Here is a 42,476-nt window from a genome sequence, read left to right as displayed (position 1 = left end):
CCCCAGGAATAATTGGCCCGAAACAAACGTAGGAGCGAGCGCAGCTCGCGATGCGCCGCGCGGGCGGCGCGCGATCTGCGCGCCGCCGCACAACTCAAACCGGCCACATCTGCGCAAACAACGGCTATTCGACGCCATGCAAAAAAGGCCCGAGGCTTTCGCAAGCCCCGGGCCTTCATTCAACCGCAACCCACTATCAGTGGAACTGCTCTTCCTCGGTAGAGCCGGTCAGTGCCGTCACCGACGACGCCCCACCCTGGATCACGGTGGTCATGTCATCGAAGTAGCCGGTGCCCACTTCCTGCTGGTGCGCCACGAAGGTGTAGCCCTTGCTGGCGTCAGCGAACTCCTGCTCCTGCAGCTTCACGTAGGCGGTCATGTCGTTACGGGCGTAGTCATGCGCCAGGTTGAACATGCCGTGCCACATGTTGTGGATACCCGCCAGGGTGATGAACTGGTGCTTGTAGCCCATGGCCGACAGCTCGCGCTGGAACTTGGCGATGGTCGCGTCGTCCAGGTTTTTCTTCCAGTTGAAGGAAGGCGAGCAGTTGTACGACAGGATCTGGTCCGGGTACTCCTTCTTGATCGCTTCGGCGAAGCGGCGGGCTTCGTCCAGGTCTGGCTTGGCGGTTTCGCACCAGATCAGGTCGGCATACGGCGCGTAGGCCAGGCCGCGGGCGATGGCCTGGTCAAGGCCGGCGCGCACTTTGTAGAAGCCTTCACGGGTACGCTCGCCAATGACGAATGGCTGGTCGTACGGGTCGCAGTCGCTGGTCAGCAGGTCGGCAGCGTTGGCGTCGGTGCGGGCCAGGATGATGGTGGGCACACCCGCCACGTCGGCAGCCAGGCGCGCAGCCACCAGCTTCTGAACAGCTTCCTGGGTAGGCACCAGTACCTTGCCACCCATGTGGCCGCATTTTTTCACCGAGGCCAGCTGGTCTTCGAAGTGCACACCGGCAGCGCCTGCCTCGATCATGTTCTTCATCAGCTCGTAGGCGTTCAGTACGCCGCCAAAGCCGGCTTCGGCGTCGGCCACGATCGGCGCGAAGTAGTCGATGTAGCCATCGTCACCCGGGTTCTTGCCGGCCTTCCACTGGATCTGGTCGGCGCGGCGGAACGAGTTGTTGATGCGCTTGACCACGGTGGGGACCGAGTCAACCGGGTACAGCGACTGGTCGGGGTACATCGACTCGGCCGAGTTGTTGTCGGCAGCAACCTGCCAGCCCGACAGGTAGATGGCCTGGATGCCGGCTTTTACCTGCTGCACGGCCTGGCCGCCGGTGAGGGCGCCCATGCAGTTGACGAAGTCTTTTTCTGGGCGGAAGGACGGGTGGGCACCTTGGGTGACCAGCTTCCACAGTTTTTCGGCACCCTGGCGCGCCAGGGTGTGCTCCGGCTGCAGGGAGCCACGCAGGCGAACGACATCGGCGGCGGTGTAGGTACGGGTCACGCCTTTCCAGCGCGGGTTCTCGGCCCAGTCTTTTTCGAGGGCTGCAATTTGCTGTTCGCGTGTCAGTGCCATGGAAATAAACCTCGTCGCATCGATCTTGGGGTAATTGTGCTGATGCTCGGGGCCGGTCAGGGGCCGGGCGGTTGTCCTATACGCAGGAATGCGACGACGAAGGTGAAGGCGCGAAGGGGAAGGGCAGGCCAGACAAGCATGTGCTTCGGCAGGTCGGCTCGTGGTTGCCTTGCTGCCCAGCGCTGCGGTTGCCAGTACTGCGGTGATGCGCTTCCGTCCCTCGGGACAACTTCTTCGTTGCAGTCGCAATCCTGTCGAACCGCCTTGTGGGCCGTGTGGACGCGAGGTTACCCCTGGGGTGAGCGGAGTCCACCTCGAAGGCCCCGTTCAGGGCCCCTGATTAGCGGGAGCGAGGCCATCATGCCCTTGGTAAAAAGAGCCTGTCAAACGTTTTGTAGTGCTTTTTTTGGTCTACTACATCTTTGGTCTAATACGACTCGTCAGTCAGTTTCAAGGCCGTTGGTCGAGCTCTTGAATGGCCTGGATCACTCCAAAAGCTCCACTTTTACCCGCAGGGTCATGTTGTCCCCCCGCTGCGTGCCGTAAGTGCGGCTTGAATCGCTACGCCCTGCGATGCTTTGCGAGTTGGACCCTGCCAGGGGCAACCACTCGCCGAGCTTGCCGGTGATGGTCGTGTCGGTGCTCTGTACTTTCACTACATCAGCACGTTCGCTGCTCATTCGGTCATTGTTGGTGCTTATTTGCAGCCTGACGGTGTCGCCGCTCAGGCTGGGTGTTACATAAAAGCCTTGGGTTACATTGCGGTACTGGGTATCACTGCGCAGCCGCCCGTAGTCATCGGTGCCCACTTGGGTAATAGGTATGCTCTGGCCCAGTTGAATCAGTGCCGGTTGCCCTTCGCTGGCCTGGATTTGTTGCACGCCCCCTTCGCGGTTCTGCGTGCTGTGGCGGATGACCTGGCCGTTGCCGCGGTTATCCTGGTAGTTGCTGTCGTCGTTGTCGACGCTGATGAGCAGGCGTTTTGGGGCGGTGTCCAGCTGCTGCAACAAGGTGCGCAAATCATCGATGCGCTGCGTACTGGCGTTCACTACCAGCTTGTTCTCGAAGGCGGTCACCGTTCCATCCCCGCCGATGAACGCCTTGGCGGTAGGTAGCAGTTCGGCGCTGCTGCGGTGTTGCAGTGGCAGTACTTCGGTGGCGGCGTGGGCAGTAAAACTGGCAATGAGCAGCAGGCCGAAGGCAAGAGGGCGTAGCGGCATGGCGTTGTTCCCCGCATGGTGGAATAGGCATGTTGGCAAATCTAAAGCACTGTGGCTGAGCCTGGGTGATCTAGGCTCCATTATCTATATTTATCCGTTAAGCTATAAAATATAGTTGGCTAGATAATCAAGGATAAACCTATGAGCCCGTCCCGCCCCATCTTCCGCCGTACCGCGCTGGCAGAGACCCTGGTGCGCGACCTTGCCGGTGAATCGCTGGTGGATTACAGCTCGGGTATGTTCCTGGCCGCGCCCAGGCGCACCGGCAAGAGCACCTTCCTCAACAACGACCTTGTGCCGGCGTGCGTGCAGCGCGGCTGGTTGCCGGTGTACGTCGACTTGTGGTCGGACCGCGATACGGACCCGGCCGAACTCATCAGCGGGGCCATCGGCACGGCACTGGCCGTCTTCGAGGGTACGCTGGCCAAAACGGCGAAGAAGGCCGGCATCGACAAGATCAACCTGCTGCGTACCTTGAGCTGGGACTTTACCCGGCCGCAACTGCCTGCCGGCACGACCCTGGCACAGGCACTGGCCGTGCTGCACCAGGTAGCTGGCCAAATGGTCATCCTGATCATCGACGAAGCCCAGCATGCACTCAACAGCGCAGGCGGGCTGAATGCCATGTTTGCCCTGAAGGCTGCACGCGACCAGCTTAACCGGGGTGACCGGCCAGACGGCTTGCGCCTGGTATTCACAGGTTCCAGCCGCGACAAACTGGCCAACCTGGTACTCAAGAGCAAACAGCCGTTCTACGGCGCCAGCATTACCCCGTTCCCCTTGCTGGGGCGTGATTTTGTCGAGTTCATCACCCAGGTGTGGAACAGCCGGCTGGCAGACAGCAACCAGTTCAAGGTCGATGACCTGGAGGATGCCTTTGAGCGGGTAGGGCGGCGGCCAGAAATGCTCGGCAAGCTGCTGGCTGAGGTAAGTGTGGGGCTCGGCGCGGCGGGGAACCTGGGGGCGCTGTTGCGCACGGGTGCGCTGAACCACCAAGCCGGCGTGTGGAGCGACTACGAAAGTGCCTGGAACGACCTGTCGCCGCTGCAGCAGGCGGTATTGGCGGTGATGGCTGGTCGGGCGCTGGGCGGCCAGCCTTTCACGCCGTTCAGCGAGCAGACCCTGGCCGACGTCAACCGCACCCTTGAGCGCCAGCAGGCGGAACCCAATGCCAGCACGCCGAACGTACAAAAAGCCCTGGACGCGTTGCGCGAAAAGGAACTGGTATGGAAGGCCAACCGTGGCGAGTACGCGCTGGAAGATGCCTCCATGGCCGAGTGGTTGGTGAAAGGCAGTTTGGCGTAGGTGTCACCCCGGGCTGGCGGCTGATGATGAACGGTGGCCGCTGTCAGACAAATTCCGTAACATCGCGCCCCTGCTTTTTCACTGCCCTTCGCGGGCCGCAACACAGGATGCTCATGAAACCTGCCAACCTACGTGCCGACCTGCTGGCCGGCCTGACGACTTCGTTTGCGCTGGTGCCTGAGTGCATCGCCTTTGCCCTGGTGGCCCACCTCAACCCGCTGATGGGCCTGTACGGCGCGTTCATCATCTGCACCCTGACTGCGCTGTTCGGTGGCCGGCCGGGGATGATTTCTGGTGCTGCCGGCTCAATGGCCGTGGTGATCGTGGCGCTGGTAGTGCAGCACGGCGCCCAATACCTGCTGGCAACGGTATTGCTGGGGGGTGTGGTGATGATGCTGTTCGGTTTGTTGCGCCTGGGCAAACTGGTGCGCCTGGTGCCTTACCCGGTGATGCTGGGCTTCGTCAACGGCCTGGCCATCGTTATCGCCATGGCCCAGCTGGAGCACTTCAAGCAAGGCGAGCAATGGTTGACGGGCACGCCGTTGTACCTGATGGCCGGGCTGGTGGGCCTGACCATGCTGGTGGTCTATGGGCTGCCCAAACTGACCCGCACGGTGCCCCCGGCGCTGGTGGCGATTCTCGGCGTGGGCCTGTTGGTATACCTGCTCGATCTGCCCACCCGCACCCTGGGTGACATGGCGCACATTGCCGGTGGCCTGCCGCCGCTGGCGCTGCCCGATGTGCCCTGGAACCTGGAAACCCTGCGCATCATTGCCCCTTATGCGGTGCTGATGGCCATGGTCGGCCTGCTGGAAACCCTGCTTACCCTGAACCTTACCGATGAAATCACCGAGAGCCGCGGCTACCCCGACCGCGAGTGCGTGGCGTTGGGTGCGGCGAACATGGTGTCTGGCCTGTGCGGCGGCATGGGCGGCTGCGCGATGATCGGGCAAACCGTGATCAACCTCAGTTCCGGTGGCCGTGGCCGTTTGTCGGGGGTGGTCGCCGGGGTGATGATTCTGCTGTTCGTGTTGTTCCTGTCGCCATTGATCGAGCGTATTCCGCTGGCCGCGCTGGTGGGCGTGATGTTCGTGGTGGCCCAGCAGACGTTTGCCTGGGCATCGCTGCGGGTGTTGCACAAAGTGCCGGCCAGCGACGTGCTGGCAATCATTGCGGTGACCATCGTCACGGTGCTGACCGACCTGGCCATGGCTGTGCTGTTCGGCATCATTGTCGCGGCGCTGAACTTTGCCTGGCAGCATGCCCGGGAGTTGTATGCCGATAGCCATGATGACGGGGAGGGTGGCAAGCGTTACCAGGTGCATGGCACGCTGTTCTTTGCCTCCACCACGTCGTTTCTCAACCAGTTCGACACGCCCAACGACCCTGCCCAGGTCACGCTGGACTGCCAGCACCTGAGCTTTGTCGATTACTCGGCCATCGCCGCCCTGAAAACCCTGCGTGAACGCTATGCAAAGGCCGGCAAGCATTTGCGGGTGGTGCACCTGTCTGAGCGGTGCAAGAAGCTGTTGAAGCGGGCAGGGGAGCAGCATTAACGGTTCAGGGCCGGCTGTTTACAGCTAAAACCGCACCTACCCGCCGCGGTTCTTCTTGACGAAGGTGTCGGCGATGCTGGCCGGTGCCTCGGCATAGCGGGTGAACTCCATGGAGAAGCTCGCCCGGCCCTGGCTCATCGAGCGCATCGACGTGGCGTAGCCGAACATCTCGCCCAGCGGCACTTCCGCGCGGATGACCTTGCCGGCCGGCGTTTCATCGCCATCCTGGATAATGCCCCGGCGCCTGCTGAGGTCACCCAGGATGTCCCCCTGGTACTCCTCTGGGGTGACCACCTCTACCTTCATCACCGGCTCCAGCAATACCGCGCCGCCGTGTTGTGCCAGTTGCTTGGTGGCCATGGAGGCGGCGATCTTGTAGGCCATCTCGTTGGAGTCCACGTCGTGATAGGAGCCGTCATACACCGCAGCCTTCAGGTTGATGAGCGGGTAGCCGGCCAGCACGCCGTTCTTCATCTGTTCTTCGATGCCCTTCTGAATGGCCGGGATGTATTCCCTTGGCACCACGCCGCCCACAATCTCGTTGATGAACGTTAGCCCCTCGGTGCCTTCGTCACCCGGCGCAAAGCGAATCCAGCAATGGCCATACTGGCCACGGCCACCCGACTGGCGAACGAAGCGGCCTTCAATCTCGCAGGTGTTGCGAATTTTTTCGCGGTACGCCACCTGCGGCTTGCCGATGTTGGCCTCCACGTTGAACTCGCGGCGCATGCGGTCGACGATGATGTCCAGGTGCAGCTCGCCCATGCCGGAGATGATGGTCTGGCCGGTTTCCTCATCGGTGCGTACGCGAAACGACGGGTCCTCCTGGGCCAGCTTGCCCAGGGCGATGCCCATTTTTTCCTGGTCGGCCTTGGTCTTGGGTTCCACCGCCACGGAAATCACCGGGTCGGGGAAATCCATGCGTTCCAGCACGATGGGCTTGTCCAGGTCGCACAGGGTATCGCCGGTGGTCACGTCCTTCATGCCGATCAGCGCGGCAATGTCACCGGCGCACACGTCCTTGATTTCTGCACGCTGGTTGGCGTGCATCTGCACCATGCGGCCAATGCGCTCCTTTTTGCCCTTGACCGAGTTGAGCACGGCATTGCCAGAGCTGAGCACGCCGGAATAGACCCGGGCAAAGGTCAGCGTGCCGACGAAGGGATCGGTGGCAATCTTGAACGCCAGGGCCGAGAACGGCTCGTTGTCGTCGGCGTGGCGCTCCAGGTGTTGGGTGTCGTCGTCCGGGTGGGTGCCACGGATAGCCGGGATCTCGGAGGGGGCAGGGAGGTAGTCGATCACCGCGTCGAGCATCAGCGGCACCCCCTTGTTCTTGAACGATGAGCCCAGCACGGTGGGCACGATTTCGTTGTTCAGGGTGCGCTTGCGCAGGCCGGCCTTGATTTCGTCGGTCGTCAGCGGCTCGCCTTCAAGAAACTTCAGGGTGAGTGCGTCGTCGGCTTCGGCAGCAGCCTCCACCAGCTGCGCACGCCACTCATCAGCCAGCGCCTGCAGCTCAGCGGGGATCTGCTCTTCGCGGTAGCTGGTGCCCTGGTCGGCGTCGTTCCAGTAGATGGCTTTCATCTTCACCAGGTCGATCTGGCCCATAAAGTGTTCTTCGCTGCCAATGGCCAGCTGAATGGGCACCGGGTGATGGCCCAGGCGCTGGTCGATCTGCTTGACCACCCGCAGAAAGTCGGCGCCCTGGCGGTCCATCTTGTTGATGTAGGCCAGGCGCGGCACATGGTACTTGTTGGCCTGCCGCCACACCGTTTCGGACTGCGGCTCTACCCCGTCGGCGCCGCTGAACACCACCACCGCGCCGTCGAGCACGCGCAGCGAACGCTCCACCTCGATGGTGAAGTCGACGTGGCCGGGGGTGTCGATGATATTGAAGCGGTACTTGTGGGCGAACTGCTTGGCCGAGCCCTGCCAGAAAGCCGTGGTAGCGGCTGAAGTGATGGTGATGCCGCGCTCTTGTTCTTGGGCCATCCAGTCCATGGTCGCGGCGCCGTCATGCACCTCGCCCATCTTGTGGTTGACCCCGGTGTAGAACAGGATTCGCTCGGTGGTGGTGGTTTTGCCGGCATCCACGTGGGCAACGATGCCAATGTTGCGGTACAGCTCGATGGGGGTTGTGCGGGCCATGACAGACTACCTGCGCAGAGGCGGATCCCCCCACGTTAGCAGACGCGGAGGATCCTGCCGTACCACCTGGCTGTCAGTCGGCCGGGGCCTGCAACTGCCACTGGCCGTCCACTTCGCGGGCCAGGCCACTGGCCGGCAACAGGGCCAGCAGGCGTGGGTGCAGGCTGGCCTCGGTGAAGGTTTTGACGGTGGTCAGGTCCAGCGGGCCGAACAGGCCCAGGTCAGCCTTGGTGTACGACAGCCAGGCCTTTTTCAGTACCTGGGCCACGTCGCTGGCGCAGGTGCTGGCGAAGCGCCGGTGCCATTGGCGGTTGTCGAAGGTAAAGTTGTGCGCAAGGCTGTAGCTGGCCTGGTCCTGGCCTTCGGTGCAACGGTGGCAGCGGCACGGCCCTTCGCCGAAAGCATTGCGCAGGTAGCTGTTGAAATCCACCACGGGCTTGAGGGACAGGCGTTTGTCCACATCGAACAGGTCGGCGATCAGGGGTTCTTCGGCGCTCACTCGGTATCCTCGTGTGGTGTGGCGTGCATCGGCGGGCACCCTAACAGATCGGGGCAGGCAGATCATCTTTTGCAGGGCTGGCTGCAAGGTAGCTGGCTCCGTGATCAGGTCATTAGAGACAACCCCAACCACCTGCCGTACTCTACGCCCCTACAACCCTACCCACCCCCTGAGGTAACCCGTTTGAGCAGCAAGTACCCGTACACCGCCACCGTCACCATCAGCGCCGAAGACCGTGGCGGCGACGCCGAAGCGTCAGAAAATGCGGCCATGCGCGTGGGCCTGGAGGCAGTGACCGAAACCTTGAAGAAGGTGCATTTCGTAGGCACCCTCGCTGCCCCGGAGAAACCAGCCACGCACATCTGCGTCACCCTGGAGAACGGCCTGACCTACTACGGCCCGATCGTGAACGGCCACGCCGAACTCGAAGGTGGCTGGATCGCGTTCGAGTCCGACATGCTCACCCCTGAAGAGCTGGGCCTCTAAGCCTCAGTTCAACGCCGCCAGGCACTGCTCGAGGATATCCAGGCCTTCTTCGAGCACCTCGGCCTCGATGGTCAGCGGTGCCAGCAGGCGGATGATGTGCCGGGCCTTGCCGCTGGGCATCAGCAGCAGCCCCTTGGCCCGCGCCGTTTCCAGCACCTTGGCCAGTTGGGCGGGCGCGGGCTTGCCCTCGGCGTCCACCAGCTCGATGCCACGCATGGCCCCCACGCCGGTCAGGCGGCCAAGCGCCGGGCACAACCCGCTTGCCTTCCATTGCTCGTACCGCTGCGCAATGGCCTGGGCCTGCTGCTCACCCCAGGTCGCGATGTTGGTGTCGGTCATTTGCGCCAGGCTGGCCAGCGCTGCCGCACAGGCGATCGGGTTGCCCGAGTAGGTGCCGCCCAGGCCCCCCTTGGGCAGCGCGGCCAGCAGCGCCTGGCGGCCAACCAGCGCCCCCAGCGGCATGCCGCCTGCAATGCTCTTGGCCAGCAGCACGAGGTCGGGCTCGATGCCCAGCCGGGTAAAGCCGAAGCGCTGGCCGGTGCGGCCAAACCCGGACTGGATCTCGTCAACGATCAGCAGAATGCCGTGGCTATCACAGAAGCGGCGCAGCGCCTGGGCAAACCCAGGGTCCATGGCCAGGAACCCGCCTTCCCCCTGTACCGGTTCGAAAATGAATGCGGCCACGTCTTCTACGGCCAGCTCCACACTGAACAAGCGCTCCATGGCCGCCAGCGCCTGGTCACAGCTAACGCCGGTGTCGGCGCTGGGGTAGGGCAGGTGGTACACCGGGCCCGGTAATTCACCGACCCGCTGCTTGTAGGGCGCCACCTTGCCATTGAGGTTCAGGGTGGCCAGGGTGCGGCCGTGGAACCCGCCGTCGAACGCAATGACCGCGCGCTTGCCGGTGGCCGCGCGGGCTACCTTCAAGGCGTTTTCCGCCGCTTCGGCACCACTGTTGGTCAGCATGCCTGCCACGGGGTAGCTGACCGGCACGAACTGGCTCAAGCGCTCCATCAACGCCAGGTAGGGGCCGTGCGGGGCGGCGTTGAATGCGTAGTGGGTCAGCTGGGCGGCCTGTGCCTGGATGGCCTGCACCACCGCTGGGTTGCAGTGGCCCAGGTTGAGCACGCCGATGCCGCCAACGAAGTCGATGTAGCGCTTGCCGTCGGTGCCCCACACTTCGGCGTTACGGCCATGGGAAAGGGTGATGGGGTGAACGATGGCGATGGACTGGCTGATACTTTCCTGGAGCATGGGTACGGGCACCTGTGGTCGGTCAGGTGCTTATCCAAGCCTTTTGGCCAGCAGCCGCGCAAACGAATTATTCGATTGGGGTCATTCCGTGTATTCCTGCAAAATTAAGCTGAAGGGCAAACTGAGCGCCAGGCTTCTTCGATGCAGTGAGGTTCTGTTAGCCGGTGATGAGGGCATGGGTACCCATATCATTCCCTGGTGGAATCACATACTTCTAAAAGGTCGTTTGTTGCCCCCCGTCGCAGGTTGAATACTGGCCCGGATCCATCAAAAGCATGGCCGATCCAGTAGAGGGTTCTCATGGCTTCCCCAAACAATAAGAAACAGCGTTCACTGCAACATGGCCTTACGTCCCGCCAAGTGTCGATGATCTCGATCGCCGGCATCATCGGCGCCGGCCTGTTCATCGGCTCGTCCAACGCGATTGCCACGGCAGGCCCCGCGATTCTCATCTCCTACGCCATGACCGGCCTGCTGGTGCTGCTGGTGATGCGCATGCTTGGGGAAATGGCCATTGCCAACCCCACCAGTGGCTCGTTCTCCACCTACGCCAGCGAAGCCATCGGGCCGTGGGCCGGCTTTACCATCGGTTGGCTGTACTGGTGGTTCTGGGTGCTGATCATTCCGGTGGAGGCCATCGCCGGCGCCGATATCTTGCATGCCTACTTCCCGCAGGTGCCGTCCTGGTTGTTCGCCTTCGTGATCATGCTGGTGCTATCGGGCACCAACCTGGTCAGCGTCAAGAACTTCGGGGCCTTCGAGTACTGGTTCGCGCTGGTGAAGGTAGTGGCGATCATCGCCTTCATCGTGGTGTGCACCCTGGCCGTCACCGGCTTCTGGCCGCTGGCGCAGGTGTCCGGGGTCAGCCGCCTGTGGGACCAGGGCGGCTTCATGCCCAACGGTTTCGGCACCGTGCTGGGCGGTGTGCTGATTACCATCTTCTCGTTCTTCGGTGCCGAAATCGTCACCATTGCGGCAGACGAAACGGCCAACCCTAAGGATAAGATCCGCCGTGCCACCAACCTGGTGGTGTACCGCATCGCCATCTTCTACCTGGCATCGATCTTCCTGGTGGTGTCGCTGGTGGCCTGGAACGACCCCGGCCTGAAGGCGGTGGGTTCGTTCCAGCGGGCACTGGAGGTGTTGAATGTGCCCGGTGCCAAGCTGCTGGTGGATGTAGTGGTGTTGGTGGCCGTGACCAGTTGCATGAACTCCGGCCTGTATACCGCCTCGCGCATGCTCTATTCGCTGGGTGCCCGTGGCCAGGCGCTCAGCGTTACCCGGCGCATCGCCGGCTCCGGCGTGCCGACCGTGGCGGTGGTGTTCTCTACCCTGGCCGGCTTCGCCGGGTGCCTGGTCAACTATGTGTTCCCGGGCAAGGTGTTCGGCTTCCTGCTGTCCACCACCGGTGCCATCGCTTTGCTGGTGTACCTGGTAATCGCCGTGTCGCAGTTGCGCATGCGGGCCCGCGCCGAACGGGAAGGCCGGCCGCTGGAGCTGAAGATGTGGCTGTTCCCCTGGCTGACCTGGCTGGTGATCGGCACCATCGTCATGGTGCTGGGGTACATGCTGTTCAGCGACGCCTACCGCTACGAGACGCTGATGACGGCAGCGGTGACGGCGTTCATTCTGCTGGTGTCGCTGACCCAGCGGCGCGGCGCGCAGCTTGCCCAAACGGCTTGAGGCTTCTGCTTTAATGGGGGCGCTGCGCGCCCCCATTCCAACAAGCACAGGAAGCGTATGAACCACACCCTCACTTGCCTGCAGGCCCTGGCTGCACCAGAAGGTATCTGCTACGGCTGCGGTTGCGCCCACCCCAGCGGCCTGCACGTGCAAAGCCACTGGGATACAGACGGTATTCACCTGGTCTGCCGCCACACCCCCGACAGCACATTTACCGGTTGGCCCGGCCTGGTTTACGGCGGCCTGCTGGCAATGCTGGTGGACTGCCACTCCAACTGGACGGCCATGGCCTACCACTACCGCTGCGAAGGGCGCGAGCCTGGCAGCCTGCCCCGCATCGACTGCGTGACCGGCAGCCTCGGCCTGAACTACCTGAAGCCTACGCCCATGGGCGTCGAGTTGTTGCTCAAGGCCCGGGTAGAGGGGGAGGTGGGGCGCAAGAGCCGGGTGGTCTGCGAAGTGTGGGCCGGCGATATGCTAACCGTCACCGCCGATTCTGTTTTCGTACGGGTAGACACCGACAAGCTCAGGCTCAAGGCCCACGGGCACAGCTGAAGGCGTTCAGAACACCTGGCTCAACACCCAGTACAGGCAGCCGGCAAGCAGCATGGCGGCGGGCAGGGTCAATACCCAGGCCATCAGCAGGTTCAGCAGTGTGCGTTTCTGCAGCCCTGAGCCGCTGGCCACCATGGTGCCGGCCACGCCCGAACTCAGCACGTGGGTGGTGGATACCGGCAGGCCGAACATGTCTGCCGCGCCGATGGTGCACATGGCCACTACCTCTGCCGAGGCGCCCTGGGCGTAGCTGAGGTGCTGCTTGCCGATCTTCTCGCCCACGGTAACCACAATGCGTCGCCAGCCCACCAGGGTGCCCAGCCCCAGGGCGATGGCCACCGCCACCTTGACCCACAGCGGAATGTAGCGGGTAACGTCGTCCAGTGCCGCCTTGAACTGTTTCAGCTGCTGGGCAGTGGTGGCATCCAGCGCTACCAGCCGGTTCTTGTCGATCAGGCGGATGCTTTCGCTGGCCAGGTACATGTCATTGCGTATGTTGGCCATGGCCTCGGCGGGTACCCGCTTCAGCGAGCCGTAGCCTGCGACCTGCTCGCCAATCATGCCGCTGAGCGCGGCCAGCGCCGGCAGCAGTTGCGGGCTGGCCTGCGGCTGAACCAGAAACGCCGTGAGCACCTGGCGCGGGTCGCCCTGGATGGGCGCGGCACTGCCAAGCGCCTGCCGGGTACCCTGCGCTATGGCAGCAAAGCCTTGTGCCTGGTCATCCGGCATGGTCTTGTTGAGGGCATAGGCCATGGGCAAGGTACCCACCAGTATCAGCATGATCAGGCCCATGCCTTTTTGCCCATCGTTGGAGCCATGGGCGAATGACACACCGGTGCAGGTAAGGATGAGCACGCCGCGAATCCACCAGGGCGGTGGCGTGTTGCCCTCAGGCGCCTGGTACAGGGCCTTGCGCTTCACCAGCGCCCGCAGCGCCACCAGCAGCAGTGCGGCACAGGCAAAGCCAATCAGCGGCGAGAACAGCAGGGCATAGCCCACCTTGCTGGCTTGCGCCCAGTCCACGCCACTGGTGCCTGCCCGCCCGTGCATCAGGGCATTGGCCACCCCCACACCGATGATCGAGCCGATCAACGTATGGGACGAGGAGGCCGGCAGCCCAAGCCACCAGGTGCCCAGGTTCCAGATAATGGCCGCCAGCAGCAGCGCGAAAACCATGGCGAAACCGGTGGTGGAGCCAACCTGCAGAATAAGCTCTACCGGCAGCAGGGCGACGATGCCGAATGCGACCGCGCCGCTTGATAGCAGCACCCCGAGGAAGTTGCACAACCCTGACCACACCACCGCAACGGGTGCCGGCAGGGCATGGGTGTAGATCACCGTGGCCACCGCGTTGGCGGTGTCATGGAAGCCATTGACGAATTCGAACCCCAGGGCGATCAGCAACGCCAGCCCAAGCAGCACAAAAGGGGTGAAGGTAGTGACCACGGTGCCGCTGGCGGTTACATCCTGCTTCAGGCTCCAGGCGGTGTAGGCAATGCAGGCAAGCAGTATGCCGAAAAACAGCAGTACAGCCGCGCGCCCAGGCCGATGTTGCAGTTGCGGGCGCGAATCACGCTGGGCCAGTTGCGGGTGCATGGCCAGTGACGGGGTTGCCATGGGGGCTCCAGTTGGCATTGGGCGAAGGTGCCGAATGGCCCCCAGCATAAAAACATACGCTGATGTCACCGTGACCTCGGTCAATGAAATACCCAGGCCAGAGGTGGCAGGTGGTGCTAGGTTGAATCTGAGGATGCCTGCACAATGATGCCCGCACGAACGGTTCGGCTACCGGGCCTTTCACCCTGCAGGTTTTCATAAAGGGCAAGTGAATGGCGCTGCAATTGACCCCCGCCAGTGATCACGACTTGGATTTCGCCCGTAACCTCACCCGGCAAGCCATGCTGCCCTATTACCGGGAGTACGACCTGCTGTGGGTAGAGCAGGCGTTCGACCAGGCCTGGGGCTGGCGCGAGCAGTGGCTGGTCACCCAGGGCGATACGGTGTTGGGTTTTTGCAGCCTGAGCCAGGACCGCCAGGCGCTGTTCATCCGCGAGCTGCACCTGTTGCCAGCGCACCGGGGCCGCGGCGTGGGTGCCTGGGTGCTGGAAACCTTGGCCCAGTGGAGCCGCCAGCGGCAATTGGGCTTTCTGCGGCTGATGGTGTTCCGCCGCAACCCTGCCAGGGGCCTGTACCAGCGCCACGGTTTCGTTGAAATGGGCGAGGACGAATGCTTCGTGCGCATGCAGCGCGTGATCGACCAATAACGCCAGGGTGGCTTGTGGTAGATGGGTTGCATCGGCATAGTGGCCCCATGGACCCATGTGGGGGTTGGCCCCCATGCACATGCCAAGGGATAAGGAGATGCCCGGATGAATGGAATCGGCCCGCGCCTGCGGGAAGAACGTGAGAGGCTGGGCATGACCCAGCGGGTATTCGGTGACATCGGCGGGGTTGAGCCCAACGCCCAGGGCAAGTACGAAAGCGGCGAACGCACGCCGCGTGCGGACTACCTGGCAGCAGTGGCAGCCAGCGGGGTGGATGCGCTTTATGTGCTCAGTGGCCAGCGTACACCGGCCCCACTGGAGGGCCTTAGCACGGGCGAAACTGGCCTGCTGAGTGCCTTCCGCCAGTTGCCGAGCGACGACCAGGCGGCGATCTGGCATCTGTTGGGGCGTTTGGCCGACGACAGGCAAGTGCAGCAGGGCACCAGGCGATCAGGCACCACCCGTCAGCCGTTTCTGACGGAAGCAATGCGCTAGGCCCGCTGTGAAATTTTTTGTTAAGGTGGCGGGATCCAATCGCCCTGCTGAAGAGGTGTGTGCTTGATTAGGGTTTTGGTGGTCGATGACCACGATCTGGTACGAACCGGTATTACGCGCATGCTGGCCGATATCGACGGCCTGCAGGTGGTGGGTGAGGGTGATTCAGGCGAATCGGCGCTCAAGCTTGCCCGCGAGCTGAAGCCCGACGTGGTGCTGATGGACGTGAAAATGCCCGGCATCGGCGGCCTCGAAGCTACCCGCAAATTGCTGCGCAGCCACCCGGACATCAAGGTAATTGCCGTTACCGTCTGCGAAGAAGACCCGTTCCCCACACGCCTGCTGCAAGCCGGCGCAGCAGGGTACCTGACCAAGGGCGCCGGCCTTGACGAAATGGTCCAGGCCATTCGCCTGGCCTTCGCCGGCCAGCGCTACATCAGCCCCCAGATTGCCCAGCAGTTGGCGTTGAAATCGTTCCAGCCCCAGGGCTCGCCGTTCGATACGCTGTCTGAGCGCGAAATCCAGATCGCGTTGATGATTGTCGGCTGCCAGAAAGTGCAGATCATCTCCGACAAGTTGTGCCTCTCGCCCAAGACCGTCAATACTTACCGGTATCGGATCTTTGAAAAACTCTCGGTCACCAGCGACGTCGAACTGACCTTGCTGGCCGTTCGCCACGGTATGGTCGACGCAAGCCTGTAAACCTCATGTCCCAAGTTTTTGATGCCAGCGCATTCCTGTCGACCTGCAGCGGTCGCCCGGGCGTTTACCGGATGTTCGATGCCGACGCCCGGCTGCTGTACGTTGGCAAGGCCAAGAACCTTAAAAAGCGCCTGGCCAGCTATTTTCGCAAAACCGGCCTGGCGCCCAAAACGTCTGCGCTGGTAGGCCGTATCGCCCAGGTCGAAACCACCATCACCGCCAACGAAACCGAGGCGTTGCTGCTGGAGCAGAACCTGATCAAGCAATGGCGGCCGCCGTACAACATTCTGCTGCGCGACGATAAGTCCTACCCCTACGTGTTCCTGTCCGATGGCGAATTCCCACGCCTGGGCATCCACCGTGGCGCCAAAAAGGCCAAGGGCCGCTACTTCGGTCCGTACCCCAGTGCCGGCGCCATCCGCGAGAGCCTCAGTCTGCTGCAAAAGGCATTTTCGGTGCGCCAGTGCGAAGACAGCTACTACGCCAACCGCACCCGGCCCTGCCTGCAGTACCAGATAAAACGCTGCAAGGGCCCCTGCACCAACCTGGTCACCCCCGAGGAATACGCCGAAGACGTGCGCCACTCGGTGATGTTCCTGGAAGGGCGCAGCCAGCAATTGGGCAACGAGCTGAACGCCGAAATGGAAAAGGCCGCCATGGCCCTCAACTTCGAAAAGGCCGCCGAGCTGCGCGACCAGATCGGCCTGCTGCGCCGCGTACAGGACCAGCAGTACATCGAGGGCGGCACGGGCGACGTCGACGTCATCGCCGCCTTCGTCAACCCGGGCGGCGCCTGCGTGCACATGATCAGCGTGCGCGGCGGGCGGGTGCTGGGCAGCAAGAACTTCTTCCCCCAGGTGGGCATCGAGGAGGACGTGGCCGAGGTGATGGCGGCGTTCCTGTCCCAGTACTACGTGGGCAACCCCGAGCGCGAGCTGCCGGGCGAGCTGATCGTCAACGTGGTGCACGAAGACTTCGTCACCATCACCGAGGCGCTGCAGGCCCTGCGCGGCCGCGAGCTCACCATCAGCCACCGGGTGCGCGGTACCCGCGCCCGCTGGCAGCAGCTGGCGGTGACCAATGCCGAACAGGCGCTGAACGCTCGCCTGGCCAACCGCCAGCACATGGCAGCCCGTTTCGACGCCTTGGCCGAAGTGCTGGGCCTGGACGAAGTGCCCCAGCGCCTGGAGTGCTACGACATCAGCCACTCCAGCGGCGAAGCCACCGTGGCCAGTTGCGTGGTGTTCGGCCCTGAAGGCCCGGTGAAGTCCGACTACCGCCGCTTCAACATCGAAGGCGTCACCGCAGGCGACGACTACGCCGCTATGCACCAGGCGCTGACCCGCCGCTATGGCCGCATCCGCGACGGCGAGGGCAAGCTGCCAGACGTGCTGCTGGTGGACGGCGGCAAAGGCCAGCTGAACATGGCCCGCGACGTGATGCAGGAGCTGGGCTTCAGCGAGCTGACCCTGCTGGGCGTTGCCAAGGGCGTTACCCGCAAGGCCGGCTTCGAAACCCTGTACTTGAACGACGTGCACCACGAATTCACCCTCAAAGGTGATTCCCCCGCGTTGCACCTCATTCAGCAGATCCGTGACGAAGCCCACCGCTTTGCCATTACCGGCCACCGCGCCCGGCGCGGCAAGGCACGGCGGGTTTCCAGCCTGGAAGATGTGGCCGGTGTCGGCCCGAAGCGCCGGCGTGACCTGCTGAAACATTTCGGCGGCCTGCAAGAGCTCAACCGCGCCAGTGTCGACGAGATTGCCAAGGCACCGGGTATCAGTAAAAAGCTTGCCGAGTCGATTTATGCCAGCCTGCATAGCGAGTAGAATGCCGGGTTCAACCCGCGGCCAGTCGTACCGATGAATATTCCAAACCTGCTCACCGTTCTACGCGTTCTGCTCATCCCGATTTTCATCCTGCTGTTCTACATGCCGTACCACTGGAGTTACATGGCGGCCAGCAGCGTGTTCGCCGTAGCCGCCGCCACCGACTGGCTGGATGGCTACCTGGCGCGTCGGTTGCAGCAGAGCACCCCGTTCGGTGCCTTCCTGGACCCGGTGGCAGACAAGCTGATGGTGGCCGTGGCCCTGGTGCTGCTGGTGCAAACCCACGCCAACTTCTGGCTCACCCTGCCAGCGGCCGTTATCATTGGCCGCGAAATCGTGGTGTCGGCGCTGCGTGAATGGATGGCCGAACTGGGCGCCCGGGCACACGTGGCCGTGTCCAACCTGGGCAAGTGGAAAACTGCCGCACAAATGCTGGCGTTGGTGATTCTGCTGGGTAACCCACCGGCCGTTACCTTCTGGGTAATTCTGGGTTACGGGTTGTTGCTGGTGGCGGCGGGGCTCACCCTGTGGTCGATGGTGCATTACCTGCTGGCCGCCTGGCCGCACTTGCGTGAAGGCTCCGAGCAGAAATAAAAGTTTTTTTGAATCAAGGGGTTGACGCCGTTTTGGATATCGCTAAAATGGCACCCATCACGACGCGGGAATAGCTCAGTTGGTAGAGCACGACCTTGCCAAGGTCGGGGTCGCGAGTTCGAGTCTCGTTTCCCGCTCCACATATAGATCTGCAGGCTTTTGGGTTTGTGGGTTGAAGAAAAAAGACGCTTAGGCGTCTTTTTTTGTTTCTGGCTGGTGGTGGTCAGAAATAGTCAGGCGTTGTGGTCTTGCCTGATCGACGCAGCAGTAGATCGCGCTAACGGGGCCTGCGGTTTCTCTTCCCCGTTCCTTCCTGTGGTCAACGGTCGATTGGCCCATGATATACATGATCCGCCTAGGCGCTTAGAGCGCCCGATGCTGCTCGCACGGGCACGCACAGCACTTCGAATTATTGTCGGATTGCCAAAGGGCTGCTTTGCAAAGCATGGGGTAGTTGTGGCCGACGCAACTCGTTGCCCGGTTCAAATTACGCGTGAGTATATCCAGATCGCCCGGCAGGCAGGCGTTCCCAGCCTATCTCTGTTATTCGGCAACACTGACCAAATGGGAGGCAGCCAAAGGACGGTAGTTTTACGGAACGGGCTTGGATGAGCAGCCGTGTCACGTCGCACAGTGGTGAGTAGCTGTGCGCACGTGGATTGTCCGTTTTCGACCATAACGGATGTTGCGCCTCACAGCGGACTTTGTGGGAGCAACTGTCTTCCACAACAACCTACAAGTTAGCGCAATCACTGTGGGAGCGGGCTTGCCCGCGAATACGGGCGAAGCTCGTGCCATCCTCTGCATAGCCTGCTTCGCGGGCCCGCCCGTGCTGACGCCGATCACGCTGCTTTTCCGATCTGCGTCGCATCTGCTGGCTGAGGCAAGATCAAATCTCGCCAGGGTGTACCCGTCTTGAGCATCGCATTCAGACGTACGATGAAAGTTCTCATACACGCCAGAGCAACTTTGGCCACTTTGCCTCGACCACGCAGCGCCTCATAACGGTCCTTAAGGGCCGGGTTGTATCTCACAGCCACAAGCAGAGCCATGTACAGCGCCGGCCTGACTTCAAACCGGCCTCCTGAGATAGAGCGCTTGCCCACGGACTTTCCGCTGTCGTAGTTAAAGGGCGCCACACCGACCAGGGAGGCTATTTCCTTGGACTCAACGCGACCCAGTTCCGGCAGAAGCGCTACCAGCTTGCTTGCTGTCACCACCCCAATACCCTTCACTTGGGTCAGCTGAGCGACTCGCTCATCATTAAGCTTTTCGGCCTGCTGCCTGATCGCTTGCTCAACCAACTTAATCTGCGACCGGAAGTACTGGAGATTGGCTTTAAGGAAATCGGCCACGACCAGTGACTGGGCTTGTTTCAGGCGCCGCCGGTCATCGTCTCGCTGCTGGACCAGCCGATCACGCTGTTGCAGCAGCTCTCGCAGAAGCGCTCTATCAGGGCTGATTTTCAAGGCAGGCTGGTCTGGAATGACCTCGGCGTAATGGGCCAATACTTCGGCGTCGATAGCGTCGGTCTTGGCCTTGACGCCCATCGAGTCAGCGAAGTTCCGGGCTCGTAAGGGATTTACGCGGATGACCTTGTAGCCCGCGTCTTGCAAAAAACGCATGACATCACGCTCATAGCCACCTTTGGCTTGGCCCACGCTTGTGATTCGAGATCAGAGCCGCATCCAACTGTTCGGGCTCTCGCCAAAGTGGAACGGTGAATGGCAGCTTGTGCTCCCACTCGTGCTCATGGCACCTGCGGCATTCAGCTTGCCATTCACCGCTCTCACTCCAAATTCTAATTCAACCTCAAGACACAAGCGGGTAGAGGAGCCAGGATGGGCAGTCGAGGCGACCTCGAAACTGATGCAGCCCCTCATTATGTCATCGTGCGCATCGCTCGACTGAATACACGCAAATCGGTCCCTTATTCCGCCCGCCAGCACAATCTCACTGATAACAAAAACCATCTTACAATTACAACTGATGAAATGTTGCAAATTGCTGGTAAAGCTCATCAAAAGTCACAACACTCACGTGCGACGCAACTGCCTGGCGCTGAACCTCAAATGCTTTTAACTTTTCTGAGTCAGACCCAAGACTACTCAAATCCCCAACAATCAAGAAGCAACGAGGTGAAAAAACCTCAAAAGGCACGGGTGAGTCACACCTCTTCTGGAAGTAATATTTAATTAGCTCACTGCGCTGTATAAGAACCTGAGAAATGGCACCGGATACGTCCTTGGAGAGCGGGTAGGTTCCACGATACTTAGAGCCCAGCAGCTTGGTAGCTGGCGCCTTGATCTCAACCAAACTAATATTGTTAATTTTATTTAGAAAAGCAAAGTCAGACCTAAGATCTCCAGCACCAGATGTATTTGTACCCCCAACATGAAATTCGCTTTGCAACAGTACTGCATGCCCTCCAAGAAGGCGTTCTAGCACGCCTTTTCGCTCCTCAAATTCTTTCTGCCAAAAGCGCTCATCTCCCTTCATTAGATCTCGATTTTTTGACCAAACTTCTAGTGCCAGCGCAATATCAGACGAATAAATTCCGCGCTCAATTAGGGGCAGCACATCGTTGGCTACCACGACATTGTTAAAGTCCTCTACCACCTCCACAATTTGACCAGCAAGGTCAAAAGCTGACGAATCAGGCTCATTGCTCTTAATATACTCTATCAATTGAGCCAGACTTCTTCTTGAGATCGCAACGCAGTTCATAAAATTTCTAAAATAAATATCGGAATCAAATCTTTCAGAAACTTCATGCTTACTTGCTTTTTCCCCAATTAGTTCGCATACCCTCTGATCAACGCTATCATCAAGCGAATAAAGCATTTCCTCAGCAGTTTCAAGAGGCTCCGAAGCAAAGCCCGGATGACACAGCTTTAGGCTCAATGCTAACGCTATCTTAGAGGCATCCTGGGGTCTAGCCTTTCTTAAGTCTTCCGATAGTTGCATAGCGTCCAAAAATGCATCAATGTCAAATTTCTTTTGTTTCATCCGATCAACCCTTTTATGCTTTTTGTGCCTCACCACTCGCTAAAAGAAAAAGCCAGAGTGCCCCACAAGCTATAGGGGCGGCCCGCCGCCGCTCCCCAGCGCTTCCGGCAAATCTTCCTGCATGCCCGGCTTCGCGGGACAAGCCTTCTCCTACAATGATGGCGCACCATTGCGGACGGCCGCGATGGGCTGCTTTCGGCCAGAAGCGGTCATTCCGCCTGCCTACAAAACTAGGGTGGCGGAGTGCAATATATGGCATCTTCTAGGCCTGCTGCGCTCAGCATTCTGTATGATCCATCCTTGCTATATTTTTTAGGGTTTAGAAACGTCCAGAACAAACACGTCGATTAGCCCAGCGAGCTCTGGTGGCATCGTTTTCTCGATGCTGCTTTTCAGCTCCTGAGAGGTGTGAATATTTCGGTTTTTAATTCCTGCGACGTTCACATCTCGGCCAAACCAGATCACAAGATAAATGCCTTGGTGTTCAGCATCGGGGTGGATGGAGTAGCGCGCATATAGCTGCGCCGCCGCGGCAGTATATAACTCTCTATGCCACTGACCTTTTACCTCAGTCACAAGCAGCCGTCTTGTGCCGCCAATCAATTTTGTTGCCGTGAAATCGCTGCGGTTAGCGCTTTTTAGCTGGTGCTCCGTCGTAATTGTGATGCCTTGAGGCTTGAGTATTAGACTGAGACGTTCAGCAATGATCTCGGTAGCTCGTACTTCGTTCAAGTGCTTACCATTGTCGTAAAAGCGATCCGCAGAGTTAAATTCACCACCATTTATTGCTTTCTGAAAATCTTGAAGCTCTTGGAGGACGACTTGGCGCAAACCCTCAACATTCACCACCATATCGCGATCCAGTCGATCGACGATTTCCTGTGGCGTTGGCGGTTCGAAAGACCTCAGTGCAATCTGACTGATTTTATGAGAGCGTATGCTCCTGAGATCGTTGTACATGTCTGCGAACTTCGGATCAGCAAGGAGACGATCAATGACACGGACGGCGTCATCGGAAACGTCCAAATCGATTAACCAAACAAGTTCTTTCAAAAAGCGGTACGCATTTTCTTCATCGGGGCTTCCCGTATCCCAATGGCTCGGGAGGTCTACCTTTGGCCACTTGTCAATAAAGGCCTCTAGAACCGCCGCCAGTTTTCTTAATGTGAGCTTGGGCCAATGGGAGTGTTCGCCATAATTAAATCGCCCTGAGCGCTCACTAAGCGAAAATATGGTATTCTTTTCGGTTTTTAGCCATTCCCAATCTGTTTCAGGCGCGTCCTCTAAAAAATAAAAAGCACGCACTAGCCAGAAAACTCGCCTATTTTCGAGTTCTTCATCGCCAGTCGGACTGGGCCACACGGACATGAAAGCTGAGCAACGTTCTGCGATGATTTTTCGAAGAGCATCGCGATCACCGAATTCGGCCGCAATTTCAAAGAGCGTATCAAGCGGCCCGAGCGCCAGATCAGAAAATCGGTCAAGCCATTCTACTGAGATTGTTGCCCGTAGGTGGCTGAAGACCTCGTCACCGCCTAACAACCAAATTTCGGGGTGTTGACAGCCCTTTTGTGCGAGTTGGGGCTCGACGTATTGCCGGAGAAACGTTTCGGCACTTCCCGTACCTGCGAAAACTAATCGGTTGACTTCAACTTTCAGCGCATCACGTTCTTCATCCGACACTGCACTGTAGCCCATGTCTAGATTAGTTCGTAGCGCATTCAGTAACGGCAGATCGACATTTTCTAGGTTTCCGGCGCTGCGCATGATTTCCAAGCAAGCTGCAAAAAGAACAGGCTCAGTGTACGCGCTCTGCGATGCACACTGTAAATTCGCAAGCCTGAGCATATTAGGTACATTGGGAGCAATGAAATCCAAGCAGTTTCTGAGAGCTTTACGAACGAGCACTTCATCACCGAATTTCTGCTCAATTTGATCGGGCGCGCTAAGTACTAGATCAGCAAAGCGCACAAGACAATTCCAATGCCGACCGCTTTCAATAAGCTCTCGGTTGTCCCGCAAATATTGGATGTTCCACTTATTGATGTCGCTTTGTTCCCGGTGGCGGCGTCTCATCCTCCGTCTATGGGTAGACATGCTTTTTTGTTGGGATTGTGCAAATTGCGCGATTGCTCTGTTGAACTTTGCCCACTCGCGCATTAAAGAAGGCTTCTCCAATGCTTGTTCACGCATGTGCCGTCGCAATTTGTTTGGGCCTCGCAGTGCTTGGCTTTGATTGAAGCTATGCATTGCGATGTGGCTCGCCCACAGGGCTGAGTTATCAATTTTAAATGCCAGGTCGACTATAAATTTGTAATCATCGGATTGAAAGCGAAGGCCGGAGTGAGCGTGAAAATCAAATTTCTGTATCTTGGTCTCGAAAATATCGTCGCTGTTGGCAAGGGGTCCAAGTGCTTGCGCCATAATTTCTCGGCGCAATCCATCGTCATTTTGAAGCACTTGAACTGACTTGCTCTGATCTTTTGATTTTTGCTCATGATAAATCAGATTTCCGATCCAATGCCAAACCTTTTTAGCGGAAAAAGGAGGCATTGCCAGGTCAAAGTATCGATCGAGCATTAGACCTGCAATTTTGCTGATTCCTATTCGGCAGTCGCACTCATAATATTTTTTTTTGCATGTGCAAGCAAGGTCTTTGGTTAAGTCATCAAGTATCCACTCGATTGTTCTTAAATCAAGTCCGCCAACGAAACGCTTTATGAAATAACGACTGCCGACTGTGGACTTATAAGACATTTGATGACTAGGATAAAGGGTTGAGCAGACTCGAAAGAAGCTGGCGAGGTAATCTAAACCTAAAGCTTTTACGCCGATAGTCGTTAGGATGGTTGCCGCAATTTTCAGAGAAGTATGACTGGCCTCAGAGACCAGGAGTGCTAAATCGGCGCGATGGTCGTGGCCGGACAGGTCGAGCAGACATCTGCTAGCCAACAAGCGAGTGTGTTCGCTCTCGCTTGAGTCTAACACTAGTTGACGCAACTCTTGCGTCAGATGCGCAATCGCTGGTGATCCCGTCAACAGTTCAAGAATTAGATCACGCAAGTGCCCATCACTGCCGCTCGCTAGCAGGGGCTTAATCTCTGTCATAACCTCTTGGGTGAAGAAACCTGAAGCACTAAACCGGCGCCAAGCATCTCCTCGGCGGAAATAGGGGTCCTTCGTTTCGACGTCTTTCAGGCCCTGTATAAGTAGACGTTTTGAGGAGTGCTCAAGTTGAGAGGGATCACCGTTCGCAAGTACCGCATAGGGATCAAGCTCAGTAGCAGTCTCTTGAACGGATCTGTTGCCTAGCGCCGCGAGCCAACCCAGTAACCCCCGGAGTTCATCTCGAACTGCATTGTTCGGAGCGATGATAGGTAGGCATTTTTGTAATGTCAGAGGGTCAACTGGATCAGCGATCCGCTTTGCAAGGTAGTCTGCCGCACAGTATTCAGCAACTATCTTGTGGACGGGGCGATGCTGATCTGCACTATCGCCAGGTTTGAAAAGCCGAGTTGCCAAGATGCCCTCAGCAGCTGTTTGCTTGTCAAAAAGTGATGCCAGCAGTGGATAGATTCGATCTGCGGTTAACTCGCTCGTCCCTATCCCTTCTGCTCCGGACAGCAAAAGCTTGGCAAACACTTCGGACGACAGAGCAACCCTTTGTTTGATGGATAGCGTTTGCGCCACATTGACGTTAGCTTCCTTCGCCAGCCGCTCAACCGCTTGTGAAAATATATTTCGCTTATCAGTAAAGTGTCTGCCGCTTTCAATATAGGCATCTGCAAACATCTTGAGAAATTGGGGGTTAGGGAGTAACGCTCCTAAGTCGAACCGAGCCACTTCTGCTTGAAACTTTGAAAATTCCTCACCACGGACATGATGATGAAAAATTTCTCGCTGTTCCCCCTCTTCGAACTCGCAAAGCCTAACCACTAGCGGTGAGCATCCTAGATAGTCTTCGAATGCATTGGTGGCAGCAGTACCCCACTCGCTGGATCGGCTCGAAATAATGACGTGCGTTGGCTTAGCTTTTCTGGCGTTAGCAAGAAGGCTGTGAATGCCCGTTTGATCGATTTTGGCCAACTCATCAAACGCATCGATCACGAGTGGGGAATTCTCGGTGTCGGCCCCCAAGTGTTTAAACTTATTTGCGGTAACGGTTGAGGTTCCTAGCTGTCGGGCTAGGCTTCCCATAAGTTCAGTTTTTCCGCCTCCGGGTTCTGCTAGGACAACAACGTAATTCGAAGCGGCAAGCAATGCTTCTTCAGTGTAAATTCTTTCTCTACTGGAGAGGCTGCGCGGAAGGTAGAAAGTTGAATTCATAGGATAAATTCTGCGTTTTTGATTGCACCTTACTCACGGTGCTATGTCATCTCAGTCAGGTCAGCTTCACTGACTGTTCCTGCTGATGATAGTACGCCATTTTTATCCAAAGTTGGGCTTGCAAAAATCTTGACGCTCAGTTTTTCGGTGGAGGTGCCAATCTCAGCCTGAGCTGTCTGATCATAGGTAGGTGGTGCTGTTTTGCGCTTACACTCTTAAATCGCCTCCAAGTTAGTAGATACATCTAAATGACCGCTTTTGGTCGATTGCTGCCCGTAGCCACTGGCAGCAATGGGTCGAAAGCTGCCGGTCACTACTGACCGCCACCGGCCCATCGCGACGTCCACAGTAGCCCGCACACTAGGCGCAGGAAAATGGAGCAACCGTCCACATCCGCGCATACGCCACGCTTGATTCCCTGTTCCGGTTCCTACTCTACAGCGCGTATTTCTTGGCCCCGGCAACACAGATGACAGCCCCCAGCGTTACCACCAGCATCACCCAGCTGACCTGCTCGTGCAGCAGCAACGCTGCCAGCCCAAGCCCCATGAACGGCTGAAACAGTTGCAGTTGGCCCACCGCTGCAATGCCACCCTGGACCAGCCCTCGGTACCAGAACACAAACCCGATCAGCATGCTGAACAGTGAAACGTAGCCGAGGCTGAACCACGCAGGGGCGCTTACCTTGGCGAAGGCATCTGGCGCGGGAAGATTCACGATGGTTAGCAGCAGCATCAGCGGCAACGCCACCAGCAACGCCCAGCTGATCACCTGCCAGCCCCCCAATGTCCGCGACAGACGCGCCCCTTCCGCGTAACCCAAGCCACAGACGACTACCGCTGCCATCATCAGCAGGTCGCCCATCGCGGAAGCCTCACCGCCATTCATCAACGCGTAACCCGCCACGATCCCGGCGCCCATCATCGAGAACAGCCAGAACAGTGGCCGGGGCCGCTCGCCGCCCCGCAGCACGGCAAACCCTGCGGTACACAGTGGCAGCAGCCCCACGAAGACTATGGAGTGCGCAGAGGTGACGTGCTGCAGAGCCAGGGCCGTCAGCAGCGGAAACCCGATGACCACGCCCAGCGCGGTTACAGCCAATGGCCACACGTCACGCCGTTCAGGTCGAGGCTGGCGCAGCACCAGCAATAGAAGCGCACCCAACAGGGCGGCAATCGTTGCCCTGGCACAGGTCAGGAACGTTGGTTCGAAGGCCGTCACTGCCACACGGGTCGCCGGCAAGGAGCCCGCGAAGATTGCGACGCCTATGAAGCCGTTGATCCATCCGCTTGTTGATCTTTGCATTGCCCAGCCCTCTGTAAGTGCGGGTTCAGTACATCACTTACGGGCGCAACCGGGCCATGTACAATCCAGTACAGTTTGGTCGAACTGTTATGCACATCAATCCAGCACAGTTGAGGGTGAGATGAAACGCGGTGCAACGCTGATCCGGACAGTCATGGGCGAGGTCCAGTCCAGGATTGCCTCTCGAACCTACACACCAGGTGCGCGTATTCCCTCGGTGCGGGCAATGGCGCAAGCCATGCAGGTATCGGTTTCCACCGTTCTCGAGGCCTACGAAAGGTTGATGGCCGAGGGTGTACTCAGCTCACGCCCTGGCTCGGGCTACTACGTAGCTGGGCCCGTGGCGCCGTTGGCACTGACCGAGCTCGGCCCTAGGCTCGATCGTGAAGTCGACCCACTGTGGATTTCGCGCCAGTCGCTTGAAAGCTCCAGCGAAGCGCTGAAACCGGGGTGCGGGTGGTTACCTGCGTCCTGGATGCACGAAGCCGGCGTGCGCAAGGCGCTTCGAATAGCAGCCCGTTCCGACACACTGCAACTCACCGAGTACGCGTCGCCGCTGGGGCATCCGCCGCTCAGGCAATTCCTGTCCAGACGGCTGGCAGGGAGCGGCGTTGAAGTGCCTCTGGAGCAGATCATGCTCACAGACTCCGGCACCCAGGCCATCGACCTGATTTGCCGCTTTCTCCTGGAGCCGGGCGACACCGTCCTGGTTGACGACCCCTGCTATTTCAACTTTCACGCGCTACTGAAAGCACACAGGGTGAACATCGTAGGCGTGCCCTACACGCAGAACGGCCCAGACATCGATGCGTTCGGCGCGGCTCTGCTCAAGCACGCACCCAGGTTGTACATGACCAATTCCGGCATCCACAACCCGACCGGGGCCACTTTGTCTCCGGTCACGGCGCACCGGTTGCTGAAACTGGCCGACACCTCCAACCTGGTGATCGTGGAGGACGACATCTTCGCGGATTTCGAGCATACCCCCGCGCCACGGTTGTCGGCCTTCGATGGTCTCAATCGCGTCATCCAGATAGGCAGCTTCTCCAAGACCATCTCCGCTGCCATCCGCTGTGGCTATATCGCCGCCCGTGGCGACTGGATCGAGAGCCTGGTCGACCTCAAGATTGCCACCACCTTCGGGGCTGGGCGCTTGGCCGCGGGCATCATCCATCAGGCGATAACCGATAGCGGGTACCGAAAGCACCTGGAGAGCGTGCGTCTCAGGTTGGCCGAGGCCATGGACAGCACGGTCGCGAGGCTTCAGGCCGTCGGTATCAAGCCCTGGATAATTCCCCGGGCAGGCATGTACGTCTGGTGCCAACTGCCTGAAGGCAAGGATGCCGCAACCTTGGCCCGGGCCTGCCTAAAGGAAGGTGTATTGCTGGCGCCCGGCAATGCGTTCAGCCAGTCCATGACGGCGGGGGATTACCTGCGGTTCAACGTTGCGCAAGCGGAAGACACCAGGATCTACGAAGTGCTGAAACGGGCGCTGGGTGCATAGTCGCGAGCGCTAGTGTGATGACATGAACGGCGAGGGTGTAGTCGGCGCCGGCAACGCATAGGCCTGCTTCATCCGTGCCACTTCCGCCAACGGTGTCCGGCCGAGCAGGCGCTTGAAGTTGCGGCTGAACAGCGACCACCTGAAGCATTTAGTGTTTCAACTAAGGGGGGTGGCGATATAAGTGACGATTTTAGCTAATAAAATTCCCGTAGGTAAAAAGTCCTACAACCACCTGGGAATTTTCCGACGGCACTCCAGCTTGTACATCTTTCCATCTGCACTACTCTCTGAAGTGCCGCAATGACGCGGCATATTAATGGAGATAGAAAAATGAAAGTCATCCACATGGAAACTACCCAGTTGGCAAACTTTGCGCTTGTGGTTCAGACGTGCAAGTAACCCCTGAGCGTTGAAAATTGAAGCGCAGGGCCGGCCTGCGCTTCAATTGGGAGGTTGAATGATAAATAAAAATTGCTTTTTTATAGATTTCCAAGATTCATTAGTGTGCTGGGATTTCAAGCGGCATAAGCAGTACCAACTGTCCAGCGCGCATGCGATTGAAGTGATCAATCACATTTATGGTGGCGCTGATCATGATGGCAGCGTTGATGCTATGACTGATCTTAGAGGTGTCGGGATCATTGCAGAGGAGGGTGCGCAAACCCATCCGTGGGACTGGGATATCCTTTCACGGATCTTCCATATTGGAACAAAAGATCTTATAACGGACGACCAGCCATCGAATGAAACAGAGTGGGCACTCCACTATCTTGCTCACTGTGATGAAGCTCTGCAACAAGAGAGATTTTCATCAGGCCCGGCAGAGGGTGACGGGTTTTTGTTGCCTCGATGGGATGATAGCGACGAAGTCAGCCGTGTAATGGGGCAGCGTATAACGGTTAGAAGTTTTAAAGACACGCCTGTCTCTTTGGTTGATCTTGGTCGTATCCTTCAGCAAACACTAGGCTTCTCAGTCACCCGTTCTCGGACAGACTGCACGATGACGAGTAACCCGTTTGCCCAGCGTCGTTTGAGCCCGTCTGCAGGTGGACTCAACGCGACGGAAGGGTATGTATATGTCTCAAACGTAACGGGTCTAGACCCTGGCTTCTATTACTATGATCCCCAGCACCATAGCCTACACTGGCGTGGTAAGCTGGTTTCAACGCTCGGCGATTTAGTCGCCGGTCAGCACTTTGTTAATAATGTGCCTGTCGGATTATTTCTGACGTCGCGTTTCGACAAGCTATGGTGGAAGTACAAGCACTCGAGAGCCTACAGGATGGCCCTGATTGAGGTTGGGCATGTTGCGCAGACTTTCCAACTTTCGGCCACTGCGACGGGTATGCAGACTTGGTTAACCGGCGCTCTGAGTGACTCGGTCGTTGAACAAAGAATTGCGCTAGATAACCCTTTTGAGCACGTCCTGTTTTTCGTGGCCTGCGGATACAGCGAGGGTGCTGCCATACCCGACTGCATGCGTGAGTTATTGACGTCTCGGGAGGCGGATCAAAAATGATGGGTGTATTAAATCGCAGGTCAAGAGTTTTCAAGGCGTGGAACTCATCAAGTGCAGTGCGCTCGAAAGCGTACTGCTATGAGCTAACGCCAGACGATGTTTCCATCAATGACCCCGAAATGTGGTTCCCGTCTCTGCTTGGTCCTGCACTGAGCCATCCAGCTGTATGTGCCTTGCCGGTTGAGAAGAGGAAAATTCTCCATATTCACTATCTATTGTATTTCATGGATTACACGGCTCAACTTGAGATGGGTCAGGTGAATGAGGCTGTTCAGTGTATGTCAGTCGGTGGGCTTAGTGGGTATTTCAGTGCGGAGGACCGTAGAATGGGAATCCAACTGTATGTTGATGAAGGCTACCATGCGCTCTTTTCACTTCATTTGGCAGATCAATTGGCGACTCACTATACCCTTGATAGGGTGAGTTCTTCTCGAATCTTAAATATGCATAGCCTTATCTCAAGCAGTGCAGAGGTCTACAAAGATCTAACCCGATTCTGTATAGCGTTCGTTTCAGAAACTGTCATTGTTCGCGAGTTGCTTGAGCTGACGCGTGATGACCTCGTCAGGCCTGTGGCAAATATGTTTATGGATCACCTGCATGATGAAGGGCGTCACTCAATATATTTTATTGAGTGTTTTCCCATTCTTTGGCGCCAGCTCGGGGCGGGTGAGCGTGATCACGTAGTTGAAACTTTAATTAAGGTGCTGGCGGTATTCAGTCGGCCCGATGCGCGTTTCGTGAATTCGCTTTTCGCCTCGCACCCCACTATGGCGTCTCACGTGCTTCCCGACCTCAAGCGGGGCTGGGTGGAAAGAATGAGGTCTCTGTCTGCTTCAACAATTCAAGCAATTAGCCGGACGGATATGTTGCGTAATACACATTATCACCAATTGTTCAATTCCGCAGGCTTACTTTCGTGAAGGGCGTGTATCAACCTGTGATGCGTATCCATTTGCTCGCTCTGTTATTGTTGATGACCTTAATGGGTGTGTTCCCAATAGATGTAATTCTGCCCTCTTTTCCATCGCTCGCGGACAGGTTTGACGTTGATGTGAGTCACATAGCGTACTCAGCGAGTGGTTTTGCTCTCGTGGTCGCGCTGTCACAACTATTGATAGGGCCACTCTCCGACAGGATCGGTCGTAAGCGGCTACTGATGGCTGGACTGACATTAGCCACACTAGGCGCTGTCGGTTGCATGCTTGCGAACCGCTATACGGCTTTCATGTTCTTTCGGTTCGTTCAGGGGCTGGGGTGTGGTAGTTTTGTTCTGAGCCAGGCACTTGTGCAAGACCTGTATGACGGGCGGCAATTAAACGCGGTACGTATCATGCTGACGACTGCAAGTGGGGTGTTCATCTGCTTATCCCCAGTGGCTGGCGTTATGTTGGAGACGTCGTTCGGGTGGCAGTCCAGTTTTTTTGTTTTTATAATGCTTAATCTAGTTGCATTTGTACTGATTATATTCATCCCGCCCGAACATACGGTGGCGGGTAGTCGCGACCCCATCCTTCATGTGTACAGGATGATGTTGTTAGACAGGGCCTACATGTCTTTGTCCCTATTATCAGCAGTCGCCTTTGCTTGCCATTTTTCATTCGTTATCGCAGCCCCCATTTTACTCATGGGGACGCTGGAGCTCTCCGCACATGAATTTTCTTTAGTGTTCATGTGCTATGGGCTGTCGTACGTATTGGGGGGCGTGATCGCTGGCTGGTTTAATCGTATGGTCAACCCATTGTTCCAGGTTGGATTAGGGTTGCTGCTGGTGGGGTTTGCCAGTTGTTTGCTCCTGCTTTGGCAGATGACAGAAGGAGTGACCTTGGTGGGGCTGATGGTTCCGATGATCGTTTGTACAGCGGGTACCACACTGGTACGGCCTGCCGCTACCACTCAGGCGTTGTCACGGCACCCCCGTCACGCCGGGGCGGCGTCGGCACTGAACACCACTCTCATGTTTGCGGTCGGTGGACTCGCAAGCACTCTGATGGCAGCCATGAAGACGGTGACGCCGATGAACCTTGGTTTCATGTTTCTTGCTTTCTGTATGCTTGGATGGCTATTGCTTCAGGTGCTCAAGCACTGCCAGCCTACAGCGGGTGACCACCGCACCTAGCAATGCGCTTCTGGCCGCCGCCAATCACGTGGTAACCACAACTCCCTCACAACACCGCCGAAAACACCGAAGCCGTAATCCGCTCACTCAACAATTCCAGCGCCCGAATCCCCGCCAACGAGTTCCCCGAGGCATTCAACGCCGGCGACCACACGCAGATGCTGTACCGCCCCGGCACCACCGCGACAATACCGCCGCCCACGCCGCTCTTGCCGGGCAGGCCGACGCGGTAGGCAAAGTTGCCGGCCTCGTCGTACAGGCCGCTGGTGGCCATGATCGCGTTTACCTGCTGGGCCTGGCGGGGGGTGAGGATGTGTTCGCCGCTGTGTGGGCAGTAGCCGCTGTTGGCCAGGAAGGCGAAGCCGCGGGCGACGTCTGCGCAGTTCATGGACAGCGCGCAGTGGTGGAAGTAGCTGCCCAGTACGGCGTCCACGTCGTTGTGGAAGTTGCCGAAGGCTGTCATCAGCCAGGCCATGGCCGCGTTGCGGGCGCGGTGTTGGTATTCGGATTCAGCGACCACGGCGTCGCTGACGATACGCGGGTTGCCTGCCAGGCGGCGGACGAAGTCGCGCATCGACAGGGCGGGTGTGGCGAAGCGTGACTGGTTGATGTCGCAGATCACCAGGGCGCCGGCATTGATGAAAGGGTTGCGCGGGCGGCCTTTCTCCACCTCCAGCTGTACCAGCGAGTTGAACGCCTGGCCGGAGGGCTCGTAGCCCAGGCGGGACCAGATGTCTTCGCCGCTGTGGTTGATCGCCTGGACTAGGCTGAACACCTTGGAAATGCTCTGGATGGAGAATGGCGTATGTGCGTCGCCAGCGCAGTGCAGCTGGCCATCCAGGCTGTGCACGGCGATGCCCAACTGGTTGGGATCGACCTGGGCGAGGGCGGGGATGTATTGCGCGACCTGACCTTGGCTAAGCAGGGGGCGGACTTGGTCGAGGATCTCTTGCAGCATGTCTTGCATCGCAACGGCCTTGGCTACGAGGGGGGAGTAGCCATAGACGATGCTGATAGCCGGTAGGGCACGCTTCGGACCGACGCGTGCCCTACCGGCTACCTGTCAGCTGCCAGTATGGGGCAAAGGCGTCAGCCCGCTGTCTTTTATGGCATTGTCCGCTTTGGCAGAGGCCATGTAGTCGAGCAGTTTCTGAGCGGCATCGTGATGCTGGCTGTTCGAAACAATCGATCCAGAATACAGGGTCATTTTCTGGGCCTCTTCCGGGATCAAACCCACGATGTCGATACCAGGCACTGGCTTCAACTCGCTCAGTTGCTGGAACCCAACCTGTGCCTGACCACGTGCAACCACGCTGCCAACAGGTTCTGCCGGAATCATGTGAGCCTTGCTAGCGAAATCATTGCCTAAAGCCATGCTTGGGAACAAGGTCTTGGAAAGGTACACCCCGCTTGCGCTGTCAGAGTAGGCCACCGAGCGGCTGGCAAGCAAAGCCTTGCGTAAGCCCTGCATGGTGGAAATATCAGGTTTAGGCTCGCCTTTGCGTACGGCCATGGCAATGAAGGATTTGCCTAGATCAACGCGGCTAGCCTTGTCTGCCTTGCCATCGGCCACCAGCTTGTCCAGTGCAGAGCCTACCATCAATACCACGTCCGCTTGTTCGCCGCGCGCCAGCCTGTTAGGGATCGCCTGCTTGGTTTCACCCATGGAAGGTGCCGCCAGTATATTCAGTTTGACTCCATATTCGTGCTCGTACACAGGTGCCACTTCACGTATAGCACCCATGATGCCACCGGAGCTGAGGATAGTCAGCGTGGTGGTGGGGGGCTGCGGGGACTCGGCGGCCGAGCAGGTGAATGCTGCCGCCACTAACGCTGTGCACATCAAACTTTTGAACATGGGAATGTTCCAACTGGTTAAAAGTCGGATCTTAGACAGTCAGGTGGAGTAGATGGGTTAACGGGCTATTAAAGATGTTTCATAAACGCGTTTCAGATGGCCCGTGCGCTGGGTCCACGTTTGCTACCCACAACCGTGCCGGCGTCCATTCACCCTCAAGGTCAACGGTTCGGCCATTTTTCCAACAGAATGGAAACGAATTTTTCTGCCGCAGGAGATAACGATGCGCCGCGCCGATATACCAGGCCTAGCGTGCGGGTGACCTGGGGCTCCACCAACGGCACGCTCACCAAGGTAGGGTGATCGGCGGTTGGCATGGCCAGGCTGGGCATGGCCGAGACACCTAACCCGGCTTCTACCATGCCCAGGGACGTCGATAAGTGCTGTACCTCGTAAAACCACTTCGGGCGTAAACTCAGGCCCGACAGTGCATGGTCGAGCAACATACGATTGCCACTTAGCCGCCCGACCCCAATGAGCCGATAGTCAGCAAGCTCGGCCCAGGTCACTGCATCTCGATCGGCCAGCTTGTGATCACGTCTGCATGCCAGCACGAAGTGCTCTTGCACCAATGACACGAACTCTATATCCGGGTGCTGCCCGCTCATCATGTTGATCCCGAAATCCGCTTCGCCTCTCAGCACCGCTTCCAAACCATCGTTCGCGCTTAAATCCAGCAAACGTATGCGGATTTTGGGGTAGCGGTCGTTGTAGTCGCGGATCACGGTCGGCAAGAAATAGAACGCCGCCGTTGGAATGCACGCCAGGGTGACCTGCCCGGTCTGGCGCTCGGCCAGTTCTCGAATGCTTAAAATCGAGTCCTCGAAATCGTCGAGCAGGCGACGGGCCTTGGGCAGAAAGTCCCGTCCCACGCTGGTCAAGCTCACCCGGCGCGTCGTGCGTTCGAGCAGTGATGTGCCGAGCCCTTCCTCCAACTTTTTTATGCGACGGCTCAACGCGGGTTGTGAAAGGTGGAGCACCTCAGCAGCCTCATGAAAGCTACCAAGTTCGGCGATTTTCACGAAAGATCGGATGTCTTGAAGCTCATATTCCATCAGTCAGCCTGCTTGGTGGGGGGGCGATCATTGTTTTGTTAAACGCAATAAAAGCGACGATATTTGCATTGGATTGATTTATCCATCCCTGTCACTCTTTTGCCCAAGGCATCAATGATGTCCATTGATCAACAAGAGTGCGATAACATGCAACGTATTCCTTGCGTACTCATGCGCGGCGGTACCTCCAAAGGGCCGTTCTTTCACGCCTCCGACTTGCCTGCCAATGTGGTCGAACGCGACGAATTACTCATCAGCCTGATGGGTTCAGGCCATGAACTGGAAATCGACGGAATTGGCGGCGGCAGCCCCCAGACCAGCAAAGTTGCCATCATCAGCCCCTCTAGCCATGCTGATGCCGACGTGGATTACTTGTTTGTCCAGGTCATGGTCGCCCAGCGCCGCGTGGACACAGCGCCTAACTGCGGCAACATGCTCTGTGCGGTGGGGCCGTTCGCCATTGAGCAAGGGCTGGTGAAAAGCCAGGAAGGCAAAACACTGGTCCGTATCCGCAACTTGAACACCGGCACCTTCGTCAACTCCCTGGTGGAGACGCCTGGCGGCGCTGTACGTTATGAGGGCCGTACCGCAATTGATGGCGTACCGGGCACTGCCGCCCCTGTGCACCTCACGTTCCTCGATGCCGTCGGCAGCAAGACAGGGAAACTCTTTCCCACCGGCCAGGCAAAAGATGTGATTGATGGGGTGCCTGTAACCTGTATCGATATGGCCATGCCGATGATGGTAATCGAAGCAAGTGAATTGGGCATCACCGGCTCTGAGACTGCCGCAGAGCTGGACGCCAACGCGCCCTTGCTCAAACGCCTGGAAGCTTTGCGCCTGAAAGCGGGCAAGGCGATGGGCCTGGGTGACGTCAGCAATATGGTCATTCCCAAACCGGTCTTGGTTTCCAAGCCCCGTTACGACGGCACACTTCAGGTTCGTTACTTCATGCCGCATAACTGTCACCGTGCCCTGGCTATTACAGGGGCAGTCGGTTTGGCGACGGCCTGCGTCAGCCCCGGTAGTGTGATCGAGGACTTACTGGGCAAAGAGGCGCTCGGCCTCAGGGAAGTGCGGCTTGAGCACCCAAGTGGTGGCATTGACGTCGCGCTTTCACGTTCGGGTGCAGATGGCAAGACCCTTCAGGCCTCTGTAGTCCGGACTGCCCGCCGCCTGTTCTCCGGGTTTGTATACGCACCTACGTTCCGCAGGCTGGCAGGCTGAGCCACGCTGTCTGCCGCCGAACGTTGTTCCAAGCGCATCCGCACAATATGAATAATGGGTGATGCCTCATGAAACTTGCCAAATCGCTTTACTTCCAGATCCTCTGCGCCGTCCTGCTGGGCGTATTGGTTGGGCACATCTGGGCGCAACAAGCCGTCGCGCTCAAGCCGCTGGGCGATGCTTTCATCAAACTGGTGAAGATGATGATCGCTCCCGTGGTGTTTTGTACCATCGTGACCGGTATTGCCGGCATGACGGACAAGCGGTCTTTGGGGCGCTTGATGAGCAAAACGTTGCTCTTGTTCCTGGGTTTGACGATCGCCAGTCTCATCCTAGGGCTGGTGGCGGTTTACCTGTTCAAGCCCGGCGTGGGCATGAACATTGACCCTGCCAGTTTGAGCACAAAAGGGCTGGACCAATTCACGGCATCGGCGGCAAAGCTGAGTGTCGTGGATTTCTTCATGCATATCATCCCGGACACGTTCCTGGGCGCCTTCACCAAAGGTGAGGTGCTGCCGGTCCTCTTCATCGCGGTATTGAGCGGGTTCGCCTTGTCTTCAATGGGCGAGAAGGGCAAACCGGTACTGCATGTGCTTGAGGCCACGTCCACCATGGTTTTCCGCATCTTCGGCTACCTGATGCGCTTTGCGCCCATCGGAGCATTTGGTGCACTGGCATTCACGGTGGGGCAATACGGTATTACCTCGCTCGGTTCGCTGGCCAAGCTGATTGGCACACTCTATATCGCGTGTGCGTTCTTCGTGATCGTGGTGCTTGGCGCCCTGTGCCGTGCCCATGGGTTCAGCCTGTGGAAGCTGCTGCGATACTTCCGTGAAGAGTTCCTGGTCGTGCTCGGTACATCGTCAACCGAGCCCGTCTTGCCGCGGATGTTAGAAAAACTCGAAAAACTGGGTTGTAAAAAAGGTGTGGTTGGGCTGGTTTTGCCGACCGGCTATTCTTTCAACCTGGACGGTACTGCGATTTATCTTTCACTGGCGGCCGTGTTCATTGCACAAGCGTGCAACATCGACCTGAGCCTCGGCCAGGTGGTGACGATGCTCGCGGTCATGCTGCTGTCTTCCAAAGGTGCTGCAGGCGTTACGGGCAGTGGCTTTGTGGCGCTGGCATCGACATTGACAGTGATGCACGACATTCCCCTGGCAGGCCTCGCGTTGCTGATCGGTATTGACCGATTCATGTCCGAAGCCAGGGCATTGACCAGTCTGGCCAGCAACGCTGTGGCGACGGTGGTCATATCGATTTCCGAAAACGCCTGTGACCGCCAAACCTTGCTGGAGCGCCTGAATGGACAGCCGGCAACCGAACAGGTGCCTGCCCCGGCTGTTACAGACTGGTCGGCCGAGCCCAACCGCTTAAGCTAATCCATTACCCCTGAATAATGAACTTGAACCTCACCCGGCGTTGCCGGGTGAGGGCAGGGCTCGTCTGCACGTTAGACAGCCATACGGCGTATAAAAACAAGAGAGAGAAATCATGCTAGCACTCCTGGGACTGGTCATGGTGGTGACGTTCACCTACCTGATCATGAGCAAGCGCCTTTCCCCTATCGTTGCACTCACTGTAGTGCCCATCGTCTTCGCTGTGATTGGCGGCTTTGCCCCCGATCTCGGGAAAATGATGCTCGACGGCCTGAAGATGGTTGCGCCGTCTGCCGCACTGTTGCTGTTCGCCATTCTGTTTTTCGGCTTGATGATCGACGCGGGTCTATTCGATCCCCTGATCCGCAAGATCCTCAAACGTGTTAACGGGGACCCTGTCAAGATTGCGATTGGTACGGCGTTGCTTTCGTTGGTCGTTGCGCTGGACGGCGACGGCACTACGACCTATATGATCACCTGTGCTGCCATGTTGCCCCTGTACAGGCGCATCGGCATGAACCCCATGGTGCTGGCCACCGTGTCTATGCTCTCCCTCAGTATCATGAGTGGCATGAGCCCTTGGGGTGGCCCTGCGACCCGAGCCATTGCTGCACTTGGCCTGGATGCCACGGAATACTTCATTCCCATGCTTCCCACCGTCATAGGGGGCGCCCTGTGGGTCGTATTCACCGCTTATTTGCTGGGCCGGGCTGAACGCCGTCGAATCGGTAATATTGCGCTCGAGTCCGGTGGCGGCAATTGCTACATCAAGGAAATTTTGGGTGACAGCCCCAACAAGCGCCCCCGTCTCGCTTACGTGAACCTGGTGTTGGTGATTATCGTGATGACAGCCCTGGTCATGGGAATCATGCACGCCGCCATTTTGTTCATGATCGGCTTCGTCGCGGCCCTCATGTTGAACTATCCCCAGCTGGACGTGCAGAAAGAACGGATTCTAGCGCACTCCGGCAATGCGATGACCGTGGTACTGCTGGTGTTCGCTGCAGGGATATTTGCCGGAATCTTTTCGGGCACCAAAATGGTGGATGCTCTTGCCCAGACGCTGGTGGACTGGATTCCGGACGCGTGGAGTCACTGGTTCCCGCTGGTCGTCGCAATCACCAGCATGCCCCTCACATTCGTACTGTCCAACGATGCCTACTATTTCGGCGTGGTGCCCATCCTGGCTAACGCCGCCGCGGCCTACGGCATCGACCCGGTCGAGATTGCACGTGCCTCCGTGCTGGGCCAGCCCGTACACCTTATGAGCCCTCTCGTGGCCTCCACGCTGTTGCTCGTGGGCATGGTCGACAAGGACATCGGCGACTTCCAGAAAGCCACGGTGAAGTGGGCGGTACTCACGTCGCTCGTTATAACCGCGCTGGCGTTGCTCACTGGCGCGCTTTCATTTTTTGTCTGAATAGAACCGGGCGCTTGCCGGGCGCCTGGCGACAACGATCTTAAAACAACAATAGAGTACCGATCATGTCCTTGATAATTCGCGGGGCCACCTGTGGCCTGCTGTGCGGTTGCCTGCCGGTTGCTAATGCAGCTGGGTTTATGGACGACAGCAAACTCAAGCTGCAACTGCGTAATGTCTATTTCAATGAAAATTTCCGCGACGAGCAGGGGATGAGTGCCCGCGCTGCAGCCAATGCCAAAAGCGAGCGCACGGAATGGGCGCAGGGCTTCTTGCTCGATTTTCAGTCCGGCTTCACCCCGGGTACCCTGGGGCTTGGGGTTGATGCATTGGGTTTGTTTGGCGCTCGCCTGGATTCGGGGCGGGGCCGCAGCGGCACCGGACTTTTGCCGGTACATGATGACGGTCGTGCCGCCAGCGAGTTTGCCAGTGCCGGGGTCACGGCGAAGGCCCGCCTAGGCAAGACGGTGATCAAGCACGGGACACTGTTACCCAAAACCCCGGTGCTGGTGAACAATGATGCGCGCTTGTTGCCACAAACGTTCGACGGTACACAGCTGACCAGCACGGATATCGCGGGCCTGACCTTCACAGCAGGCCATCTTGATCGCTTCAAACAACGCGACTCGTCAAATACGACGGGCTTGTACCTTGACGGTTACAGCGGGGACAAGTCTGGAGACTTTAGCTTTGCAGGTGCCGACTACACCCTCAATGAACAGCTTCGACTGAGCTATTTCCATGGGCAGCTCGAGCATTTCTACCGGCAAGACTACGCTGGCCTTGTCCACGACCTGCCGTTGGCTGGCGGCGTTCTAACTACCGACCTGCGATACTTCAAAAGCAAGAGCATGGGCGCAGCGTATGGTGGGCCGATCGACAATGACATGTTCAGCGGCCAGGTTTCCTACGCGCACTCCGGGCACACATTCGGTGCTGGCTACCAAGTGCTCGATGGTGAGGCCGGGTTGCCTTATATCAGCGGCGCCACAGTGTACTCATTCAGCAATGTGGGTATCGGCAAGTTCATCGAAGAGGAAGAGAAAACCTGGATGGCAAGTTATGCGTATAACTTTGCTGCCGCGGGTGTCCCAGGCCTTACATTCATGACTCGATACCTGAGTGGTGACAACGGCCGCTCAGGCCCTGCGGGGCTCAGCGAGTGGGAGCGCGACATGGAAATCGCCTATGTGGTGCAAGCCGGCCCTGCCAAAGGATTGGGGGTAAAGTACCGCAACTATGTCTACCGTGCTGATTATGCCCGAGGACGTGACAGTAACCGGCTGTACTTGACTTACGATATCGCTATTTGGTGAGATCGCTGATCTTGGCTTCCCTTCAATCGCAGCGAGTATTGCGGCTGCTTTGGAGGGCGAAGAAGCTTCTAGGGCATGGGTTTCAGGCCCATAGCCCAAAGAGCACCAGCACCGCCACACCCAGCCCCACGGCAACCGAACACCCACCCAACGACAATGCCGCCCTGCCTTGGCGGTACCAACCGTCATGCCCCAGTTGCCGTGCCGGGGCCAGCAGGCTGCGCCAGCGCAGCTCGGTGTCGTGGAAGGCTTGCAGGTGGGCGGGGTGTGCATCGAGCCAGCGGCGGAAGTCGATGCGTTCGCAGGCGGATACGTCTGGGCTTTGCAGGCGTACGTACCATTGGCCGGCAACGCTCGCCAGCACGTCACGGCGCGGCAGGCCGGCGTGCAGGGCTTGGGCCATGTGGCGCTCGATGCTGCGCACGGGCAGGTCGAGGCGGGTGGCGATACGGGTGAAGTCGAGCTGGTCCAGGCGGCTGAGCAAAAACACCTGTTGTACCCGCCGGGGCAGCCGCTTCAATGCGTGTAATAGCGCAGTGTCCGCATCTGCGGTGGCAGGGGTTGGGTCCTCGAGGCGCAGCAGCAGGCGGGTCATGGACAGCTCCTTGCTGATAAGGGGAGGGGCGTGATGTCTTCCGTGATGGGAGTGAGCGTAGGTGAAACGAGAGTGATTCTCAAGTGCTGATTCAGCAAAGTTTTGTAATGAGCGTTCACGCTCTGAAACACCTTTGCTATCATCCGCGCCATCACGATCTTCATTAGCCTGAAGAGCCAAAAAAAAGACCCGGCAAAAAGCCGGGTCAAAAACCGTGATTAGCCTGATGAGGAGATAATCTGAGAGCGACCTAAGCTCCAGATTATCCAGCTGATCTCGCGATCAGCTGAGTGCAATAATAATCGTTATCATTTGCCAGTCAAATGATTTTTTGTTCATCCGGTAAAAAAAATCACCGGAGCGCTTCCTTGTCCCGGCAATCGGGGCCATTGCCGTAACGCGGCCACCACGTTTCCCTTCTTGCTACCCGTCTGTTTCCAGCCCGCGCCTGTGCTCCAGTAGTGCGCGCGCCATGTCCATCATGTGCATCAACGCAAACGTGAGCTCCCGCTGGCTGCCATGCTGGTGCGTGGCCGTTTCCTGGGCTGTTGCGGCGGCGCATCGCAGCAGGGCGATGGCGTGCTCCTGGGCCTGCTCGCTGGTGACGCCTTCATGCAGCGTCCAGATTTTGTTCTCCAACGTGGGGCGTGGAGGGTTGGGGTTCAGGTAGTAATCGAGGGCGCGGCGGGCTGCTTCGCTGTCGAGATCTGTTTCGTCGTTTTTCGATGGTTTCATCGCGATACCTTATGAGTTCTCGTCAAACACACAGAAACCTTAGGATAGGTCAATCTGTACTATTTGGCGGCTTAAAAATAATTCAGATTGTGTATTGCTGGCAGTAATACAGTCCGTATTGTTTCGGCCATGGAAAACTGGAATGCATTTCTCAAGCGCTACAAGCGCGAACATAACCTCAGCCAGCTGAAGTTGGCCGAGCGCCTTGGTATGACTCAAGGCGGTGTGGGTCATTGGCTGCGTGGCACGCGACGGCCGACTCTGGAAACCATCAATGAAAAGCTCGAAAAGCTGGGACTCATCTATCTCGAAGCGCAAGTGATGGTGGTTGAGCGCGATATCGTGCGCGAGACATCACCACACTATGGGCCGGCACGGCCGATTTCCCCCCAGGCACTGCTTTACGCCAGCTTCAGGTTTCCAGTGCTGGCATGGGCTGACCTGCAAGGGCCGCTTCCGGACGCCAGCGAAGTCCACGAACAGACTGATTACATGCCTGCGGGCAACGCGTTCTGGTTGGCTGTTGAGAATGACTCGATGAATGCAACTAGCGGCCAGAGCGTGCCTGAAGGTATGCGGGTACTGGTTGACACAGGGCTTGATGCGAAACCAGGCAACCTGGTTATCGCGCGGCAACCTGGGCGTCCCGCGGTGTTGCGCCAATTGGTGGAAGAGGGCGGTGACAAGATGCTCAGGCCTTTGAATGCGCGATATCCCACGGTTTTGTGTGAGGACGGCTGCGAATTCCTGGGTGTGGTGGTGCGTGTGCACGGGTCGTTTTGACGGGTGTGCTGTTGGCGCCGTGCCGGCGCATCGCGAGCTGCGCTCGCTCCTACGGGGGCCTTGGGCCACTTTCTGCAGCGCTATTTGCCGGCGAACTCCTGGGGGCGCAACACGATCTTGCGCCGTACCCACAAGGCGGTCGCGCGCGCCCGTCACAGGCGTAACTGGCCCGAAACAAACGTAGGAGCGAGCGCAGCTCGCGATGCGCCGCGCG

At 58.3% G+C, this 42,476-nt stretch carries 33 protein-coding genes, 1 tRNA gene and 1 pseudogene; 20 read left to right on the top strand and 15 right to left on the bottom strand.

What is annotated here, in order from left to right; all coding sequences use genetic code 11:
• Positions 1-196: 196 nt before the first annotated feature.
• Both aceA and IAE33_RS19625 read right to left on the bottom strand, forming a co-directional pair.
• Positions 197-1,522: an isocitrate lyase gene (aceA, locus tag IAE33_RS19630; protein WP_028632280.1), complete on the bottom strand. Its 1,326-nt coding sequence runs from the start codon at positions 1,520-1,522 to the stop codon at positions 197-199.
• Between the two features lie 485 nt (positions 1,523-2,007).
• On the bottom strand, positions 2,008-2,742 hold the full coding sequence (locus IAE33_RS19625; protein ID WP_201164724.1) for a secretin N-terminal domain-containing protein: 735 nt from the start codon (positions 2,740-2,742) through the stop codon (positions 2,008-2,010).
• Positions 2,743-2,883: 141 nt separating this feature from the next.
• Between IAE33_RS19625 and IAE33_RS19620 the strand changes: the two genes are divergently transcribed.
• Both IAE33_RS19620 and IAE33_RS19615 read left to right on the top strand, forming a co-directional pair.
• Complete coding sequence (locus IAE33_RS19620; RefSeq protein WP_201164723.1) at positions 2,884-4,047, top strand: hypothetical protein; 1,164 nt, start codon at positions 2,884-2,886, stop codon at positions 4,045-4,047.
• Between the two features lie 113 nt (positions 4,048-4,160).
• Positions 4,161-5,603, top strand: a complete 1,443-nt coding sequence (locus IAE33_RS19615; protein ID WP_201164722.1) for a SulP family inorganic anion transporter — start codon at positions 4,161-4,163, stop codon at positions 5,601-5,603.
• A 36-nt stretch (positions 5,604-5,639) separates the two neighbouring features.
• Here the strand turns inward: IAE33_RS19615 and fusA are convergent, their stop codons facing one another.
• Complete coding sequence (gene fusA / locus IAE33_RS19610) at positions 5,640-7,751, bottom strand: elongation factor G (protein ID WP_201164721.1); 2,112 nt, start codon at positions 7,749-7,751, stop codon at positions 5,640-5,642.
• Between the two features lie 73 nt (positions 7,752-7,824).
• Positions 7,825-8,250, bottom strand: a complete 426-nt coding sequence (locus tag IAE33_RS19605; RefSeq protein WP_060481461.1) for a hypothetical protein — start codon at positions 8,248-8,250, stop codon at positions 7,825-7,827.
• A gap of 183 nt (positions 8,251-8,433) precedes the next feature.
• Between IAE33_RS19605 and IAE33_RS19600 the strand changes: the two genes are divergently transcribed.
• Positions 8,434-8,736 (top strand): hypothetical protein, encoded by a 303-nt coding sequence (locus IAE33_RS19600; protein WP_201164720.1) that lies wholly within the window; start codon positions 8,434-8,436, stop codon positions 8,734-8,736.
• 3 nt (positions 8,737-8,739) lie between these two features.
• Here the strand turns inward: IAE33_RS19600 and IAE33_RS19595 are convergent, their stop codons facing one another.
• Complete coding sequence (locus tag IAE33_RS19595; protein ID WP_201164719.1) at positions 8,740-9,990, bottom strand: 2-aminoadipate transaminase; 1,251 nt, start codon at positions 9,988-9,990, stop codon at positions 8,740-8,742.
• Positions 9,991-10,290: 300 nt separating this feature from the next.
• Here IAE33_RS19595 and IAE33_RS19590 point away from each other — a divergent pair, with 300 nt between their 5' ends.
• Both IAE33_RS19590 and IAE33_RS19585 read left to right on the top strand, forming a co-directional pair.
• Positions 10,291-11,673: an amino acid permease gene (locus IAE33_RS19590; protein WP_060481459.1), complete on the top strand. Its 1,383-nt coding sequence runs from the start codon at positions 10,291-10,293 to the stop codon at positions 11,671-11,673.
• A gap of 57 nt (positions 11,674-11,730) precedes the next feature.
• Positions 11,731-12,228: a PaaI family thioesterase gene (locus IAE33_RS19585; protein WP_201164718.1), complete on the top strand. Its 498-nt coding sequence runs from the start codon at positions 11,731-11,733 to the stop codon at positions 12,226-12,228.
• A 6-nt stretch (positions 12,229-12,234) separates the two neighbouring features.
• On the opposite strand, the gene IAE33_RS19580 is transcribed toward IAE33_RS19585, so the two are convergent.
• The gene (locus IAE33_RS19580) at positions 12,235-13,845 is read right to left on the bottom strand and encodes an inorganic phosphate transporter (protein ID WP_201164717.1); all 1,611 of its coding nucleotides are present in this window, start codon (positions 13,843-13,845) and stop codon (positions 12,235-12,237) included.
• A 212-nt stretch (positions 13,846-14,057) separates the two neighbouring features.
• Between IAE33_RS19580 and IAE33_RS19575 the strand changes: the two genes are divergently transcribed.
• From IAE33_RS19575 to IAE33_RS19550, 6 genes are all read left to right on the top strand, one after another.
• Complete coding sequence (locus IAE33_RS19575) at positions 14,058-14,492, top strand: GNAT family N-acetyltransferase (protein ID WP_201164716.1); 435 nt, start codon at positions 14,058-14,060, stop codon at positions 14,490-14,492.
• Between the two features lie 105 nt (positions 14,493-14,597).
• On the top strand, positions 14,598-14,987 hold the full coding sequence (locus IAE33_RS19570; RefSeq protein ID WP_201164715.1) for a helix-turn-helix domain-containing protein: 390 nt from the start codon (positions 14,598-14,600) through the stop codon (positions 14,985-14,987).
• A 63-nt stretch (positions 14,988-15,050) separates the two neighbouring features.
• On the top strand, positions 15,051-15,689 hold the full coding sequence (gene gacA, locus IAE33_RS19565) for a response regulator transcription factor GacA (RefSeq protein ID WP_028632293.1): 639 nt from the start codon (positions 15,051-15,053) through the stop codon (positions 15,687-15,689).
• 5 nt (positions 15,690-15,694) lie between these two features.
• Entirely contained in the window at positions 15,695-17,518 is a 1,824-nt protein-coding gene (gene uvrC / locus IAE33_RS19560; RefSeq protein ID WP_201164714.1) for an excinuclease ABC subunit UvrC, read from the top strand.
• Positions 17,519-17,551: 33 nt separating this feature from the next.
• The gene (gene pgsA / locus IAE33_RS19555; protein ID WP_028632295.1) at positions 17,552-18,112 is read left to right on the top strand and encodes a CDP-diacylglycerol--glycerol-3-phosphate 3-phosphatidyltransferase; all 561 of its coding nucleotides are present in this window, start codon (positions 17,552-17,554) and stop codon (positions 18,110-18,112) included.
• Positions 18,113-18,176: 64 nt separating this feature from the next.
• A tRNA-Gly gene (locus tag IAE33_RS19550) sits at positions 18,177-18,252 on the top strand.
• A gap of 702 nt (positions 18,253-18,954) precedes the next feature.
• Here the strand turns inward: IAE33_RS19550 and IAE33_RS19545 are convergent.
• From IAE33_RS19545 to IAE33_RS19530, 4 genes and pseudogenes are all read right to left on the bottom strand, one after another.
• Positions 18,955-19,767 (bottom strand): annotated as a pseudogene (locus IAE33_RS19545) (IS110 family transposase); the annotation flags it as partial.
• Positions 19,768-20,092: 325 nt separating this feature from the next.
• Positions 20,093-21,121 (bottom strand): Shedu immune nuclease family protein, encoded by a 1,029-nt coding sequence (locus IAE33_RS19540; RefSeq protein ID WP_201164713.1) that lies wholly within the window; start codon positions 21,119-21,121, stop codon positions 20,093-20,095.
• A gap of 312 nt (positions 21,122-21,433) precedes the next feature.
• On the bottom strand, positions 21,434-25,447 hold the full coding sequence (locus IAE33_RS19535) for an NACHT domain-containing protein (RefSeq protein WP_201164712.1): 4,014 nt from the start codon (positions 25,445-25,447) through the stop codon (positions 21,434-21,436).
• Between the two features lie 435 nt (positions 25,448-25,882).
• Positions 25,883-26,752 (bottom strand): DMT family transporter, encoded by an 870-nt coding sequence (locus IAE33_RS19530; protein WP_201164711.1) that lies wholly within the window; start codon positions 26,750-26,752, stop codon positions 25,883-25,885.
• 121 nt (positions 26,753-26,873) lie between these two features.
• Between IAE33_RS19530 and IAE33_RS19525 the strand changes: the two genes are divergently transcribed.
• The 4 genes from IAE33_RS19525 (at position 26,874) to IAE33_RS19510 (ending at position 31,894) form a co-directional block, all read left to right on the top strand.
• Positions 26,874-28,256 (top strand): aminotransferase-like domain-containing protein, encoded by a 1,383-nt coding sequence (locus tag IAE33_RS19525; RefSeq protein WP_201164710.1) that lies wholly within the window; start codon positions 26,874-26,876, stop codon positions 28,254-28,256.
• A 457-nt stretch (positions 28,257-28,713) separates the two neighbouring features.
• Entirely contained in the window at positions 28,714-29,775 is a 1,062-nt protein-coding gene (locus IAE33_RS19520; RefSeq protein ID WP_201164709.1) for a SagB/ThcOx family dehydrogenase, read from the top strand.
• Positions 29,772-30,698 carry a diiron oxygenase gene (locus IAE33_RS19515; protein ID WP_201164708.1) on the top strand — a complete coding sequence of 309 codons (927 nt, stop codon included), beginning with the start codon at positions 29,772-29,774 and terminating at the stop codon, positions 30,696-30,698. The genes IAE33_RS19520 and IAE33_RS19515 overlap by 4 nt, the downstream gene beginning before the upstream one ends.
• 20 nt (positions 30,699-30,718) lie before the next feature.
• Complete coding sequence (locus tag IAE33_RS19510) at positions 30,719-31,894, top strand: MFS transporter (protein ID WP_201164725.1); 1,176 nt, start codon at positions 30,719-30,721, stop codon at positions 31,892-31,894.
• Between the two features lie 46 nt (positions 31,895-31,940).
• Here IAE33_RS19510 and glsB read toward each other — a convergent pair whose 3' ends face one another.
• The 3 genes from glsB to IAE33_RS19495 all read right to left on the bottom strand — a co-directional run bounded on the left by glsB (position 31,941) and on the right by IAE33_RS19495 (position 34,807).
• Positions 31,941-32,861 (bottom strand): glutaminase B, encoded by a 921-nt coding sequence (gene glsB / locus IAE33_RS19505; protein WP_028632300.1) that lies wholly within the window; start codon positions 32,859-32,861, stop codon positions 31,941-31,943.
• A gap of 96 nt (positions 32,862-32,957) precedes the next feature.
• Positions 32,958-33,752, bottom strand: coding sequence for a substrate-binding domain-containing protein (locus IAE33_RS19500; RefSeq protein ID WP_201164707.1), 795 nt, complete (start codon positions 33,750-33,752; stop codon positions 32,958-32,960).
• A 161-nt stretch (positions 33,753-33,913) separates the two neighbouring features.
• On the bottom strand, positions 33,914-34,807 hold the full coding sequence (locus tag IAE33_RS19495; RefSeq protein ID WP_201164706.1) for a LysR family transcriptional regulator: 894 nt from the start codon (positions 34,805-34,807) through the stop codon (positions 33,914-33,916).
• A 147-nt stretch (positions 34,808-34,954) separates the two neighbouring features.
• Here IAE33_RS19495 and IAE33_RS19490 point away from each other — a divergent pair, with 147 nt between their 5' ends.
• From IAE33_RS19490 to IAE33_RS19475, 4 genes are all read left to right on the top strand, one after another.
• A complete protein-coding gene (locus tag IAE33_RS19490; RefSeq protein WP_201164705.1) occupies positions 34,955-36,034 on the top strand; it encodes a 4-oxalomesaconate tautomerase in 1,080 nt (359 codons plus the stop codon).
• A 68-nt stretch (positions 36,035-36,102) separates the two neighbouring features.
• Positions 36,103-37,416 carry a dicarboxylate/amino acid:cation symporter gene (locus IAE33_RS19485; RefSeq protein ID WP_201164704.1) on the top strand — a complete coding sequence of 438 codons (1,314 nt, stop codon included), beginning with the start codon at positions 36,103-36,105 and terminating at the stop codon, positions 37,414-37,416.
• Positions 37,417-37,528: 112 nt separating this feature from the next.
• Positions 37,529-38,833, top strand: a complete 1,305-nt coding sequence (locus IAE33_RS19480; protein ID WP_201164703.1) for a CitMHS family transporter — start codon at positions 37,529-37,531, stop codon at positions 38,831-38,833.
• Between the two features lie 65 nt (positions 38,834-38,898).
• Entirely contained in the window at positions 38,899-40,149 is a 1,251-nt protein-coding gene (locus IAE33_RS19475; protein ID WP_201164702.1) for an OprD family porin, read from the top strand.
• A gap of 82 nt (positions 40,150-40,231) precedes the next feature.
• Here IAE33_RS19475 and IAE33_RS19470 read toward each other — a convergent pair whose 3' ends face one another.
• Together IAE33_RS19470 and IAE33_RS19465 are read right to left on the bottom strand one after the other, a co-directional pair.
• The gene (locus IAE33_RS19470) at positions 40,232-40,744 is read right to left on the bottom strand and encodes a DUF4880 domain-containing protein (protein ID WP_201164701.1); all 513 of its coding nucleotides are present in this window, start codon (positions 40,742-40,744) and stop codon (positions 40,232-40,234) included.
• 423 nt (positions 40,745-41,167) lie between these two features.
• A complete protein-coding gene (locus IAE33_RS19465) occupies positions 41,168-41,479 on the bottom strand; it encodes a DUF6124 family protein (protein ID WP_028632302.1) in 312 nt (103 codons plus the stop codon).
• Positions 41,480-41,608: 129 nt separating this feature from the next.
• On the opposite strand from IAE33_RS19465, the gene IAE33_RS19460 reads away from it, so the two are divergent.
• Entirely contained in the window at positions 41,609-42,262 is a 654-nt protein-coding gene (locus IAE33_RS19460; RefSeq protein WP_201164700.1) for a LexA family protein, read from the top strand.
• Positions 42,263-42,476: the final 214 nt, after the last annotated feature.

The organism is Pseudomonas sp. S60 (assembly GCF_016647865.1).
Lineage (GTDB): Bacteria > Pseudomonadota > Gammaproteobacteria > Pseudomonadales > Pseudomonadaceae > Aquipseudomonas > Aquipseudomonas parafulva.
The sequence above is the reverse complement of the archived record's forward strand: the minus strand, read 5'-3'. Positions and strand labels throughout refer to the sequence as shown.

Bases quoted from the DNA above. Each gene is read 5' to 3' on its own strand.
- IAE33_RS19500 (WP_201164707.1), bottom strand. From the start codon at position 33,752: ATGTTCAAAAGTTTGATGTGCACAGCGTTAGTGGCGGCAGCATTCACC.
- pgsA (WP_028632295.1), top strand. From the start codon at position 17,552: ATGAATATTCCAAACCTGCTCACCGTTCTACGCGTTCTGCTCATCCCG.
- IAE33_RS19475 (WP_201164702.1), top strand. From the start codon at position 38,899: ATGTCCTTGATAATTCGCGGGGCCACCTGTGGCCTGCTGTGCGGTTGC.
- IAE33_RS19540 (WP_201164713.1), bottom strand. From the start codon at position 21,121: ATGAAACAAAAGAAATTTGACATTGATGCATTTTTGGACGCTATGCAA.
- IAE33_RS19465 (WP_028632302.1), bottom strand. From the start codon at position 41,479: ATGAAACCATCGAAAAACGACGAAACAGATCTCGACAGCGAAGCAGCC.
- IAE33_RS19520 (WP_201164709.1), top strand. From the start codon at position 28,714: ATGATAAATAAAAATTGCTTTTTTATAGATTTCCAAGATTCATTAGTG.
- glsB (WP_028632300.1), bottom strand. From the start codon at position 32,861: ATGCAAGACATGCTGCAAGAGATCCTCGACCAAGTCCGCCCCCTGCTT.
- IAE33_RS19535 (WP_201164712.1), bottom strand. From the start codon at position 25,447: ATGAATTCAACTTTCTACCTTCCGCGCAGCCTCTCCAGTAGAGAAAGA.
- IAE33_RS19490 (WP_201164705.1), top strand. From the start codon at position 34,955: ATGCAACGTATTCCTTGCGTACTCATGCGCGGCGGTACCTCCAAAGGG.
- IAE33_RS19620 (WP_201164723.1), top strand. From the start codon at position 2,884: ATGAGCCCGTCCCGCCCCATCTTCCGCCGTACCGCGCTGGCAGAGACC.
- IAE33_RS19515 (WP_201164708.1), top strand. From the start codon at position 29,772: ATGATGGGTGTATTAAATCGCAGGTCAAGAGTTTTCAAGGCGTGGAAC.
- fusA (WP_201164721.1), bottom strand. From the start codon at position 7,751: ATGGCCCGCACAACCCCCATCGAGCTGTACCGCAACATTGGCATCGTT.
- IAE33_RS19495 (WP_201164706.1), bottom strand. From the start codon at position 34,807: ATGGAATATGAGCTTCAAGACATCCGATCTTTCGTGAAAATCGCCGAA.
- IAE33_RS19585 (WP_201164718.1), top strand. From the start codon at position 11,731: ATGAACCACACCCTCACTTGCCTGCAGGCCCTGGCTGCACCAGAAGGT.
- IAE33_RS19530 (WP_201164711.1), bottom strand. From the start codon at position 26,752: ATGCAAAGATCAACAAGCGGATGGATCAACGGCTTCATAGGCGTCGCA.
- IAE33_RS19625 (WP_201164724.1), bottom strand. From the start codon at position 2,742: ATGCCGCTACGCCCTCTTGCCTTCGGCCTGCTGCTCATTGCCAGTTTT.
- IAE33_RS19480 (WP_201164703.1), top strand. From the start codon at position 37,529: ATGCTAGCACTCCTGGGACTGGTCATGGTGGTGACGTTCACCTACCTG.
- IAE33_RS19460 (WP_201164700.1), top strand. From the start codon at position 41,609: ATGGAAAACTGGAATGCATTTCTCAAGCGCTACAAGCGCGAACATAAC.
- IAE33_RS19510 (WP_201164725.1), top strand. From the start codon at position 30,719: ATGCGTATCCATTTGCTCGCTCTGTTATTGTTGATGACCTTAATGGGT.
- IAE33_RS19590 (WP_060481459.1), top strand. From the start codon at position 10,291: ATGGCTTCCCCAAACAATAAGAAACAGCGTTCACTGCAACATGGCCTT.
- IAE33_RS19580 (WP_201164717.1), bottom strand. From the start codon at position 13,845: ATGGCAACCCCGTCACTGGCCATGCACCCGCAACTGGCCCAGCGTGAT.
- IAE33_RS19525 (WP_201164710.1), top strand. From the start codon at position 26,874: ATGAAACGCGGTGCAACGCTGATCCGGACAGTCATGGGCGAGGTCCAG.
- IAE33_RS19470 (WP_201164701.1), bottom strand. From the start codon at position 40,744: ATGACCCGCCTGCTGCTGCGCCTCGAGGACCCAACCCCTGCCACCGCA.
- aceA (WP_028632280.1), bottom strand. From the start codon at position 1,522: ATGGCACTGACACGCGAACAGCAAATTGCAGCCCTCGAAAAAGACTGG.
- IAE33_RS19615 (WP_201164722.1), top strand. From the start codon at position 4,161: ATGAAACCTGCCAACCTACGTGCCGACCTGCTGGCCGGCCTGACGACT.
- IAE33_RS19570 (WP_201164715.1), top strand. From the start codon at position 14,598: ATGAATGGAATCGGCCCGCGCCTGCGGGAAGAACGTGAGAGGCTGGGC.
- IAE33_RS19575 (WP_201164716.1), top strand. From the start codon at position 14,058: ATGGCGCTGCAATTGACCCCCGCCAGTGATCACGACTTGGATTTCGCC.
- uvrC (WP_201164714.1), top strand. From the start codon at position 15,695: ATGTCCCAAGTTTTTGATGCCAGCGCATTCCTGTCGACCTGCAGCGGT.
- IAE33_RS19595 (WP_201164719.1), bottom strand. From the start codon at position 9,990: ATGCTCCAGGAAAGTATCAGCCAGTCCATCGCCATCGTTCACCCCATC.
- IAE33_RS19485 (WP_201164704.1), top strand. From the start codon at position 36,103: ATGAAACTTGCCAAATCGCTTTACTTCCAGATCCTCTGCGCCGTCCTG.